General features: G+C 73.7%; 45 protein-coding genes and 2 pseudogenes (1 of these 47 running past the window's edge). 30 read left to right on the top strand and 17 right to left on the bottom strand.

The genetic code is table 11. From position 1 onward, the window contains the following. Positions 1 to 361 carry the 3' portion of a hypothetical protein gene (locus tag ACGFML_RS06040; RefSeq protein ID WP_393540533.1) on the top strand. 140 nt of this gene lie to the left of the window's left edge, so the window shows 361 of its 501 coding nt (coding positions 141-501); its start codon lies beyond the left edge, outside the window; its stop codon occupies positions 359 to 361. A gap of 92 nt (positions 362 to 453) precedes the next feature. Here ACGFML_RS06040 and ACGFML_RS06035 read toward each other — a convergent pair whose 3' ends face one another. Both ACGFML_RS06035 and ACGFML_RS06030 read right to left on the bottom strand, forming a co-directional pair. Further along, complete coding sequence (locus ACGFML_RS06035; RefSeq protein ID WP_393540531.1) at positions 454 to 2,451, bottom strand: N-acetylmuramoyl-L-alanine amidase; 1,998 nt, start codon at positions 2,449 to 2,451, stop codon at positions 454 to 456. Positions 2,452 to 2,748: 297 nt separating this feature from the next. Then, positions 2,749 to 3,882, bottom strand: coding sequence for an aminoglycoside phosphotransferase family protein (locus ACGFML_RS06030; protein WP_393540530.1), 1,134 nt, complete (start codon positions 3,880 to 3,882; stop codon positions 2,749 to 2,751). Between the two features lie 284 nt (positions 3,883 to 4,166). Here ACGFML_RS06030 and ACGFML_RS06025 point away from each other — a divergent pair, with 284 nt between their 5' ends. Further along, on the top strand, positions 4,167 to 5,714 hold the full coding sequence (locus ACGFML_RS06025) for a hypothetical protein (RefSeq protein ID WP_393540528.1): 1,548 nt from the start codon (positions 4,167 to 4,169) through the stop codon (positions 5,712 to 5,714). Positions 5,715 to 5,861: 147 nt separating this feature from the next. On the opposite strand, the gene ACGFML_RS06020 is transcribed toward ACGFML_RS06025, so the two are convergent. After that, positions 5,862 to 7,331, bottom strand: coding sequence for a PP2C family protein-serine/threonine phosphatase (locus ACGFML_RS06020; RefSeq protein ID WP_393540526.1), 1,470 nt, complete (start codon positions 7,329 to 7,331; stop codon positions 5,862 to 5,864). Between the two features lie 323 nt (positions 7,332 to 7,654). Between ACGFML_RS06020 and ACGFML_RS06015 the strand changes: the two genes are divergently transcribed. Then, complete coding sequence (locus ACGFML_RS06015; RefSeq protein WP_393540524.1) at positions 7,655 to 9,079, top strand: HEAT repeat domain-containing protein; 1,425 nt, start codon at positions 7,655 to 7,657, stop codon at positions 9,077 to 9,079. A 37-nt stretch (positions 9,080 to 9,116) separates the two neighbouring features. Here ACGFML_RS06015 and ACGFML_RS06010 read toward each other — a convergent pair whose 3' ends face one another. Then, positions 9,117 to 9,338: a DNA-binding protein gene (locus ACGFML_RS06010; RefSeq protein ID WP_393540522.1), complete on the bottom strand. Its 222-nt coding sequence runs from the start codon at positions 9,336 to 9,338 to the stop codon at positions 9,117 to 9,119. Between the two features lie 173 nt (positions 9,339 to 9,511). On the opposite strand from ACGFML_RS06010, the gene ACGFML_RS06005 reads away from it, so the two are divergent. The 5 genes and pseudogenes from ACGFML_RS06005 to ACGFML_RS05985 all read left to right on the top strand — a co-directional run. Next, a complete protein-coding gene (locus ACGFML_RS06005; RefSeq protein WP_393540520.1) occupies positions 9,512 to 10,639 on the top strand; it encodes a glycosyltransferase family 4 protein in 1,128 nt (375 codons plus the stop codon). Further along, entirely contained in the window at positions 10,636 to 11,844 is a 1,209-nt protein-coding gene (locus ACGFML_RS06000; RefSeq protein WP_393540518.1) for a glycosyltransferase, read from the top strand. Before ACGFML_RS06005 ends, ACGFML_RS06000 begins: the two co-directional genes overlap by 4 nt. Next, positions 11,841 to 12,710, top strand: a complete 870-nt coding sequence (locus tag ACGFML_RS05995; protein ID WP_393540516.1) for an SGNH/GDSL hydrolase family protein — start codon at positions 11,841 to 11,843, stop codon at positions 12,708 to 12,710. The genes ACGFML_RS06000 and ACGFML_RS05995 overlap by 4 nt, the downstream gene beginning before the upstream one ends. Beyond that, positions 12,707 to 16,318 (top strand): hydantoinase B/oxoprolinase family protein, encoded by a 3,612-nt coding sequence (locus ACGFML_RS05990; RefSeq protein ID WP_393540514.1) that lies wholly within the window; start codon positions 12,707 to 12,709, stop codon positions 16,316 to 16,318. The genes ACGFML_RS05995 and ACGFML_RS05990 overlap by 4 nt, the downstream gene beginning before the upstream one ends. Before the next feature lie 9 nt (positions 16,319 to 16,327). Continuing rightward, positions 16,328 to 16,780, top strand: a pseudogene (locus ACGFML_RS05985) (GNAT family N-acetyltransferase); the annotation flags it as partial. A gap of 56 nt (positions 16,781 to 16,836) precedes the next feature. Here ACGFML_RS05985 and ACGFML_RS05980 read toward each other — a convergent pair. The 3 genes from ACGFML_RS05980 to ACGFML_RS05970 are packed head-to-tail and all read right to left on the bottom strand — an operon-like array spanning position 16,837 to position 19,117. Further along, positions 16,837 to 17,724, bottom strand: a complete 888-nt coding sequence (locus ACGFML_RS05980; RefSeq protein WP_393540512.1) for a biotin-dependent carboxyltransferase family protein — start codon at positions 17,722 to 17,724, stop codon at positions 16,837 to 16,839. Continuing rightward, complete coding sequence (gene pxpB, locus ACGFML_RS05975) at positions 17,724 to 18,344, bottom strand: 5-oxoprolinase subunit PxpB (protein WP_393540510.1); 621 nt, start codon at positions 18,342 to 18,344, stop codon at positions 17,724 to 17,726. Before pxpB ends, ACGFML_RS05980 begins: the two co-directional genes overlap by 1 nt. Further along, a complete protein-coding gene (locus ACGFML_RS05970; protein WP_393540508.1) occupies positions 18,341 to 19,117 on the bottom strand; it encodes a LamB/YcsF family protein in 777 nt (258 codons plus the stop codon). Before ACGFML_RS05970 ends, pxpB begins: the two co-directional genes overlap by 4 nt. Before the next feature lie 142 nt (positions 19,118 to 19,259). Between ACGFML_RS05970 and ACGFML_RS05965 the strand changes: the two genes are divergently transcribed. The 7 genes from ACGFML_RS05965 to ACGFML_RS05935 all read left to right on the top strand — a co-directional run bounded on the left by ACGFML_RS05965 (position 19,260) and on the right by ACGFML_RS05935 (position 29,997). Continuing rightward, positions 19,260 to 20,003, top strand: a complete 744-nt coding sequence (locus ACGFML_RS05965) for a GntR family transcriptional regulator (protein ID WP_393540507.1) — start codon at positions 19,260 to 19,262, stop codon at positions 20,001 to 20,003. A 114-nt stretch (positions 20,004 to 20,117) separates the two neighbouring features. After that, the gene (locus ACGFML_RS05960) at positions 20,118 to 20,825 is read left to right on the top strand and encodes a DUF969 domain-containing protein (protein ID WP_393540505.1); all 708 of its coding nucleotides are present in this window, start codon (positions 20,118 to 20,120) and stop codon (positions 20,823 to 20,825) included. After that, a complete protein-coding gene (locus ACGFML_RS05955; protein ID WP_393540503.1) occupies positions 20,822 to 21,790 on the top strand; it encodes a DUF979 domain-containing protein in 969 nt (322 codons plus the stop codon). Before ACGFML_RS05960 ends, ACGFML_RS05955 begins: the two co-directional genes overlap by 4 nt. A 19-nt stretch (positions 21,791 to 21,809) precedes the next feature. Then, positions 21,810 to 22,454, top strand: coding sequence for a pyroglutamyl-peptidase I (gene pcp, locus ACGFML_RS05950; protein ID WP_393540501.1), 645 nt, complete (start codon positions 21,810 to 21,812; stop codon positions 22,452 to 22,454). 203 nt (positions 22,455 to 22,657) lie between these two features. Further along, on the top strand, positions 22,658 to 24,196 hold the full coding sequence (locus tag ACGFML_RS05945; RefSeq protein WP_393540499.1) for a hypothetical protein: 1,539 nt from the start codon (positions 22,658 to 22,660) through the stop codon (positions 24,194 to 24,196). Between the two features lie 217 nt (positions 24,197 to 24,413). Continuing rightward, positions 24,414 to 25,235, top strand: coding sequence for a hypothetical protein (locus ACGFML_RS05940; RefSeq protein WP_393541653.1), 822 nt, complete (start codon positions 24,414 to 24,416; stop codon positions 25,233 to 25,235). 64 nt (positions 25,236 to 25,299) lie between these two features. Further along, positions 25,300 to 29,997, top strand: a complete 4,698-nt coding sequence (locus ACGFML_RS05935) for a hypothetical protein (protein ID WP_393540497.1) — start codon at positions 25,300 to 25,302, stop codon at positions 29,995 to 29,997. A gap of 252 nt (positions 29,998 to 30,249) precedes the next feature. Here ACGFML_RS05935 and ACGFML_RS05930 read toward each other — a convergent pair whose 3' ends face one another. Then, positions 30,250 to 31,065: an IclR family transcriptional regulator gene (locus tag ACGFML_RS05930; protein ID WP_393540496.1), complete on the bottom strand. Its 816-nt coding sequence runs from the start codon at positions 31,063 to 31,065 to the stop codon at positions 30,250 to 30,252. A gap of 171 nt (positions 31,066 to 31,236) precedes the next feature. On the opposite strand from ACGFML_RS05930, the gene ACGFML_RS05925 reads away from it, so the two are divergent. Next, positions 31,237 to 31,566, top strand: coding sequence for a bifunctional 3-phenylpropionate/cinnamic acid dioxygenase ferredoxin subunit (locus tag ACGFML_RS05925; protein ID WP_393540494.1), 330 nt, complete (start codon positions 31,237 to 31,239; stop codon positions 31,564 to 31,566). 12 nt (positions 31,567 to 31,578) lie between these two features. Here ACGFML_RS05925 and ACGFML_RS05920 read toward each other — a convergent pair whose 3' ends face one another. Further along, the gene (locus ACGFML_RS05920; protein ID WP_393540493.1) at positions 31,579 to 32,076 is read right to left on the bottom strand and encodes a hypothetical protein; all 498 of its coding nucleotides are present in this window, start codon (positions 32,074 to 32,076) and stop codon (positions 31,579 to 31,581) included. A 260-nt stretch (positions 32,077 to 32,336) separates the two neighbouring features. On the opposite strand from ACGFML_RS05920, the gene ACGFML_RS05915 reads away from it, so the two are divergent. From ACGFML_RS05915 to ACGFML_RS05890, 6 genes are all read left to right on the top strand, one after another. Further along, the gene (locus ACGFML_RS05915; protein ID WP_393540490.1) at positions 32,337 to 35,138 is read left to right on the top strand and encodes a nitrate- and nitrite sensing domain-containing protein; all 2,802 of its coding nucleotides are present in this window, start codon (positions 32,337 to 32,339) and stop codon (positions 35,136 to 35,138) included. After that, complete coding sequence (locus ACGFML_RS05910; protein WP_393540488.1) at positions 35,135 to 35,563, top strand: roadblock/LC7 domain-containing protein; 429 nt, start codon at positions 35,135 to 35,137, stop codon at positions 35,561 to 35,563. The genes ACGFML_RS05915 and ACGFML_RS05910 overlap by 4 nt, the downstream gene beginning before the upstream one ends. A 28-nt stretch (positions 35,564 to 35,591) precedes the next feature. Beyond that, positions 35,592 to 36,005, top strand: a complete 414-nt coding sequence (locus ACGFML_RS05905; protein ID WP_393540486.1) for a DUF742 domain-containing protein — start codon at positions 35,592 to 35,594, stop codon at positions 36,003 to 36,005. 325 nt (positions 36,006 to 36,330) lie between these two features. Continuing rightward, positions 36,331 to 37,200, top strand: a complete 870-nt coding sequence (locus ACGFML_RS05900; protein ID WP_393540484.1) for an alpha/beta fold hydrolase — start codon at positions 36,331 to 36,333, stop codon at positions 37,198 to 37,200. Between the two features lie 64 nt (positions 37,201 to 37,264). After that, a complete protein-coding gene (locus tag ACGFML_RS05895; RefSeq protein WP_393540482.1) occupies positions 37,265 to 37,876 on the top strand; it encodes a TetR/AcrR family transcriptional regulator in 612 nt (203 codons plus the stop codon). 237 nt (positions 37,877 to 38,113) lie between these two features. Further along, complete coding sequence (locus ACGFML_RS05890; protein ID WP_393540480.1) at positions 38,114 to 38,725, top strand: ATP/GTP-binding protein; 612 nt, start codon at positions 38,114 to 38,116, stop codon at positions 38,723 to 38,725. Positions 38,726 to 38,843: 118 nt separating this feature from the next. Here the strand turns inward: ACGFML_RS05890 and glpK are convergent, their stop codons facing one another. From glpK to ACGFML_RS05875, 3 genes are all read right to left on the bottom strand, one after another. Further along, entirely contained in the window at positions 38,844 to 40,373 is a 1,530-nt protein-coding gene (gene glpK / locus ACGFML_RS05885; RefSeq protein ID WP_393540478.1) for a glycerol kinase GlpK, read from the bottom strand. Positions 40,374 to 40,440: 67 nt separating this feature from the next. Next, a complete protein-coding gene (locus ACGFML_RS05880) occupies positions 40,441 to 41,208 on the bottom strand; it encodes an MIP/aquaporin family protein (protein ID WP_393540476.1) in 768 nt (255 codons plus the stop codon). 151 nt (positions 41,209 to 41,359) lie between these two features. Further along, complete coding sequence (locus ACGFML_RS05875; protein ID WP_393540473.1) at positions 41,360 to 43,084, bottom strand: EAL domain-containing protein; 1,725 nt, start codon at positions 43,082 to 43,084, stop codon at positions 41,360 to 41,362. Here ACGFML_RS05875 and ACGFML_RS05870 point away from each other — a divergent pair. Beyond that, positions 43,071 to 43,301: pseudogene (locus tag ACGFML_RS05870) on the top strand (hypothetical protein); the annotation flags it as partial. The gene ACGFML_RS05875 and the pseudogene ACGFML_RS05870 sit on opposite strands and share 14 nt — an antisense overlap. Before the next feature lie 163 nt (positions 43,302 to 43,464). Here the strand turns inward: ACGFML_RS05870 and ACGFML_RS05865 are convergent. Further along, positions 43,465 to 43,827 carry an Mpo1-like protein gene (locus tag ACGFML_RS05865; RefSeq protein ID WP_393540471.1) on the bottom strand — a complete coding sequence of 121 codons (363 nt, stop codon included), beginning with the start codon at positions 43,825 to 43,827 and terminating at the stop codon, positions 43,465 to 43,467. A gap of 100 nt (positions 43,828 to 43,927) precedes the next feature. On the opposite strand from ACGFML_RS05865, the gene ACGFML_RS05860 reads away from it, so the two are divergent. The 4 genes from ACGFML_RS05860 to ACGFML_RS05845 are packed head-to-tail and all read left to right on the top strand — an operon-like array spanning position 43,928 to position 48,350. Beyond that, positions 43,928 to 44,884: an NUDIX domain-containing protein gene (locus tag ACGFML_RS05860; protein WP_393541651.1), complete on the top strand. Its 957-nt coding sequence runs from the start codon at positions 43,928 to 43,930 to the stop codon at positions 44,882 to 44,884. Next, entirely contained in the window at positions 44,881 to 45,930 is a 1,050-nt protein-coding gene (locus tag ACGFML_RS05855) for a molecular chaperone DnaJ (RefSeq protein ID WP_393540469.1), read from the top strand. Before ACGFML_RS05860 ends, ACGFML_RS05855 begins: the two co-directional genes overlap by 4 nt. Before the next feature lie 24 nt (positions 45,931 to 45,954). Next, a complete protein-coding gene (locus ACGFML_RS05850) occupies positions 45,955 to 47,019 on the top strand; it encodes a hypothetical protein (RefSeq protein ID WP_393540467.1) in 1,065 nt (354 codons plus the stop codon). Positions 47,020 to 47,042: 23 nt separating this feature from the next. Further along, positions 47,043 to 48,350 (top strand): adenylosuccinate synthetase, encoded by a 1,308-nt coding sequence (locus ACGFML_RS05845; protein ID WP_393540465.1) that lies wholly within the window; start codon positions 47,043 to 47,045, stop codon positions 48,348 to 48,350. Here ACGFML_RS05845 and ACGFML_RS05840 read toward each other — a convergent pair. Both ACGFML_RS05840 and ACGFML_RS05835 read right to left on the bottom strand, forming a co-directional pair. Continuing rightward, complete coding sequence (locus ACGFML_RS05840) at positions 48,301 to 49,095, bottom strand: M15 family metallopeptidase (protein WP_393540463.1); 795 nt, start codon at positions 49,093 to 49,095, stop codon at positions 48,301 to 48,303. The two genes, ACGFML_RS05845 and ACGFML_RS05840, sit on opposite strands and share 50 nt — an antisense overlap. A gap of 49 nt (positions 49,096 to 49,144) precedes the next feature. After that, positions 49,145 to 51,538: a TIM-barrel domain-containing protein gene (locus ACGFML_RS05835; RefSeq protein WP_393540461.1), complete on the bottom strand. Its 2,394-nt coding sequence runs from the start codon at positions 51,536 to 51,538 to the stop codon at positions 49,145 to 49,147. A gap of 307 nt (positions 51,539 to 51,845) precedes the next feature. On the opposite strand from ACGFML_RS05835, the gene ACGFML_RS05830 reads away from it, so the two are divergent. Together ACGFML_RS05830 and ACGFML_RS05825 are read left to right on the top strand one after the other, a co-directional pair. Then, on the top strand, positions 51,846 to 53,888 hold the full coding sequence (locus ACGFML_RS05830) for an acetoacetate--CoA ligase (protein ID WP_393540459.1): 2,043 nt from the start codon (positions 51,846 to 51,848) through the stop codon (positions 53,886 to 53,888). Positions 53,889 to 53,994: 106 nt separating this feature from the next. Further along, positions 53,995 to 54,903 carry a hypothetical protein gene (locus ACGFML_RS05825; RefSeq protein WP_393540457.1) on the top strand — a complete coding sequence of 303 codons (909 nt, stop codon included), beginning with the start codon at positions 53,995 to 53,997 and terminating at the stop codon, positions 54,901 to 54,903. Positions 54,904 to 54,997: 94 nt separating this feature from the next. Here ACGFML_RS05825 and ptsP read toward each other — a convergent pair whose 3' ends face one another. After that, on the bottom strand, positions 54,998 to 56,668 hold the full coding sequence (gene ptsP / locus ACGFML_RS05820; RefSeq protein WP_393540455.1) for a phosphoenolpyruvate--protein phosphotransferase: 1,671 nt from the start codon (positions 56,666 to 56,668) through the stop codon (positions 54,998 to 55,000). A gap of 79 nt (positions 56,669 to 56,747) precedes the next feature. Continuing rightward, positions 56,748 to 57,197, bottom strand: coding sequence for a PTS glucose transporter subunit IIA (locus ACGFML_RS05815; RefSeq protein ID WP_393540453.1), 450 nt, complete (start codon positions 57,195 to 57,197; stop codon positions 56,748 to 56,750). A 250-nt stretch (positions 57,198 to 57,447) separates the two neighbouring features. Between ACGFML_RS05815 and ACGFML_RS05810 the strand changes: the two genes are divergently transcribed. Further along, on the top strand, positions 57,448 to 57,671 hold a 224-nt coding region (locus ACGFML_RS05810), incomplete at its 3' end, for a hypothetical protein (protein ID WP_393540451.1).

Raw genomic sequence — 57,671 nt, 5'->3', positions numbered from 1 at the left:
TCTGCGCTATGACCTGTTCGGCGGCCGCGGCCCCGCGATGGTCATCGGCAATCTGCCGGAGGGCTCCCCGGCCCGAGACCTCGCGGCCGACGAGGTGCCCTTCGAGGTGGCCCAGCTGCTGGCGGCGCTGGGCAACGACGAGCCGGTGACGGTCGTCGAGAGCGAGGACACCCCGGTGATGCACGAGGACAACCTGCTGATCGTCAAGCGCATCAAGTGTTCCGAGAGCCGGATCTCCTGCGCCCAGTTCGACCGCAGCGACGGCGTGCTGGTCACCATCGCCAGCTGGGACCGCCCGATCACCGATGACGTCTACGCCCTGCTCAAGCCGCTGCCCGCGGAGCTCTTCCAGCAGGGCTGACCCGGAGCGGACAGACGTCGCGCCCGGTGGACGGACTCCGTCCACCGGGCGCGACGCGTAAGGTCACCCGATCGGTTCCCCGCCGGACGCGGCTACGAGCCCGAAGGCCGGATGTCGACGTCGGCGGCCCGCAGATACCCGACCCGGTGGCCGAGCTGGATCTCGTAGTAGACGTCGTCACCCCGCACGACCGCGTGCTTGCTGACGTCGAACGTCGGCGCGTAGAAGTAGTCGCCGTGCATCCGGTCACCGACCGCGTACTTCTGACCGGCGGCGATCTTGTAGGGCAACGGGGAGACGGCCTGATACGGCACCCCGGCCGGATAGGCCTCCTTCTCCGGGTACGCCCGGCCGTACACCGGGATCTCCGCGCGGCCCTTCTTCGGCGTGGCGATCATCCCGCGGGAGTTCACCGCCGTCCGCGCACCCGCCGGGTTGCGGAACCACGCCTTCTGCCCGAGGTACCAGATCGCCGTCCAGCCGCGCGCGCGGTCCGCGACGGCGAAGCGCTGGCCGGTGGTGGCACGGGCGCCGGTGTCATTGACGTCGATGGTCGAGTCGCCGCCGTCCGGACGCAGCCCGATGTCCCTGACCAGCGGCGCCCGCTCGTCCGGCGCGGAGTACAGCCGGACCGCCGCCGAACCGTGGGGCGCACAGGGAGTGCCGGGCTTGTCGCAGCCGGTGTAGTCGGGGCGGTTGCGGTCGTAGTCGGGGCGGATCGTCACCAGGCCGCCCTGCCGGCCCGCGTTCGGCCTGAACGGCGCGCCCAGCAGGGTGAAGTAGCGGTCCCAGTCCCAGTACGGGCCGGGGTCGGTGTGCATGCCCTTGATCGTCGCGGTCGTCGTGCCGGGCACGTTGTCGTGGCCCAGGATGTGCTGCCGGTCCAGCGGCACGTCGTACTTCTGGCTCAGATACCGCACCAGACGGGCCGACGCACGGTACATGGCCTCGGTGTACCAGGCGTCCGGCGACGCGAGGAAGCCTTCGTGCTCGATGCCGACGGAGTGCGAGTTGATGTACCAGTTGCCCGCGTGCCAGGCGACATCCTTGGTGGGCACATGCTGCGCGATCAGCCCGTCCGAGGAACGGATCGTGTAGTGCCACGACACATACGCCGGGTCCTTGATCAGCCTCAGCGTGGTCTCCCACGACCCCTCGGTGTCATGGATGACGATCGAGCTGATGCGCTGGTCCCGCGGGCGGTCCGCCAGGTCGTGGTTGCCGTAGTCGTGGTCGCCGAACTCCTCGTACGGTGCCGGAACCGACTCGCAGGCCACGCTCCACGGGCACTCCAGCGAGGTCGTGGCCCCCCGCTTCGCCTGCAGCCCGGCGGGCTTCGCCCGGCCGGAGCCGATGCGCAGGCCGGGTGCGGCGATCAGGGTGACCCGCTGCCCCGCGTCCGTCGTCCGGGCCTGGCCCTGCCGCAACACCGCGTATACCTCGTTGGCGAACGCCGTGCCGGCGGCGGAGTCGTCCTCGCCCGCATACCGCGCCACCGCCCCGTACCACCGTGCCGGATCGCTGCTGGCGGGCGCCCCCAGCCGGCGCTGCTGGTCGGCGAGGAGCGCGGCGCCGCCCAGCACATTGGCCGCCGGGTCCGTCCGCAGCTTCTCCGGGGCGAGCCCGGTCAGCTCGGCAGCCGTCCGCAAGGTCCGCAGTCGGGCGGGGAGTTCAGCGGGCAGCGTCGGCCGCTCCGCCGGACCGGAGGAAACGGTTCTGCGGGCCCGTGAACCGTCCCCGCGGGCGTCCTCGTCCCCTTCGTCGAACTCCGGCGCCCGCGCCACGGCCGTACGTGCGTCGGTCAGATGCATCGGGCCGTAGCCGCCGGAGACGCTCGGCGCGCCACCGTGATCGTCCCAGCGGGACTCCAGATACGAGACGCCGAGCAGCACGCTGCGCGGCACGTGATATTGGGCGGCGGCTTCGGTGAAGGCGCGCTGCAGAGCATCGGGGCCGGGCTTGCCGGCACCCGCCGAGGGCGCGGCCGAGACCAGCGGCAGCAACAGCACCGCGGCGGCGACGGCGGTGGCGGACCTGCGCAGAGCGGAGCGGGTCGTTCTCTTCTCGTCTTCCGGGGCGGAACCTCGCAAAACAGCCTCCTCAAGCCGGCCCGAGCCGACGCGATGTGACGGTTGATGCGTACACGGCCGTACGGAGCGGAGGACCCGAGACTAGAGCCATCTGCAGGCCCGGAGCCAGAGGTTTGCCGACGATCCGTCAATCGCCACGCCCGTCGGGATTTCGCATGTCAGGGCATCTCCAGAGGATCCTTCCCGGACCGGACCCCGCCCTGCGGGACGTCAGTGGAATGGACCAATGCGCACGTCGCCCCGGACACGGGTGAGCGGCGCGCCCCGTCCCGGGCGCGCCGCTCACATTTCCCGCGGTCAGCGCGTGCCGACCGCCGCCCGCACCGCACGCCGCGCCATCTGGCAGTCGTCGTGCAGCCGGCGCAGGAGCAGCCGCTGCTCCTCTCCTGCCGCGGGCACCCCGGGCTGTCCCGGTCCCGGTGTCCCCGTCGGCGCGGGCTCGCGCATGGTCCGCTGCACCGCCGTTTCGTAGCGGCGGATCTCGCGGGTCAGGACCAGCATCAGATTCACCAGGAAGGCGTCCCGCGAGGCCGGCCCCGCGGACTGCGCGAGCTGGCTGATCTGACGGCGCGCCACCGGAGCGTCGCCCAGCACCGACCAGAGCGTCGCCAGGTCGTAGCCCGGCAGATACCAGCCCGCGTTGTCCCAGTCCAGCAGCACCGGCCCCGCGGGCGAGAGCAGCACGTTGTTCAGCAGCGCGTCGCCGTGGCAGAACTGCCCCTGGGTGTGTGCCAGGCCGTGCAGCAGCTTCTGCAGATCGCCCATGTCCCGGTCGGTGAGCAGCCCCAGGTCGTGGTAGCGGCCGATCCGCCCCGGGTAGTCCAGCGGGGCGTCGAACAGCCCGGCCTGCGGCCGCCAGAGGTTGATCCGGCAGATCGCGCCGAGCGCGGCCCGTACGTCCGCGCGGGGAGGCGCTTCGGAGGGGTGCCGCGCCGCGGCCGCGACCCGGCCCGGCATGCGCTCGACGACCAGCGTGCAGTTGTCGGGATCGGCCGCCACCAGCCGCGGCACCCGTACCGGCGGGCGATGCCGGACGAATGCGCGGTAAGCAGCTATTTCCTGCCGGAACCGTTCGGACCATGCCGGGGAGTGGTCCAGTAAACACTTCGCGACCGCGCTCGTACGGCCCGTCGTGCCCACCAGGAGGACCGATTTGCCGCTGCGCCGCAGCACCTGGACCGGGTTGAACTCCGGACAGATGCGGTGCACCGCGGCGACGGCCGCGCGCAGCTGGGCGCCCTGGGGGCCGGACAGATCGAGTCTCCCGCTGAGCGGTTGGGCGCCCGTCCCCTGTGGCCGCCGGGTACGCCCGCCGGCCAGGCCGGTCATCCCCCCTGCGGCAGGGGCGGGGTCGAGGTACGGCCCGCTGCCGGCGGGGCGCGGGCGGTACGGCCGGGCGGTGGCGGTCACGGCGGACGATGCTGCATACATGGGTGAGACAGATCCCTTCGTGCGCCGACGAGTTGCGTGCGCTCCCGGCCCGGTGAGGGGAACCCGTGAACGGGCCCGTACAAGGACGCCGATCCAGGGTCCCTGTGAAGGGCTCGCACCCTGGGGAATGCGGTCCCGCCACCGGGCCGGGGGCTGCATATCTACCGAACACGGGGCTACGGGTGGCAGACCATCTGGCGGACCCTGGCGAACCCTGGCGAATGGTCGCAGCGCCCGTCACCGCCCGTTACTGTCAACTCAGTCGAGGAACCTGGGGGCTTGACGTGGACAGGCAGCCGAACACCCGTCTCGCGGACCTTTTCGGCCTGGCCGGCTGGTCCAAGGGAGAGCTTGCGAGACTGGTCAACCGGCAGGCGGGGGCCATGGGCCATCCGCAGCTGGCGACCGACACCTCGCGAGTGCGGCGCTGGATCGACATGGGGGAGACCCCCCGCGATCCGGTGCCCAAGGTCCTGGCTTCCCTGTTCACCGAGCGCCTCGGCCGTGTCGTAACCATCGAGGACCTCGGGTTCGCCAGAACCGGTCGCTCGGGGAAACGGCAGGCCATGGACGGTCTGCCGTGGGCTCCCGAACGGACCGCCGCGGTCCTCACGGAATTCACGGGAATGGACCTCATGCTCAACCGACGCGGCTTGGTGGGTGCGGGCGCGGCGCTCGCCGCGGGATCCGCACTCACCGGCGCCATGCACGACTGGCTGCACACCGACCCGGCCCTGACCTCCGACACCCCACGTCCCCACGATCCCTTCGCCTCCGGCGCCCTCGACGAGTTCGACCAGATCGGCTTCGACCGCTACGAAGCCGCCCCGGTGGGATCACAGGAGATCGACGCGCTGGAGCGCTCGGTCGAAGTGTTCCGCGCCTGGGACGCGAACCGCGGCGGCGGGCTGCAGCGCAAGGCGGTGGTGGGGCAGCTCAACGAGGTCGGCGGCATGCTCGCCTACCGCCACCCCGACCATCTGCAGCGCAGGTTGTGGGGGGTGGCGGCCAACCTCGCGGTGCTGGCCGGCTGGATGTCCCACGACGTCGGCCTGGAGCCCACCGCCCAGAAGTACTTCGTCATCGCCGCCCATGCCGCGCGTGAGGGCGGCGACCGCCCCCGGGCCGGGGAGGCGCTCTCCCGGGCCGCCCGCCAGATGGTCCACCTGGGCCGTCCGGACGATGCCCTGGACCTGATGAAGCTGGCCAAGTCCGGTTCCGGCGAGCAGACCCTGCCGCGGACCCGCGCCATGCTGCACACCATCGAGGCATGGGCGCAGGCGTCCAAGGGCCACGGTCAGGCGATGCGCCGCACGCTGGGCGAGGCGGAGGAGCTGTTCGTCTCGGACAAGGGCGATGTGCCGCCGCCGAGTTGGATGCAGATGTTCGACGAGGCGGATCTGCACGGCATGGAGGCGCTGGCCTTCCGTACGCTCGCCGATCACGACCCCTCGGCCGCCAAAATCGCCCAGAGTCACGCCAAGCAGGCGCTGCGGCTGCGGGCGGCGGGTCATCAGCGGTCCCAGATCTTCGACTACATCTCGATGGCCTCGGCCTGCTTCCTCGGCAACGACCCCGAACAGGCCGACCGCTACGCCAGGCTGGCGCTGGTGTCGATCGGGGAGAACTCCTCCCATCGCACCTGGGACCGGCTGCGGGAGATGTTCCGGCTCACCGGCCAGTACGCCAACTACGCCAAGATCCAGGACCTGCGCGAGGAGATCCAGCATGTCCTGCCGAAACAGAAGCCGAAGCCCCGGTCCAAGGAGAGCGGACCGGGGCTCGGGACGGGGCTGGGAGCGGCGGGCCTGGGGCCCAACCTCTCGCTCTGAAGCGTCATATGACGCTGCTTCGATTCACCGGCCTGGCGCGCCACCCACCGGCCGCCGGAGCGACGATCGATGGGGCGTTCCCCCGCGCGTGCGAGCCGGCCGGATCACCCCACCGATCGGTGACCGGCGGCCCGCCACGACACTGCGTCAGTCGCCGATCCTGGCGATCAGCACACACGCGTCGTCCTCGCGCTCGGTGCTGCCGAACTCCTCGACGACGATACGGACGCTGTCCTGCGCGCTACGGGCCGCGGCGAAGCGCGGCGCCAGTGCGAGCAGTCGCTCGGCATCCTCGTGGGCGTCGACGGCGTGGTTGCGGCGGGGCACCAGACCGTCGGTGTGCAGGACGAGCAGATCGCCCGGCTCGAGTGGTTCGCTGTGCTGGGTGTAGGTCGCGCCCGCGGTCGCGCCGAGGAGTACGCCCTCGGGTGGGTCCAGCGCGCGCCCCGTGCCGCCGCGGAACAGCAGCGGCGCGGGGTGCCCGGCCTGGGCCCAGTCCAGCCGGCGGCTGTCGGGGTCGAAACGGCAGCACACCGCGCTGCCCAGGGCGGGCTGGGCGGTGGTGTCCAGGAGGTGGTTGAGGAAGCCCATCAGCGGTCCCGGCTGCTGCCCCGCGACGGCCATGCCGCGCAGCGCGCCGAGCACCATCGCCATCCCCGACGTGGCGGTCACGCCGTGCCCGGTGAGGTCGCCGACGCTCAACAGCGTCTTGCCGTCCGGGAGTTGCAGGGCGTCGTACCAGTCGCCACCGATCAGGGCGCTGGTGCCGGAGGGGAAGTAGCGCCCGGCGAAGTCGAGGGCGACCGGGCCGCCCTGGGGGAGGGACGGGGCGTCGCGCCACTGCGGAAGCACGGACTCCTGGAGCTCGACCGCCATCCGGTGTTCGGTCTGCGCCATGTGCCGCTCACGCTGCAGGGAGTCGACGGACTCGCGTACCACGGCCTGGGTGCGCCGCAGTTCGCTGACGTCGCGCAGCACGGCCCACATGCATGCCGTGCTGCCGTCGGCGTCGAGCACCGGCTCGCCCACCATGTGGACGGTGCGCAGGTTCGCGTCCGGGCGCACGATGCGGAACTCGCCGTCGATCGGCCGGCCGTCCACGAGGCAGTCGGTGACCATGGTGGCCAGTCCCTCCTGGTCCTCGTCGAGGATCAGGGACGGTAGTTCGTCGAGGGTCAGCGGGCCGTCGGACGGCGAGCGGCCGAACATCGCGAAGAGCTCGTCCGACCAGGTCACCTCGTCGGTGAGCAGATTCCACTCGGCGCTGCCCACCCGCCGCAGCAGCGCACCGCGCTCGTGCGGCGCGGGCTCGGGCGGTGCCGCCGGCAGGTCGGCCAGGTCGGCGGCGGCCGCGTCCTCGGTGTCCTCCGTCGGCAGTCCCTCTCTCAGCTGGTCGAGATGACCGCCGAGGTCGTCGAGGTGGTGGACGGCGAGATCGCACAGCGCCCGCTGCCAGCGCAGCTGCGGGTCGACGGCGAGGCCGGTGTCGACCGAGGACTCCCGGCGCACCGCGTCCAGGCCACCGCGCAGGCGGCGGGCCTGCGTGATGAGCGCCTCGACGGTGTCGGGCTCGGGAGACCGGTCGGCTGAGTGATCCGCGAAGAGGGGGGACGGCATGACGTACTCCGTGATCAGGCGGCGCCGGGGTCAGGTCTGACAAAAGGGGCCGGTAACGACTGTTGCACAGGCTGCGACCGTCCGTAAGAGATTTGGCATTACCCGATACGGTGGTGCACCTGGCATATGCCATAGGCGTTCCGCGGCAACCCTGGGTCGAATCGGCGGAATGACGGCTTCCACGCTAGGCTGCGCCCGCCGTAGAGCTGTCCTGTCCATCGATCCATGGTGGGAACGACGCATACGGCCCGCAGTCACCGGCAAGAATGCCGGTCAGCGGAAATCCCGTTGCCAGCCTGCCCCTCGCCCCGGATGCTGACCTCATGTTCGATCCAGACATAGCGCCCAGTGGCACCCTGCTCGGCCTCCTTCAACGAGGTCGCGGCGACGGGACCCTGCACGCCCTCGCGGCGCCGCGCGCCGAGGCGCTCGCGGCGCTCAACGACAGCGTGCTGTGTGACCCCAGGCGCGACTGGCAGGTCGAGAACCGTTCGCTGTACTACGCGCGCCTGTACATGCAGCTCGACGGTGGACTCGAGGAGATCGAACGCCATCTCTTCCACCCCGACGACCTCGTCGACACCGGCGAGGAGCGCACCGGCCTCGCCCTTGCCGTGCTCGGTCACCTGGCCGCGTACGGACGGGACGCCGCCCGGCTGCTGCTGCGCAGTTACGCCGCGGCCGGCACCAACTGGCGCTGGGCGCTCGACGAGCTCGCGCTCCGTGACGACGACGCGGGGCTGATGACCCTCGCCCCCGCCGTGCTCGCCCGCTTCAGCGGCACCGAGGAGGGCGAGGCCCAGCTGGCCGCCGCCGTCCGCGACGCCTTCGAGCCCCGGCCCTGGCGGCTGTGGGCCGAGGACCCCCGGTACGCCGCCCGGCTGACCGCCGCCGGCGAGCAGGGCTCCTTCGACCGCTGGCAGCGCCAGCTGCGGCCGCGCGGGCCGCGCCCCGGCTGGAGCGTGACCGAGGTCCTCCGGTGGGCCCAGGAGGGCCCGGGCCCGGAGGCCGACGCGCACCGGCATCTCGCCACCGCCCGCTGCCTGGGCGTCGTCGCGGGCCCCGAGGACCGCCCGGAGCTGCTGCACGCGGCGCGTACCGGACCGGACGCCGCACGCGCCGCCGCGCTGCACCACCTCGCCGAACGCGGCGATCACGACGTCCTCGACCTGATCGAGGCCGCCGCCGTCGACCCGTTGTCCACCGAGCCGCTGGTCGCCGCCGCGCTCGCCGCCTTCGAGCGGATGCGCAGCGTGGCCGCGGTCGAGCAGGCCCGCCGGTGGGCTCGTCGTGCGGACCGGCTCGGCTCCGCCGCCGCCGCGGTCCTCGCCCGTCGCGGCGCCCGGTGCGACGCCGACCTGGTGCTGGCGGCGCTGCGCCGCACGGTGCGTGAAGAGGGGCCGGACGGGTCCGGCCTGTGGGAGCTGGTCGACGGCGCGGGCCGCCTGGAGGTCGCCTGCGCCGCCCCCGTACTGCGCCACGTCTACCGCGAGACCTCCTCCTCGCACCTGCGCGGGCGGGCGGCGGGCGCGCTCGCGGCCACCGATCCCGGCTTCGCGGCCGGCTTCGCCGTCGAGTGCCTGTGGGACTGCGAGGAGACCACCCGCGAACTGGCCGCCCGGTACGCCGCCACCGGCGACGACCGGGTCGTCGAGCAGCTGCGCCGCCTGGCCGCCGACCCGGCCGAGGAGGCCGAGGTACAGACGGCCGTGCGGAGCCGGTTCGGGCCGGAGGCCCAAGGGGTGTAGGGCGAGGCAAGGGGCGTGGGCGCGGCCCGCCCCGGGGTCACCGGCCGGCGAACGACATGCCGCGTTCGGCCAGGGCGTCCCGCAGCAGGCGCAGCGCCTTGGGCCCCATTCCGTGCAGTTGCCGCAGCTCGGCCTCGCTCGCCCCGGCCAGCTGCGACAGCCGCAGATAGCCCGCCCGTTCCAGCGCCCGGCGCGCCGGTGCGCCGATCTGCGGGGGAAGCCCGTCCGAGGGCTCGGACGCCGCGTCGTCGGCCGTCACAGACATCCCTCCGTCCGGTTCGCCACGGCGCCGTGGGGCGCCCCGTCCCAGCCTGACACTCCGGCCCGGGCGCCGCCCGGTGGCGTCGTGCGCCGCGGAACGCTCATGGGACGTTCCCCGGACGGAAAGATCCCCGTGGTCCGGTCCACGTCCGGCACGCCGACAACAGCCGTATGCGTGTCGTCATCGTCACCGAATCCTTCCCGCCCGATGTCAACGGCGTGGCACACTGCGCCCTGGAAACCGCCCGTCACCTCGTCCGCCGCGGCCACGATCCGCTGGTCGTCGCCCCGCTCGCCGGCCCCGAACCGGCGGCCGCGACCTACGACAGCCCCTGCCCGGTCGTCCGGGTGCCCTCCGTGCCGCTGCCCGGCTATCCGCAGGTACGTATCGCGCTGCCGGGGCGGCGACTGTCCGCCGCCCTCACCGGACACCGGCCGGACGTCGTGCACCTGGCCAGTCCCTTCGTCCTCGGCGCCCGGGGAATGGCCGCCGCGGCCCGGCGGCGGGTCCCCACGGTCGCCGTCTACCAGACCGATCTGGGCCGTTACGCCCGCACCTATCTGGGCGGCGGTGCGGCGACGGCCTGGCGGCGGATCCGGGCGGTGCACACGGCCGCCGACCGGACACTGGCGCCCTCCAGCGCGGCGCTGCTGGACCTGGCCGAGCACGGCGTGCCGCGGGTCCATCTGTGGCCCCGCGGGGTCGACTCCACGCGATTCCACCCCGGGCGGCGCGACGCCGTGCTGCGCAGCTCGCTCGCCGCGGGGCGGGAGCTGCTCGTGGGGTATGTGGGGCGGCTGGCCCCGGAGAAGGACGTACGGCTGCTGGCGGAGACCTCCCGGCTCCCCGGGGTGCGCGCCGTCGTCATCGGCGACGGCCCCAGCGCCTCCGGGCTCCGCGCCGCCCTCCCCGAGGCGCGCTTCCTGGGGCGCCGCACCGGCGACGAACTCGCCCGCCTCTTCGCCTCGCTGGACGTCTTCGTCCACACCGGGCCGTACGAGACCTTCTGCCAGACCGTCCAGGAGGCGATGGCCTCCGGGGTGCCTGTGGTCGCACCTGGCGCGGGCGGTCCGCTCGACCTGGTGGACCACGGCCGGACCGGGCTGCTGGTGCCCCCGGGCGACGGGGGTGCGGTGCGGGACGCGGTACTGCTGCTCGGACGCAGCGCCGAGCTGCGCGTCCGGTACGGTGCGGCGGCCCGCGCGGCCGTCCGGGACCGCACCTGGGAGACGATCGGCGACCAGCTCCTCGCCCACTACGAGGCCGTGCTCGCCGACCGGACGGCGGTGGCGGCATGAGCGGGCACCGCGGGGCGGCATCGGGGCTGCGGATCGTACGGCTGGCCAACTTCGTCACCCCGGCCTCCGGCGGGCTGCGCACCGCGCTGCGCGAACTCGGCGCGGGCTACGCCGCCGCCGGGCACGAGCCGGTGCTCATCGTCCCGGGGCCGGGCGGCGGAATGTCCGACGAACGCACCGAGCAGGGGCGGGTGATCACCCTGCCGGGGCTCGTGGTGCCCGGCACCGGCGGCTACCGGGTCCTGGCCGACCACCGCCTGCTGCGGCGCGTACTGCGGTCGCTGGCACCCGACCGGCTGGAGGTCTCCGACCGTACGACGCTGCGCTGGACGGGGGAGTGGGCGCGCCGGGCCCGGATACCGGCGGTGATGGTCTCGCACGAGAGCGTCGACGGGGTGCTGCGGACCTGGGGCGCGCCCACGCCGTTCGCCCGCACCGTCGCGGACCGGCTCAACTCCCGTACGGCGCACGCCTACAGCCGCATCGTGTGCACCACCGAATGGGCGGCGGCGGAGTTCACCCGGGTCGGCGCGCGCAACGTGGTGCGAGCGCCGCTCGGTGTCGACCTCGCCGGCTGGCACCCGGACTGCCACAGCGCGCAGCTGCGACAGCGCTGCGCCGGCCGGGCCGCCGTCCTGATGCTGATGTGCTCCCGGCTGTCGCCGGAGAAGCGGCCGGGACGGGCGCTGGACGCGCTGGCGGAACTGCGCCGGCGCGGTGTCGACGCGGCGCTGGTGGTGGCCGGCGACGGGCCGCTGCGGGCGCGTCTGGAGGCCCGGGTGCGGGCGGAGCGGCTGCCCGCGGCGTTCCTCGGGCACCTCGCCGACCGGGCCCGGCTCGCCGCGCTCCAGGCGAGCGCCGACCTCGCGCTGGCGCCCGGCCCGGCCGAGACCTTCGGCCTCGCCGCCCTGGAGGCGCTCGCCTGCGGTACGCCCGTGGTCGCCAGCGCCGCCTCCGCACTGGCCGGGCTGGTCGGCGGCGCCGGTGACACCGCCCTGGACGACGGCCAGTCCTTCGCCGACGCCGTCCAGCGGGTACTGGCCCGCCCCGTCCCCGCCCGCCGTACCGCCGCCCGGCAGCGCGCCGAGGGCTACGGCTGGCAACCCGCCGTCGCGGCGTTCCTGGCCGCGCACGACGCGCCCGCCCACCGGGACCGTGCGGTCGCGGACGGGACCTTGCCCGTGCCGCCCCGGGGCGGGTGGTGACGGTGCGGCGGAGCGGCTTCGCCGCGCTCGGCGACTCGCTGACCGCCGGGCTGGGGGACCCCTTGCCCGGCGGCGGCCGGCGCGGGTGGGCGGTCCTGCTCGCCGCGGCGATGGGGGAGCGGCCGGGGAGCGTCCCGCTGGAGAATCTGGCGTGCAGCGGGGCGCTGGCGGCCGATGTGGCCGAGCGGCAGCTGCCCGCGGCGCGGCGCCTCGCCCCGCGGTACGCCTCGCTCGTGGTCGGCGCGAACGACACCCTGCGGGCCGCCTTCGCCATCGACCGGGTCGCCGCCGCGCTCGATCTGGCGCACCGCACGCTCAGCGCCGACGGAGCGGTGGTCCTGACGGCGTGTCTGCCCGACCCGGGGCGGATGCTGGGGCTGCCCGCTCCGCTGGCCCGCCCGCTCGCCCGGCGGATGCGCGCGGTGAACACCGTCGTGCACGAGCTGTCCGGCCGCTACGGGGGCGTGCATCTGCATCTGGTCGACCCCACCTGGGTCGCCGAGCGCGCCAGCTGGAGCGTGGACCGGCTGCACCCCAGCGAACTCGGGCACCGGCTGCTGGCCCGCGGCTTCCACGCGGCACTGGCCGCCGCGGGCCACGCGGTGGGGCCGCCGCCCGCGCTCACCCTCGACGGGCCGCCGCCGACCCGCGCCGGATCCGCCTGGTGGATGGCCACCCGCGGCACCCGCTGGGTCGCCGACCGGTGCACGGACCTGCTGCCCGGCCTGCTGGCGCTGGCCGTCCAGGAGTGCCGGCACGGCCTGGCCGGGTCCGGACGACTGCTCGATGCCACGGCCGAGCGCGCCACGCGTGCCGCGCTCGCCGCCCTCCGAGATCCGAACGACGCTGCGACAATGACCGGATGACCGGACGCTGGGAGTTCTGGATCGACCGCGGTGGGACGTTCACGGACGTCATCGGCAGACGACCGGACGGCCGCCTGGTCACCGACAAGCTCCTCTCGCACCACCCCGAGCGCTATCGCGACGCGGCGGTGGCCGGCATCCGGACGATGCTGGGGCTGGGCCCGGACGAGCCGGTGCCCGCCGAGCGGGTCTCCGTCGTCAAGATGGGCACCACCGTCGCCACCAACGCGCTGCTGGAGCGGACCGGCGAGCCGACGGTGCTGCTGATCACCGAGGGATTCCGGGACGCGCTGCGCATCGCCTACCAGAACCGGCCGCGGATCTTCGACCGGCGGATCGTGCTGCCCGAGGCGCTCTACACGCGGGTGATCGAGGTGCCCGAACGCATCGGCGCGCACGGCGAGACCGTGCGGCCGCTGGATGCGGACGCGGTCCGCGAGGCGCTGCTCCGGGCCCGCGCGGACGGGCTGTGCAGCGCGGCCGTCGTCCTGCTGCACGGCTACCGGCACGCCGGCCACGAGAGGGCCGTCGCCGAACTGGCCCGGCGTGCGGGCTTCTCGCAGGTGAGCTGTTCGCACGAGGTCAGCCCGCTGATGAAGCTGGTGCCGCGCGGGGACACGACCGTCGTGGACGCCTATCTCTCGCCGATCCTGCGCCGGTACGTCGACGAGATCGCCGCCCAGCTCCCGGGGATCCGGCTGATGTTCATGCAGTCCAACGGCGGGCTGCGCCGGGCCGAGCACTTCCGGGGCAAGGACGCGGTGCTCTCCGGGCCCGCGGGCGGCGTCGTCGGTATGGTGCGCGCCGCCGAGGAGGCGGGGCCCAGGTACGACCGGGTGATCGGTTTCGACATGGGCGGCACCTCGACTGATGTGTCGCACTACGCCGGGGAGTTCGAGCGGGTCTTCGGCAGCGAGGTCGCGGGGGTGCGGATGCGCTCCCCAATGATGAACATCCACACCGTCGCGGCCGGCGGCGGCTCCGTCCTGCACTTCGACGGGCGGCGCTACCGGGTCGGCCCGGACTCGGCCGGCGCCGTCCCGGGCCCGGCCTGCTACCGGCGGGGCGGCCCGCTGACCGTCACCGACGCCAATGTGATGCTCGGCCGGATCCAGCCGGACCACTTCCCCGCGGTGTTCGGACCGGACGGCGACCAGCCGCTGGACGCCGAGGTCGTCCGCACCCGCTTCGGCCGGCTCGCGGAGCGGGCCGCGGCCGCCACCGGCGACGACCGCGGTCCCGAGGAGGTGGCCGCCGGGTTCCTGGACATCGCCGTCCTCAACATGGCCAACGCGGTCAAGAAGATCTCCGTCCAGCGCGGCCACGACATCACCCGCTACGCCCTCACCAGCTTCGGCGGCGCCGGCGGCCAGCACGCCTGCGCCGTCGCCGACGCGCTGGGCATCGGCACCGTGCTCGTACCGCCGCTGGCCGGGGTGCTGTCGGCCTACGGCATCGGGGTCGCCGACGCCACCGCGATGCGCGAACAGGCCGTCGAGGCGGAGTTCGGTCAGGCCGGGGCCGTGGACCGGGTGCACGAGGCGTGCCGGACGCTGGCGGCGCAGACCCGGCGCGAACTCCTCGACGACGGCGTGCCCGAGGAGAGCATCACCACCCGGGCGCGGGTCCTCGTCCGCTACGCCGGGACGGACGCCACCATCGGCGTCCCGCTGGCCGACGCCGACACCATGACCGCCGACTTCCTCCGCGCCCACCGGGCCCGCTACGCGTTCACCATGGACAAGCCGCTGGTGGCCGAGGCGGTGTCGGTCGAGGCGCTCGGCGCGTCCGGTGGCGCGTCCGGTCACGAAGTGCGCTTCGCCGGGCGGGAGGGGAAGCCGGCGCACACCTCGACCGTGCGGATGTACGCCCAGGGGCGCCGCCGGGACACCCGGCTCCACCGGCGCACCGATCTGCGCCCCGGCGACCGGATCACCGGTCCGGCGCTCATCGCCGAGGAGGACGCCACCACGGTCCTCGACCCCGGCTGGCGGGCGGAGGTGGGCGAGCGCGGGCATCTGCTGCTGTCCCGGGTGACGGAACGCGGCGGCCGGAGTGCCGTGGGCACCGGGGCGGATCCGGTGATGCTGGAGGTCTTCAACAGTCTCTTCATGGCCATCGCCGAGCAGATGGGCGTCCGCCTCGAGCACACCGCGCACTCCGTCAACATCAAGGAGCGACTCGACTTCTCCTGCGCGCTCTTCGACGCCGACGGCAACCTGATCGCCAACGCACCGCACATTCCCGTACATCTGGGCTCGATGGGGGAGTCCATCAAGGAGGTGCTCCGGCGTCGCGGCGACGACATGCGGCCCGGCGACGTCTACGCGATCAACGATCCCTACCACGGCGGCACCCATCTCCCCGACATCACCGTCGTCACCCCCGTCTTCGCAACGGACGGCGACGAGCTGCTGTTCCTGGTCGCCTCCCGCGGCCACCACGCCGACATCGGCGGCATCACCCCGGGCTCGATGCCCGCCTTCAGCAGCACCATCGAGGAGGAGGGCATCCTCTTCGACAACTGGCTGCTGGTGCGCGGCGGCGAGCTGCGCGAGCGTGAGACCCGCGAACTCCTCGCCGCCGGCCCGTACCCCTCGCGCGCCCCGGACGCCAACATCGCCGATCTGCGCGCCCAGGTCGCCGCCAACGAGAAGGGCATCGAGGAACTGCGCCGGATGACCGGCCAGTTCGGCCTGGACGTCGTACGCGCCTATATGGGGCACGTCCAGGACAACGCCGAGGAGTCGGTGCGCCGGATCATCTCCGGGCTCTCGGACGGCTCCTGCCGCTACGAGACCGACAGCGGGGCGCAGATCAACGTCACGCTCACCGTGGACCGCGCGGCCCGCAGCGCCGTACTGGACTTCGCCGGCACCTCACCCCAGCAACCCGGCAACACCAATGCGCCCAGTTCCGTGGTGATGGCCGCGGTGCTCTACGTCTTCCGTACCCTGGTCACCGAGGACATCCCGCTCAACAGCGGCTGCCTCAAGCCCCTGACGGTCCGTATCCCGCCGGGCTCGATGCTGTCCCCGCAGTACCCGGCGGCCACCGTGGCGGGCAACGTCGAGACCTCCCAGGCGGTCACCGGCGCCCTCTACGCGGCGCTCGGCGTCCAGGCCGAGGGCTCGGGCACCATGAACAACGTCACCTTCGGCAACGACCGGGTGCAGTACTACGAGACGGTGGCCAGCGGCTCCGGTGCGGGCGACGGCTTCGACGGAGCGGACGCCGTACAGACCCATATGACCAACTCCCGGCTGACCGACCCGGAGGTCCTGGAGTGGCGCTACCCGGTGCGTGTGGACGGCTTCGCCATCCGCCCCGGCACCGGCGGCGCCGGGCGCTGGCACGGCGGCTGCGGCGTGGAGCGTCGGCTGCGCTTCCTGGAGCCGGTCACGGTGGCACTGCTGAGTCAGCACCGCAGGATCGCGCCGTACGGGGCGGCGGGCGGCGCACCGGGTTCGCTGGGCGTCAACTCCGTCGAGCGGGCGGACGGTTCCCGTGACGTGCTGCGGGGCTGCGACACGGCCGACCTCGGGGTGGACGACGTACTGGTGGTCCGGACGCCGGGCGGTGGCGGATACGGGAGAGCGGCACCCTAGGGTGCCGACATGACGACCTCGCTCCGCCTGGAGAAGATCACCCCGGACAACGTCGACGCCGCGATCGGGCTGCGGGTCCGCCCGGACCAGGAGCACCTGGTCGCGCCGGTCGTGAAGTCGCTCGCCGAGGCGTACGTGCACCCCGGCACCGCGTGGCCCCGCCTGGTCCTGGACGGCGGCCGCCCCGTCGGCTTCCTGATGGCCTTCTTCGGCATCGACTTCACCGGAGACGGCACGGGCACCGACATCCGCTCCGGCCTCTGGCGCCTCAACATCGCCGCCGGCGAACAGGGCCGGGGATACGGCCGCTTCGCGGTGGTGTCCGTGGCCGCCGAGATCCGCAGCCGCGGCGGCAGCCGCCTCACGACGACCTGGCACCCGGGCGAGGACGGCCCCGAAGCCTTCTACCGGGGGCTCGGGTTCCGGCCCACGGGCGAGACGAGCGGAGATCAGACGGTGGGCGAGGCGGCGGTGGCGGAGCTCCTGGCCCGCGGGGCGGAGACCGGCCGGGACAGCCCTCAGCCGACGGGGAGGTCCCGCCCGGGGCGCCGTGGCACGAATCGGACCGGTGTCCCCGGTACGGCTTGGGCGGCGGGCGGCAGCCAGTGCTCGGGGACCACGCCGACGACGGGATAGCCGCCGGTGGTGGGGTGGTCGTGGAGGAAGAGCACGGGCAGGCCGTTGGGCGGTACCTGGAGGGCGCCCAACGGCATCCCCTCGCTGGGGAGTTCGCCGGGCCGGTCGCGTTCGAGGGACGGGCCCTCGGTGCGCAGGCCGATCCGGTTGCTCGCCGCGGAGACCTGGAAGCGGCCGGTGACCAGGGTGCGCAGGCCGTGAGCGCTGAACCAGGTGTCGCGGGGGCCGGGGAGGAAAGGGAGCACGAGTTCGGTCACCGGGCCCGGGTGCGGCACGGCATCGGCGGCGGCCGGCGGGCCGTACGGGCCGCCCAGGGGAAGGACCGCGCCGTCGGTGAGCGGTTCCGGGCCGAGGCCGGAGAGCAGGTCCGTGGCGCGGCTGCCGAGGACCGGTTCGGCGTCGACGCCGCCGCCGAAGGCCAGGTAGGAGCGCAGGCCGTGGGTGGCCGGTCCGGCATCGAGGACGGCGCCCGCGGGGACACGTACCGGTGCGCTCCAGGGGGCGGGACGGCCGTCGACGGTCACCGGGCAGGGGGCGCCGGTGACCGCGACGGTGGTGGTCCTCCGCAGCCTTACGGCGCATCCCGTCAGGGTCGTCTCCAGCGTGGCCGCCGCTTCGGGGTTGCCGACCAACCGGTTGGCGAGGCGGTGCGCGGGCTCGTCGAGGGCGCCGGCCCGTGGCACGCCCAGGTGCGCGTGGCCGGGCCGGCCGAGGTCCTGGACGGTGGTGAGCGCTCCGGCCCGTACGACCGAGAGGGCGCGGTCGGCCATCAGGCGTTCTCCTGGGGGACGAAGCGGACACGGGTGCCGGGGGCGAGCAGCGCCGCCGGTTCGCGGCCCGGGTCCCACAAGGCGGCGTCCGTGGTGCCGATCAGCTGCCAGCCACCGGGGGAGGAGCGGGGGTAGACACCGGTGTACGGGCCCGCCAGCGCGACCGAGCCGACCGGGACCCGGGTGCGGGGGGTGGTCCGGCGGGGTACGTGCAGCGGCGCGGGCAGGCCGGTGAGGTAGCCGAAGCCGGGGGCGAAGCCGCAGAAGGCGACGCGGAAGGCGGTGCCGGAGTGCCGGCGGACGACCTCGTCGGGGGTGACCTTCCACAGCGCGGCGACCTCGGTGAGGTCGGGGCCGTCGTAGCGGACCGGTATCTCGACGGCCGGGCGGTCGCCGCCGGTGAGCGGCGGGACGTCCCACGCCGGTAGTTCCGCGATGAGGCCGCGGGGGTCGGCGAGGCCGTCGAGGAAGACCGTACGGGCGGCCGGCACGATCTCGCGCACCGGCGGCAAGGTGCCGTCGGCGGCCCGGCGCAGCAGCTCCGCGTGCAGCGCCTCGACCTCCGTGGCGCTGTCCAGTTCGATCAGCAGCCCGTGTTCGCCGACGGGCAGCGGCCTCATGCGAAGCTCCGCACGTGCACACCGGCGGCGGTCAGTTCGGACCGCACGCGGCGGGCCAGGCCGACGGCACCGGGGGTGTCGCCGTGCAGGCACAGCGAACGGGCCGAGACGGTGAGCGCCCTGCCGTCCGCCGAGGTGACGGTGCGGTCGCGGGCCATGCCCAGGGCGCGCTTGACGACCTCGTCGGGATCATGGATCACGGCGCCCGGTTCGCGGCGCGGGACGAGGGTGCCCCCGGCGGTGTAGGCGCGGTCGGCGAACGCCTCGTCGACGACGGGGAGGTCGGCCCGGCGGGCGGCGTCGTGCAGCCGGGAGCCTGGGAGGCCGAGGACGGGCAGGGCGCCGCCGGCGGCGCGGACGCCCGCGCTGACGGCGGCGGCCTGTTCCTCGTCGTGGACGCAGCGGTTGTAGAGCGCGCCGTGCGGCTTGACATAGCCGACGCGGGCACCGGCGGCGCGGGCGAAGACCTCCAACGCGCCGATCTGGTAGGTGATTTCGTCGGCCAGCTCGTCCGGCGGGACGTCCATGGCGCGGCGGCCGAAGCCGGCCAGGTCCCGGTAGGAGACCTGGGCGCCGATGACCACGCCGCGCTCGGTGGCCAGCTCGCACACCCGGCGCATCGTGGACGGGTCGCCGGCGTGGAAGCCGCAGGCGACGTTGGCGCTGGTCACGACGGACAGCAGGGCGTCGTCCTCGGTGAGCTGCCAGCGGCCGAAACCCTCCCCGAGGTCGGCGTTGAGGTCGATGACGGGAGGGGACGCCAGGTCACTCATGGGTGTCCGTTCCGTGGTGCGCACGTGCAGGGGCGCTGGTCAACGTACTGGATTGTTGAACGATCCGACAAGAGGTGTGTTGTCTCGTTCTCCCGTGTGGGATTGACTTCCGCCGAGACGACAGCGGAGAGCGGGGAGCGCAATGACCGGCGGAGCGGGGAAGAACGATCAGCGGCGGCTGGCCGAGGTCAGGGGCCTGGAGTCGGACCGCCCCCTGCTGGGGCGCTCCAGTACCGCCGAGCGCGTCGCCGACATCCTGCGGGACCGGATCACCGAGGGGTACTTCCCGCCCGGCGCCCGACTCTCGGAGGAGAGCATCGGCGGCGCGCTGGGCGTCTCGCGCAACACCCTGCGGGAGGCGTTCCGGCTGCTCACGCACGAGCGGCTGCTGGAGCACCGGCTCAACCGCGGGGTGTTCGTGCGCGTCGTGACGGTCGAGGACCTCGACGACATCTTCCGGGTGCGCCTGATCGTGGAGAGCGCGGCGGTGCGGGGCCTGGGGAGCGGGCCGTACGACGCGCCGGTGGCCGAGGCGATCGCGGCCATCGACGCGGCGGTGCGGGCCGGTGAGACGGCCGCGGCGGACCGCGCCTGGGATGACCTCTCGACCGCCAACATCCGCTTCCACCAGGCCGTCGTCGCCCTGGCGGGGAGCCCGCGGACGGACGAGCTGATGCGCGGTGTGCTGGCCGAGCTCCGCCTGGTCTTCCACGTCATGGACGACCCGCAGCGCTTCTACGCGCCGTATCTGATCCGCAACCGGCAGATCGTGGACGCGCTGCTGGCGGGGGATGCCGCCGAGGCCGAGCGGCTGCTGCTGGGGTACCTGGAGGACTCGCGGGGCCAGTTGTCGGGGGCGTACGCGCAGCGCATCGCGGAGGGGTGAGACGGGCCGGGAGTTCGTTCCCGTCAACCCCTTGTCGGATCGTTGAACAATCGCCTAGCCTCCTCGAAATTCTCCTCACCGTCCGTGGGGTCCCTGTACGCGGAAGGCGGGCCCATGATTGTGCTCCTCGGCGTGCTCGTGGTGGTGGTCGGATTCGCCACGAAACGCAACCCCCTCCTGGTCGTGGGGGTGGCCGGCATCCTCACCGGCCTCCTCGGCGGCCTGTCGCCCGGCAAGGTGCTGGCCGCCTTCGGCGACGGCTTCGCCGGCAGCCGGGCGGTGACGATCTTCGCCATCACCCTCCCGGTCATCGGCCTCCTGGAGCGCTACGGCCTCCAGGAGCAGGCCCGTCGCCTCATCGCCCGGTTCGGCAAGCTCACCACCGGACGCTTCCTCGCGCTCTATCTGGGGCTGCGGCAGATCGGCGCTGCGGTCGGCCTGAACAACGTCTTCGGCCCCGCCCAGACCGTCCGCCCGCTGGCCGTGCCGATGGCCGAGGGCGCCGTCGAGCGGAAGTACGGGCCGCTCCCGGACCGGATGCGGGAGAAGGTCCGGTCGTTCGCCGCCAGCGCCGACAACGTCGGCCTGTTCTTCGGCGAGGACGTCTTCCTGGCCGTCGGCTCGATCCTGCTCATCACCGGCTTCGTCAACACCTCCTACGGCACCCACCTGGAGCCGCTGCAGCTCGCACTCTGGGCGATTCCCACCGCCCTGTGCGCCTTCGTCTTCCACGGCTGGCGGCTGCTGCGCCTGGACCGCCGGCTGGAGCGCGAACTGCGCACCGCCCGGCCCGCAACCGATGTGCCGGAGGCCGTCCAGTGATCAAGGCAGAGTGGTTCTACTGGCTCGTCGGCCTCAGCTTCCTGGTGATGGCCGCCCAGATGTTCACCGATCGCAGCAACCCCAAGCGCCTGGGCACCGGCACCTTCTGGGGCCTGATCGGCGCCGGCTTCATCTACAGCAGCTGGGTGGTCACCAAGCAGGCGCCCGCCGAGCCGCTGGGCGTCGCGGTGCTCGTCATGGCCGCCCTGGCGGGCTTCGGCTTCACCGGGCGGGGCACCCCGCGCACCACCACTCCCAAGCAGCGCGCGGCCTTCGCCGACCGCCTCGGCAACAAGCTCTTCGTCCCCGCGCTCACCATCCCGGGCGTCGCGATGGTCTGCGCCATCGGCGTCAAGCACCTCTCCTTCGGCGGCGAACCCGTCCTCCAGGAGGGCAGCGAGACCATCCTCGGCCTTGGACTCGGCGCCGTCGTCGCCCTGGTCGTCGGTATGATCCTGCTGCGCGAGAAGCGGATATCGGTGCCCGTGGAGTCCGGCCGCTCCATGCTGGAGGCGATGGGCTGGGCCATGCTGCTGCCGCAGATGCTGGCCACGCTGGGCGCCATCTTCCAGGTCTCCGGCGTCGGCACCCAGGTGGGCAGGCTCACCACGGCCGTGCTGCCGAAGGACTCGCTCTACATCGCCGTCGTCGTCTACTGCGTGGGCATGTTCCTGTTCACCGTCATCATGGGCAACGCGTTCGCCGCCTTCCCGGTGATGACCGCCGCGGTCGGCTGGCCGGTCCTGATCGGCCACTTCGACGGCAACCCGGCCGCCGTCCTGGCCATCGGCATGCTCGCCGGATTCTGCGGCACCCTGGTGACCCCGATGGCCGCCAACTTCAACATCGTTCCGGCGGCCCTCCTGGAACTCAAGGACCGCTACGGGCCCATCAAGGCCCAGCTGCCCACCGCCGGTGTGCTGCTCGGCTGCAACATCGTGTTCATGTCCCTGTTCGCCTTCTGAGCTCGATGAGGACCACCGGATGACCCGGGTACTGCTGACCGGATTCGAGCCGTTCGACGGCGAGTCGACCAACCCCTCCTGGGAGGCGGCGCGCGCCGTGGCCGACGGACCGCCCGGCGGGCTCGACGTCCGTGCGGTGCAACTGCCCTGCGTCTACGGGGCGTCGCTGACCGCCCTGCACGCCGCGATCGCGGACTTCCGGCCCGAGATCGTGGTGTGCGTGGGCCAGGCGGGCGGCCGCCCCGACATCACCGTCGAACGCGTCGCCCTCAACCTCGACGACGCGCGCATCCCCGATGTCGCGGGCGCGGAGCCGATCGACGAGCCGATCGTGCCCGGCGGCCCGGCCGCGTACTTCTCCACCCTGCCGATCAAGGCGTGTGTGGCGGCGGTCCGTGCCGCGGGCGTGCCCGCCTCGGTCTCCAACACCGCGGGCACCTTCGTCTGCAACCACGTCTTCTACGGCCTCGCCCACCTCATCGCCACCGAACTGCCGGGCGTCCGGGGCGGCTTCGTGCACGTCCCCTACGCGCCCGAGCAGGTCGTCGACCGGCCCGAGCCGTCACTGTCCGTCGCCTCCACCGCCCGCGCGCTGCGCGAGATCGCGGCGACGGCCGCCCGCGTCCGCACCGACATCCGCGTCGCGGAGGGAGCCACGCACTGAGCCCGCCCTCGGAGCGCGGTGGGCGGCGGGGAGGCGGCGCGGGCGCCGCGAAGGCGGCGCCGTAGACTTGCGCACCGGTCGTCCGGCGGCGCTGCCGACAAGCCCGGCAGCGGGTCTTGCCGGCGGGTCCACCAGCGGTTCCTCCGATGGACGGAACCGCGCCGTTTCGTCCGTTGTCAGTGCGAGCGCCTACTCTGTGCGACGTGACTTTTCCCGCCCAGGGGGCCGCTGCGCCCCAGCTCAACGGGCCGGCCCGGCCCGCGCCGGGCCCGGCCGCCGACGAAGGCCTCGCCCGCCGCCTGCGCGCCCTGGCGTGCACCGCGCCGCTGCACGACCTCGATGCCCGCAAGGCCAACCTCGCGGGTGAGTACGGCGTCTACGCCATGGCCGAGGTGGCCCTCGCCGTCATCGACCTCGTCACGCTCAACATGGACTTCGACACCGGCGCCGATCATGAAGAGATAGTGGCGAAGGTGCTCCCGCGGGTCGCCGCCCAGGCCCCCCGCCGCCCCCAGGGCGAGCACGAGCGGGTCGCCCGCTGGGTGCTGGAGAATCTGATCAACGTCGGCAGCGTGGACCGCGGCTTCCGGGCCGTCTACGGCACCTTCACCACCGACGGCGAGTACGTCCGCCGCGACTACGACTTCAAGCTCATCGAGGAGGTCCCGGGCCCCGGCGGCACGGTCTACCTCCGGGCCACCGACGAAGCGGTCAACGTCCTGGTCGGCGCGCTGGACACGGACGTCACCAGCGCCCAGATCGCCGCCGAGGTCAAGCTCGAGGTGCTGATCAACCGCGGCCGCCTGGCCGACGCCCAGCTCGCCGCCGAGCAGGCCCGCTACCGCACCGTGCAGTACGCCGAGACCCTGCGCAGGACCCTCGACGCCACGCGCCGCAACGTCCGCGCGGTCGACTGGCTGCAGACCGTCCCGGACATGATCGCCGAGGCGCTGGAGCATGTCGCGGACCGCTACCGCCACGAGAACGCCATCCTCACCAACATCCGCAAGGTCCGCGACGAGGCCGAGGCCGTCGACCACAGGACCGGCGAGCACAAACGGCGCGCCGCCGAGCTGGTCGACATCGTCAAGGACTGCATCCGGCGCCACACCCAGCTCCAGTCCCGGCTGCTGGAGGCGGGCCCGCTCTTCCGCGCCGAACAGGACCGGCAGGCTTTCGCCACCCCCACCGCCCGCTCCGGCCTCGACCTCTACGGCCAGCTGGTCGCCCCGCTGCTGCCGCTGCCCGCCGAGCGCGCCGTCCGGGTCACCGACGCCTTCTTCGCGCGCGGCACGGGCCTGCGCACCCCCTCGGCGGTTCGCGCCCGCGACCTCGTGGAGGTGCTGCTCACCCCGCCCCAGGAGCGCGAGCACCTCGGTGCCGAGATGCCCGAGCCCGACCTTGTCGCCACCCCCGACGACAGCCGCTTCAGCGAGCGGCAGCTGGACGCCGCCATGGAACTCCTCGACCTGCCCGCCGACGCGCCCCGCCGGCTCTCCGGCCTGTTGGCCGACGCGCGCCGCATGGACCCCGAACTCCCCTACCTCGTCGCCCTGTTGGCGGTGCACGCCGCCAGCCCGCCGGTCGGCACGGCCTACCGCCAGGGCGAGTCCCAGCTGCTCTTCGCCGTCGACGACGGCACGGAGCTGGCCGACGCGGAGTTCGGCGGCGCCGACCTCATCGTCGGCACGGCCCTGCTGGACGCGGCCGGTATGGCCGCCGACCGCTCGGAGGTGGCCTGATGGCGCCCGGCCGCCCGTCCCGGGGCTCGCTGCCCCCGCCCCGCCGGACACCGCAGCCGCTCGTCCGCCCGGCCGACCGGACCCCGCACAAGGAGCTTGCACCGTGACCGAGTACGACGCCGCCGAGCCGGTGGTGCCGGAGTCGACCTCCGCCCCGGGTGAGGCGGCCGGCCGGGGGACGCCCGACGCCGGGCCGGCACCGGCCGCTGCCGCGCCCCTGAGCCCGGCCGACGCCGCGGACGCCGCGCGGCTGGTCTCCTTCGGGCTCCAGCCCAAGCTGCTGCCCGCCCGCGACGCCGAGTACGCCGAGCTGCTGCGCCGCTACCGCGACGATCCCTCCTTCGCCCGGCTCGCCGACGCGGTCGCCACCGGGCTGGGCCTGATCGTGCTGGAGGTCTCCACCCGCGCCGGCATGGCCGTGACCGCCGACGAGGACTCCGTCTTCGCCGTACGTATGGGCGACTACGCCCGCCGCGCCGCCGCCGACTCCGCCGACCGCTTCCTGCACGGCCTGGCCCATCTCGCCGTCGCCGCGCTGGCCTTCCCGCGCCCCGAGGACCTCGCCGACGACGGCTACATCGGCCGGATCACCGTCAACGGCGTCGACGCCTTCGTCCGACAGGCCTGCCGCCGCCTGGAGGAGCGCGCCGAGCAGGAGGGCGAGAACACCGACCCGGTCAGCGATGCCCCCGGCCTGGAATCGGCGTGGCGGGTCTACGCCCGGCGCAGCGCGACCGGCGCCACCAAGGACGCCCGCCGGCTGGCCGGTTCGACCACCGGGATCATCGCCAAGGCCGTCACCTTCCTCGTCGATTCCGGCTTCCTCCAGCGCACCGGGGACGACGCCGGCGGCGCGTACCGCACCACCGCCCGCTATCAGCTCCAGGTCCGCGACATGGCCGGCAGCGCCGCCATGGCCGAGCTCCTGGAGCTGGGCGTGGTGCCCGTCGCCGACGGCAGCGGCTCGCTGCTGCCCGGTGAGGAGACCGACGACCTCGACCTGGTCTCCGACGCGGGACTGCCCTTCCACTCCGGCTGACCGCCGCCACGACCGCCGTTCTCGCCGCCAGTCCACCGACCGACAACCTCCACGAAAGTCCGCCATGTACGAGCTGTCCCGGGTCCGCCTCTACTCCATCGGGCCCGCCGGTGCGCGCTACGCCGACACCGTGCTGGACCTGCGCGGAGTCGGCGCCCACGTGCCCCGGCCGGCCCCGGCCCAGGCGGACTTCTTCGAGGACGAGCCGGTCGGCCCGCCGCGCCGCCCGGCCCCGGCCGGGGTGCTCTTCCTGGAGAACGGCGGCGGCAAGTCCGTCCTGCTCAAGCTGATCTTCTCGGTGATGCTGCCGGGCCACCGCAACACCCTGGGCGGCGCCAGCTCCGGTGTCCTGCGCAAGTTCCTGCTCGCCGACGACTGCGGCCATGTCGCCCTGGAATGGCAGCACGTCCTGACCGGCGAGAGCATCGTCGTCGGCAAGGTCAGCGAATGGCGCGGCCGCCAGGTCTCCAACGACCCGCGGAAGTTCGCCGAAGCCTGGTACAGCTTCCGGCCGGGACCCGGGATGAGCCTGGACTCCCTCCCGGTGGCCGAGGCCACCGTCGTCCGGCCCCGCCAGGAGAGCGGCGAAGGTGGCTCCGGGGCCCAGGGCCGCCGCCGCACGATGAAGGGCTTCCGCGACGTCCTGACCGACGCCGGGAAGAACTACCCCAATCTCGACGTGGTGTGGGAGGAGATCCACGAGCGCTGGAACGAACACCTCGGCGTCCTCGGCCTGGACCCGGAGCTGTTCCGCTACCAGCGGGAGATGAACGCCGACGAGGGCGAGGCCGCCGGCCTGTTCGCCGTGAAGAACGACTCCGACTTCACCGACCTGCTGCTGCGCGCCGTCACCGACACCCGCGACACCGACGGCCTCGCCGACCTCGTCCACGGCTTCGCCCACAAACTCGGCCGGCGCGCCGAGCTCACCGCCGAGCGCGACTTCACCGCCGGCTCCCTCGATCTGCTGTCGCGGATCGCCGAGTCGGCCGAGCAGCGCGAGCGCGCCCGCGAGGTGCACGCGGGGGCCGAGCGCCGCACCCGGGGCCTGGCCCAGCGGCTGCACGCGCGCGGCACCGAGGAGCGCGGCCGGGCCGCCGAGCTCGCCGAGCAGCTCGCCGCGGCGGCGCACCGCGTCACCGACGCCGAACGCACCCGTGAGCGCCGCTCCCTGGTCTCCGCCGAACTCGCCTACCGCCATGCCTCACTGGCACTTGCCGCCGCAGAGAAGGGCGCCACGGCCCAGCGCCGCGAGCTGAACGACGCCCGCACGCTGCACAGCGCCTGGCAGGCCGCCGAGATCGCGCTGCGGCACCGCGCCGCGGCCGACCGCTGCGCGCGGGTCACCGCGGCCATCCGCGAGGCCGAGCGGGACGCGGCCCCCGCGCTCGCCGCCCGTGCCACCGCGGCCACCGACCTCGTCCGCGCCCTGCACTCCGCCGCCGAGGCGGGGGAGCGGATCGCCAATGAGGAGGAGGAGCGGTCCGCCGCCCTCCAGGAAGCCGGCGAATCGGCGCACCGCGACGCCACCGCCGCCGCCACCCACGCCCAGCGCGCCCGCAGCGAGACCGATCACCTGCGGCAGCGGCTCGCCGAGGTGGCCGAGGAGACCGCGGAGGCCGTCCGGGCGGGCTGGCTGGACGACTCCGCCCCGGATGCCGACCCGGCCCGCGCCGCGCTCGCCGCCGCCGACGCCGAGAAGACCGCGATGGAGGCGGGGGACGCGGCCCGCGAGGCCGCCGAAGGAGCCATCGGCCGCGCCCGGGAGGCCGCCGCCCGGCACTCCGCGGCCGAGCTGGCGGCGGCCCGCGCCGAGGACGCCGCGCAGGCCGCGGAACGCGCGTACGACGCCGAGCGCCGCGCCGCGGAAGCCCTGGGCGCCGAACCGCGCCTCGTCGACCTCCTCGGCCTGCCCGAGGCGAAGGCCGCCGCGCTGCCCGGCCCGCGCGCGGCGGATGGCGCCGCGGACGGCGACGGCCCCGCCGCCGGACCGCTCACCGCCGAGGAGCTGGACCGCAGTGCCCAGGAGCTGCGCGAGCTCCTGGAGGAGGGTGTGACGGCGGCCGAGCGGCAGCTGTTCGACCTGCGGACGGCCGCCGCCGACGACTCCCGGATCCTCGGTGCGCTCGGCGACGGCGGGCTGCTGCCCCCGGGACCCGATGTGCTGGCGGCGGTGGAGTATCTGGGCGAGCACGGCGTTCCCGCGCTGCCCGGCTGGCGCTACCTCGCCCAGTCCGTCGATCCCGCCGACCACGCCCGGGTGCTGGCCGCCCGCCCCGAGCTGGTCGACGGTGTGATCATCACCGACCCGGACACCCACGCCCGGGCCCGCGAGGTGCTCGCCCGGGCCGCGCTGCTGCCCCGCTCCGCGGTGGCCGTCGGCACCGCCGCCGCGCTGCTGGCGCCCACCCCCGCCCCCGACGGCCGGGACACCGGGGTCTTCCTCGTCCCGCCGAACCCGGCGATGCACGACGAATCCGCCGCCGACGAGGAGCGCCGGGCCCTGCGGTCGCGCGCCATGCAGCGCGACGAGGAGATCCGTGCGCTGGCCGCCCGGCTCTCCGGTGACCGTGCGCTGGCCGCCCGGCTGGGATCGTGGCGGACGAGCTGCCCGGCCGGACGGCTCGCCGAGCTGGCCACCGCCGCGGAACAGACCCGTACTGCCGCCGACGAGGCGACGGCCGAGCTGGCCGAGGCCCGTACGCTCCGCGCCGAGGCCGACGAGGCCGCCGCCGAGGCGACCCGGGTGCGCGACGAACGGCAGGCGGGCGCACAGCGCGCCCGCCGCGCCGCCGACCTGCTCGCCGGGCTCGCCCACCGGCTGCGCGAGCGCGCCTCCTGGCAGTCGCGGCTGCGTGAACTCGCCGATGAGGCAGTCGATTTCGAGGCTCGTGCCGAGGAGTGCGTGGATCGCGCCCGGGCCGCCGACGAGGACCGCCGGGCCGCCCAGCGCGCCGCCGACGACGCCCGCCGCACCGCCCGTGCGCTGCGTGCCGAGCGGGCCGAGATCGCCGGAGTGCCGGACGACCCGGGCGAGGCGCCCGAGGGGACGCACTCCTCCCTCCCCGCCCTGCGCGAGGCCTACCGCGCCGCCTCCCAGCTCTACGAAAAGGTCGGCGTCGGCGCCGACCTGCGCGCCGAGCAGGCGCGCGCGGAGGGCGAGGAGTCCGGCGCCCTGGCCGAGCTCAACCGCCTCACCAACAAGGTCCGCACCCGCGCCGAAGCGCTCCTGGAGAGCCCGGACGCCGCCGACGGCCCGTCCCGCCAGGCGGCTGCGGCCCGCGCCGAATCGCTGGTGCAGATGCTGGAGACCCGGGCCTCGGCGGCCAGCGAGCAGCTCGGCCGGCTGCGCGGCGAGACCGAGCGGCTGGCGCCCGCCGACGGCGAGGCGCACACGGACCTCCCCGAGGGCCTGGTCCCCGGCGACGCCGAGGGGGCCAAGGAGCTGCTGCGCACCGCGAACGCCGAACTGGCCACCGCCACCGAGGCGTTGGGCACCGCGCGGGAGGGCCACGAAGAACTGTTGCGCGGCCATCGCGCCGCCGAGGACGCCGCCGGCGGCTTCGACGAGACCGCCGCCCTGCTGCGGGACCTGCTCCGCGACCACCACGACGCCGAGGACGCGACGGACACCCGGACCGAGCCGTACGGCGGGGGGCTTGCCGAGGCCCGGCAGGCCGCGGCCGAGTCACGCCGGTCGCTGCGCGGCTGCGCGGCCGACCTCTCCGCCGCCGACGCCGCCGTCCGCGAGGCGTCCGACATCCTGGTGCGGCACGCCAACTCCACCCGCTACGAACAGGTCCGCACCCCCGCCCGGCAGCAGATCCGCGAGCTGCCCGCCGCGGCCCTGCCCGACCACGCCGCGAAGTGGGCGGAGGCGTTCGCGCCCCGGCTGCGCGTGCTCACCGACGAGTTGGCGCAGCTGGAGCGCAACCGCGACTCGATCGTCGACCGGCTGCGCGGTCTGGTGGAGTCCTCGCTGACCACCCTGCGTTCCGCCCAGCGGCTGTCCCGGCTGCCCGAAGGGCTGGGGGAGTGGTCCGGGCAGGAGTTCCTGCGGATCCGCTTCGAGGACCCGGATCAGGCCACGCTCACCGAGCGGCTGGGCGAGGTCATCGACGAGGCGACCCGGGCGGCCGTCAGGAAGAACAGCGATCTGCGCCGCGACGGCATGTCCCTGCTGCTGCGCGGGGTCGGCGCGGCGCTGCTGCCGCGCGGGGTGGCCGTGGAGATCCTCAAGCCGGACGCGGTGCTGCGCGCCGAGCGGGTGCCCGTCGGGCAGATGGGCGACGTGTTCTCCGGTGGTCAGCTGCTGACCGCGGCCATCGCCCTGTACTGCACGATGGCGGCGCTGCGCAGCAACGACCGGGGCCGCGACAAGCAGCGGCACGCCGGCACGCTCTTCCTCGACAATCCCATCGGCCGCGCCAACGCCACGTACCTGCTGGAGCTCCAGCGCGCCGTCGCCGACGCGCTCGGTGTCCAACTGCTGTACACGACCGGTCTCTTCGACACCACCGCGCTCGCGGAGTTCCCGCTGGTCATCCGGTTGCGCAACGACGCGGACCTGCGCGCGGGGCTGAAGTACATCAGCGTCGAGGAGCATCTGCGGCCGGGCCTGCCGCAGCAGGACCCGTCCGGGGAGGCGGTGCACGGCCAGATCACCGCGACGCGGATGTACCGCCGCCCCGACGAGCCGCCGCAGCTGCCCGCCCAGCAGGAGGCCGGTCCGGAGGACGCCCCGGAGGGAGCGGACGGCTGACCGGCCGGCCCCTCGGTCGAGGAGGCGGCGCGTCGCGGCGGGGCCCAGAGCCTCGCCGCGACGCGACGACGGCGCGGACGGTGTGCGGCACGTCCCCTCCTCAACAGCGCCCGGACGGCGCCGCGTCGGCGTAACGGCGGGATCGGAGTTGCTCATGGCGCGCTGCGTTGCGCCATGAGGGACATGCTGGGAGCCCGTCCGAAATCCGTCAAGGGGGGAATCCTCGCCGTCCGACGGCGGCCCGGCCGTGGGTCATCCCGCGTGGCCCATCCGGCGGGAGAGGTCGGCGGCGGCCTTGGCGGACCGTTCGGCGAGCTCCGGCAGCAGGGCGCGCTCCATGCGGTAGGCCGGCCCGGAGACGCCGATCGCCCCGATCACCGCGCCGTCGTGTGCGCGTACCGGTGCCGCCACCGCGTTCAGCCCGATCTCCAGTTCCTCGGTGGAGCCGGCGAAGCCGTCCGTGAACGCGGCGGTCAACTGCTCGCGCAGTCCGGCCGGTGTGGTGAGGGTGTTCTCGGTGAACCGGGCCAGCTTGCGGGTCACCAGGGCTTCCCGGCGCTCCCGGGGCAGATGTGCCAGCAGTACCTTGCCGCTGGCGGTGGCGTGCAGCGGGGTGCGGCGGCCCAGCCAGTTGTAGGCGGTCACCGCGGCGGCGCCCCTGGCCTGCATGATGTTGACCGCCGCATCGCCGTCGAGCACCGCGATGTTGGCGGTCTCCCCCGTGTCGTCGGCGAGTGCCCGGCACACCGGCTGGCCCTCCTGGGAGATGTCCAGCCGGATCGCGGCCGCGCCCGCCAGCCGCAGCACCCCGGCGCCCAGGAAGTACTTGCCGCGCTCCTTCTCCTGCCCCACCAGCCCACGGTTCTCCAGCACTCCGAGGATCCGGAACGCGGTCGACTTGTGGACGCCGAGCTCCTCGGAGATCTCGGTCACCCCGGCCTCGCCCAGCCGGGCCAGGATCTCCAGCACGCTCACCGCGCGGTCCACGGACTGGACGGACCCCGCTCCGCCCCGCCGTTCCTCCACCGTCTCGCTCGACGTGTTCGACGTGTTCGACGTGTTTGACATGGGTCTTTGCGTCACCGCCCGTTGGCCGGCGCGGCGGGCATCCAAGGGCGGCAGTCCGGATCTCCGGAAAGCCCTTGACGGCCCGCTCCCCGACTTGGATTCTGTTGCGCATCACGCTCTGCGATGCGTTATTCAAAACGCCATGATACCGATCAGCGCGAGGGGGGCCAGATGATTCCCGTCTGCCGTATCGAAGACCTGCCCGAGGGCGAGTCCGTCCGGATCGAGATCGACGACATCACACCGGCGATCGCCGTCTTCCACACCGAGGGCGTCTTCTACGCCGTCGACGACACCTGCAGCCACCAGGACGCCTCGCTCTCCGAGGGCTGGGTCGAGGGCTGCTTCGTCGAATGCCCGCTGCACGCGGCGCTGTTCGACCTGCGCACCGGAGCGCCGACCTGTCTGCCCGCCCGCCGGTCCGTACGGACCCACGAGGTGAGCGTCGTGGACGGGATGATCCACGTCCGGCCCGCAGTGCGGGAAGAGGCGGTGGCGTAACAATCGGCGCGCTCAGGCGGCCGCGCGGTCGGCCCGGGACGGATCGTCCTGGGGCGACCGCGTCGCCGCCCGGCGCGCCCTGCGCCGCTCGCGGCGCAACTCCCGTGCCGTGCTGCTCGGTTGGGACTGCACGCCATGGCGCTGCACCCACACCTGGCGGGTCACCCACACATCCAGCACCGCCCAGGTCGCCACCACGGTGCTGGCGACCGTGCTGAGCACCGCGGGAAAGGCAAGCCAGGAACCCGCCAGTGTGCTCAGGAAGGCGACCATGGCCTGAATCAGCGTGATGGCCACGATGATGACGGCGCGCACCGCGGCCGTACGCACCGGTTCCGCCATCCGGCGCCGGGTCGCCGGCTCCTCCTGCCACAAGGGGTGCCTGCCGGTGTCCATGAAGGTGTCACGCTCCCCGCACTCTCCCGCCGTGTCCGGCTCCTTGGTGGCTGCCCGGGTTTCGACCGGTACATGCCCTGGTGCCGCTCCTGGTCCTCGCTCATCGTCACGCATCGCTTCGGCGGGGTGTTCCCCGGGGTGGAGGAAAACCGGCCAGGCTCGGGGACCGCGCACCGTCCGTCCGTACGGCCGCCGGGCCCCGATTGCGGGCGGGTTGTCCGGGTATCGGCGGGCGGCCCGTGGTGATCCCGCCGTGCCCCCCCTTCCCCAACGCCTCGACAGGTCTTCGGATTGGTCACCCGGCAGTAGTAGGCTCTCGCCGTTTGTTGACGGAACACCGCCCCCCGTGCGCCGGGGTTGACGTAGGGGAGGCCATGCGCTTTCGCGGAAAGTCGATCCGCCGGAAGATCGTGGCGTTGCTGCTCGTTCCGCTGGTGTCCCTGACGGCCATGTGGTCGTTCGCGACCTACATCACCGGACGCGAGGCCGACCAGCTGCTCGATGTCGCCGGCGTCATGCAGAAGGTCGGCCAGCCGACGGAGGACGCGGTCCAGGCCCTCCAGCGCGAGCGCCGCCAGAGCCTGCTGTACCTCGCCGACCGGCGCGGCGCCGACGCGCTCGCCCGGCTGCGGCGGCAGGCGCGGGCCACCGACCGGGCGGTCGCGCGGTTGCGCGGCAACGCCCAGGACCCCGAAGTGCTGGGCGAACTGCACGGCGTGGTGGCCGGCCGGGCCGCCGGCGTCGTCAAGTCCCTGGCCGACCTTCCCGAACTGCGCAGGCAGATCGAGGACAACACCGTCGGCCGCGACGAGGCCCTGGAGGCGTACAACTCCATGGTCGACCCCGCCTACGACTTCCTCTCCTCGCTCAACGCCCTGCAGAGCGTGGAGATGGACAAGCAGGCCCGGGCGCTGGTGCAGGTCACCCGTGCCCGCGAGGCCTTCGCCCGCGAGGACGCGCTGATGTCGGCGGCCCTCGCCTCCGGCAGCATGACCAGGCGTGACCTGCGGATGTTCGCCGACCGGATCGCCGAACGCCGCATCATGTACGGCACCGGCCTCACGCTGCTGCCCGCCAAGGACCGCGGCATCTTCGAGGACTACTGGCGCTCCGCCCCCGCGCGCGAGGTGACCTCGTACGAGGACACGGCGATCGCGGCCGGCGCGGGCTCCGCCCCGCGCGCCGTCAACGCGGAGCGCTGGAACGCCGTCTCCGGCAAGGTCCTCGACGACCTCAACCGGATGGGCAGGGACGCCGGCGACCGCTACCAGAAGCGGGTCGAGCCGTACGCCACCAGGGTCGTACTGAAGGCCGCCGTCGCCGGTGTCCTCGGCTTCGTCGCGCTGCTGGTGTCGGTCGTCGTCTCCTTCCGGATCGGCCGCCGGCACGTCAAGGACCTGACCCGGCTGCGCAAGGCCGCCCACGAGGTCTCCGGCGTGCGGCTGCCGAGTGTGATGCGCCGGCTGGCGGCCGGGGAGCAGGTCGATGTGGAGACCGAGGCACCCCGGCTCGAATTCGGCCAGGACGAGACCGGCCAGGTCGGTCAGGCGCTCAACACCCTCCAGCGGGCCGCCATCGAGGCCACCGTCAAACAGGCCGACATGCGCCGCGGCGTCTCCGAGGTGTTCGTCAACCTCGCCCGCCGCAGCCAGGTGCTGCTGCACCGGCAGCTGACGCTTCTGGACGCCATGGAGCGGCGCACCGAGGACACCGACGAACTCGCCGACCTCTTCCGCATCGACCACCTCACCACCCGTATGCGGCGCCACGCCGAGGGCCTGGTGATCCTCTCCGGCGCGGTGCCCTCCCGGCAGTGGCGCAAGCCGATCCAGCTGATGGACGTGGTGCGGGCGGCGGTCGCCGAGGTCGAGGACTACGAGCGGATCGAGGTCCGCCGGCTGCCCCGGCTCGCGGTGGACGGCCCCGCCGTCTCCGACCTCACCCACCTGATCGCCGAACTCCTGGAGAACGCCACCGTCTTCTCCCCGCCCCACACCGCCGTCCACGTCCTGGGCGAGCGGGTCTCCAACGGCTTCACCCTGGAGATCCACGACCGCGGCCTGGGGATGGCCGCCGACATGCTGCTGGACGCCAACCTCCGGCTGGCCGAGACCCCCGAGTTCGAACTCTCCGACACCGACCGGCTCGGCCTGTTCGTGGTCAGCCGGCTCGCCCGGCGGCAGGGCGTACGGGTCTCCCTGCAGACCTCGCCGTACGGCGGGACGACCGCCGTGGTCTTCATCCCCGGGGCGATCCTGACGGAGACCTCCGAGGGCAGCCGCGACGACACCGGGTCGAGCGCGCTGGGCCCCGCGGGCGGCGGCATCGGCAACGAACTGGAGCACGCCGCGGGCAAGCTGGCGGCGCTCGCCCAAGGGCCGGCGGCGCTCCCCGGAGGCCGTGCCCCGCGGATCGTGGACGGCCCGGTCGAACTCGAGGCACCGCTCGGCCTGGACGGCCCGGGCGCCTTGGACGACGACGAGGACCGCGTCTTCCGGGGCCGGGAAGGCGGCCACGAGCGCCGCGGACCGGCCGACCGGCCGACCGGCCCCACCGCCTCGCCGGCCGCGCGCACCGGTCTCGCGCCGGTCCCGGACGGCGAAGAGCACCAGCAGGCCCGCGACCGGACACCCGGCGGCGGCCCCGTGCCGCTGCCGCGCCGCCGCAAGCCGCCGGTGCTGGTCTCCGACCACGGCAGGACGGTCGACGGCGGGGAGGCGCAGGCGAAGGCGTCGGGCGCACGGCCGGGCCCGGAGCGCGACGGCCCGAGCCGACCCGCGGCCGCCGAGGAGCCGCCCACCGGGGAGGGCCCCGAGGCGCCCGCGCCGGGCGGGCTGCCCCGCCGGGTACGCCAGGCCAGCCTCGCGCCACAGCTCAGGAAGGAGCCCGACCGGCAGGCGGGCGAGGGCCGGGCCGACGCGGCCGCCGACGACCGGGACGCGGAGGCTGTCCGAGCCCGGATGACCGCGCTCCAGAGCGGCTGGCAGCGCGGCCGTCGCGATCACGACGACCACGACGACCACACGGCAGGGGACCCGCCACGCGGCGAGGACCCGGCGGGCGAGGACGACGCCCACCGCACCGGGCCCGGGCCCGGTGCGGAACAGCACGACGGCGACGGCGACGACGCCGGCAGCACAGCACCAGGAACCACAACGGGAGGGGACGGTCCATGACCGCATCGAAGGCAGCAACGTCCATCGCATCGGGGGCCGGGGACCTGAACTGGCTCCTGGACGAGCTGGTGGAGCGGGTCGGCTCGATCCGCAAGGCGCTGATTCTCTCCAGCGACGGGCTGGCCACCGGCGCTTCGAAGGACCTGACCCGCGAGGACGGCGAGCACCTGGCGGCGGTGGCGTCCGGCTTCCACAGCCTGGCCAAGGGCGTCGGCCGGCACTTCGACGCGGGCCGGGTCCGGCAGACCCTGGTCGAGCTGGACGACGCGTTCCTGTTCGTCAGCGCGGCCGGCGACGGCAGCTGTCTGGCCGTCCTGGCCGATGCCGAATCCGATGTCGGCCTGATCGCGTACGAGATGACGCTGCTGGTCAAGCGCGTGGGTACGCACCTGGGCGCGGCGCCCAGGTCCGGGCCGGTCACCTGAGCGACGACGGAGCGACGACGGTGACGCCATGAGGGATCAGGAGGGCCGCGCCGTACCGGAGCGGGGCGCGGCCCGTTGGTTCGACGACGATGCGGGCCGGTTCGTCCGCCCGTACGCGATGACCCGTGGACGCACCCGGACGACCGCCGAGGGACGGCTGGACCTGATCGCCCAGGTGATCGCCGAGAGTCGCACGGAGCGGGACATCACCGACCAGCTGCTGTCGCCCGAGCACGTCGAGATCGTCGAGCTGTGCCGGCAGGCGCCGCTCTCGGTCGCCGAGCTGGCGGCCGAACTCGACCTGCCGGTGGGCGTGGTGCGGGTGTTCATCGGCGATCTGCTGGAGGCGGCGCTGGTACGGGTCAGCCTGCCCGTGCCGCCGGCCGAGCTGCCGGACGAGCGGGTGCTGCGCGAGGTGATCGACGGCCTGCGGGCGCTGTGACGGCGCCCCGCACCCCGCAGTGACAGCGCCTCGCACCCGCCGCGGGGGCGCCCCGCACCCCGCCGTGACGGCGCCCCGCACCTGCCGCGCGGGCGCCGCCACGGCCCCGGTCGTGGCCGCCGGGCCCAAGTCGACCGGAATTCGACGGTCTTCGGCGCCCCGCTCCCCGAAATGCCCCGGCGAGAGCCCCCGGCCCGCCGTCGGCGGCCGCGCGCACCGGTGCCCCGCCCGCCGCTCCGAGCTACGCCCAGGACATTGTTGAGCAATACTCAACACAGGCGTACGGTGCTGTGCAAGCAGCCGCCACAGCGAGGAGAGCCCGGCCATGGCCACGGACGCGACACCGCCCCCTTTCGAGCGCCTGGAGATCCAGGTCGGCCCGCACACCTACGACGCCCTGGCCACCGGCCCCGCCGACGGTGAGTTCGTGCTGCTGCTGCACGGCTGGCCCGAGTTCGCCGACTCCTGGAGCGCCGTACTCCCCGCCCTCGGCGCCGCCGGGTACCGCGCGGTCGCCGTCGACCAGCGCGGCTACTCCCCGGGCGCCCGCCCGCCCGGTATCGCCGACTACGCGGTGCCCGAGCTCGTCGCCGACGCCCTGGCCTTCGCCGACTCCCAGGGAGCGGACCGCTTCCACCTCGTCTCGCACGACTGGGGCGGCATCGTCGCCTGGGCGCTGGCCGGCGCCCACCCCGAGCGGCTCAAGTCGCTGAGCGTCCTGGCGACCCCGCACCCGGAGGCGCTCAACCGCGCCGCCGCCGGAGACCCCGATCAGCACCACCGGCTGGACTACGTCCGCTTCTTCCGCAGCGGGGAAGGGGCGGCGGAGAAGGCCCTGCTGGCCGACGACGCCGCCCGGCTGCGCGCCGCCTACGGCGGCAAGGTCCCGGCCCCCCTCGTCGAGGCCAACGCGCGCCGGCTCGCCGAGCCGGGCGCGCTGACCGCCACCCTCAACTGGTACCGGGCGCCCGCCTCGGTCCTCTCCGTGCCGGCGGGCCGGATCACCGTCCCCACCCTCTTCCTGTGGGGCAGTGAGGACGTCGCCCTGGGGCGCACCGCGGCCGAGTCCACGGGGGAGTGGGCGGACGGCCCCTACACCTTCGAAGAGCTGGACGGCGCCAGCCACTGGCTGCCCGAAGAGGTGCCCGAGGTGGTCACGCCCAAGCTCCTCGAGCACCTGGGCAAGCACGCCTGAGCGGCCGCCGGGCCGGGACGCATCGAGATCGTTCCGGCCCGGCCGGCCCCCGTACACTGCGGGCATGTCAGGCAAGCGGGTCACCCGTCTCACCCCCGACCAGCGCAGGGAACAGCTGGTCGGCATCGGCCTGGAGATGCTCGCCGACCGCTCCCTGGACGAGCTGTCCACCGACGAGGTCGCCCGCCGGGCCGGGATCTCCCGCGGGTTGCTCTTCCACTACTTCGACTCCAAGCGCGAATTCTTCCGCGCCGTGGTCCGCGCGGCCTGCGACCGCTTCACGGCCGCCACCGAACCGGACCCCGCGCTGGAGCCCGTCGCGTGGATGCGGGCCTTCATCGCCGGATTCGTCGTGTACGTCATGGAGCACCGTCAGGTGTATCTCGCGCTGGTGCGGGGCGCCGCGGGCAGTCATCCCGCGGTGGCCGACATCCTTGAGGAGACGCGCGAGACGCTCGCCGGGCGGGTCCGCGACGGCCGGCGGCGGTTGGGCATGCCGGATGCCGCGCGGCTGGATCTCGCCTCGCGCGCCTGGATGGCCTTCGCCGAGGAGGCCGTCATCAGCTGGCCGGTCGGCGAGGCCGAGGCGCAGAACGAGCTGTGCGCCTTCGTGGAGTCCAGTTTCGTCTGTCTGTTGGGAGTGCTCGACCGGCCCGCGGAGCTCGCCCAGCGCTGACCCGCCGTCCCGGCAGCTCCGCCCCGCCGCCCCGCCGCCCCGACAGCCGCGCCCCGCCGCCCGGTCGGCCGGGTCGGCGGCCTCCGGGAAGCAGCCGTTCCGGATGATCCGGCACCTCAAGTGGGCGTCGGGCAGCGCACGTTGTACCGTTCCCGTGCAGCTGCCAACAATGTGCCGCGCCTTGAGGAAAATCCATGAGATCCCCCCGCACACACGGCAATTCAGGAGAAGAATTCCATGGCCTTCGGGCGTTCTGAGTGCCGCCGCCCTCCCGCGGCCGCCGACCCGATGACGCTCAAGATTCTGGTCGCCGGCGGTTTCGGCGTGGGCAAGACCACCCTGGTGGGCGCCGTCAGTGAGATCAAACCGCTGCGTACCGAAGAGCGGCTGACCGAAGCGGGCCGGCCGGTCGACGACCTCGACGGGGTGGAGAGCAAGACCACCACCACCGTCGCGATGGACTTCGGCCGGATCACCCTCAACGACGAACTCGTCCTCTACCTCTTCGGCACCCCCGGCCAGGACCGCTTCTGGTTCCTGTGGGACGAGTTGGCCCGCGGCGCCCTCGGCGCGGTGGTGCTCACCGACACCCGCCGCCTGGAGGACTGCTTCGCCGCGATCGACTACTTCGAGCGGCGCGGTCTGCCGTTCGCGGTGGCCGTCAACTGCTTCGAGGGCGCCGAGCACTACCCGGCGGCCACCGTCCGCGAGGCCCTCGACCTGGACCCCACGGTGCCGGTGATGCTGTGCGACGCCCGGCGCTCGGGCTCCGCGCGGGATGTGCTGATCGCCGTGGTCCAGCACGCGATGGACGTCGGTGCCACACAGCGGGAGCCCGCGCTTCCCTGACGGCCACGGCCGGCCGGCCCGTACCCCGGACGGCCCGTACCCCGCCGTCCGGGGTACGGGCCGTCCGGCCGCCGGCGGACGCCGTCCGCGCGGCCGGGCCGGGTCGACGCGGCGGGGCCTACGAGGGGCCCGTGCCGTCGTCGGAGAGCCAGCCGAAGCTGCGCTCCACGGCCTTGCGCCAGTTGCCGTACTCGCGCTCTCTGGCCTCTGCCGGCATCCGCGGCGTCCATTCCGTGTCGCGCTTCCAGTGCGTCGTCAGCTCGTCCAGGTCCTGCCAGACACCGGTCGCCAGGCCCGCCGCGTACGCCGCGCCCAGACAGGTCGTCTCCGGGATCACCGGACGGATCACCGGCACCCCCAGCACGTCCGCCTGATGCTGCATCAGCAGGCTGTTGGCCGTCATCCCGCCGTCCACCTTGAGCCGGGTGATCCGCACCCCCGAGTCCTGGTACATGGCGTCGACGACTTCGCGGGTCTGCCAGCTCGTCGCCTCCAGCACGGCGCGCGCCAGATGCGCCTTGGTGACGAATCCGGTGAGCCCGGTGATCACCCCGCGCGCGTCCGAGCGCCAGTACGGCGCGAACAGGCCGGAGAACGCCGGGACGACGTAGGCGCCGCCGTTGTCGGGGACGCTCGCCGCGAGCGGCTCGATCTCGGCCGCCGACGCGATGATGCCGAGCTGGTCGCGCAGCCACTGCACCAGGGCGCCGGTGATGGCGATGGAGCCCTCCAGGCAGTAGACCGGAGCCTCGCCGCCGAGCTGGTAGCCCATGGTCGTCAGCAGCCCGCTCTTGGACGGCACCGGACGATTGCCGGTGTTCAGCAGCAGGAACGAGCCGGTGCCGTAGGTGTTCTTGGCCTCGCCGACGCCGTAGCAGGTCTGCCCGAAGACGGCCGCCTGCTGGTCGCCGAGCGCGGAGGCCACCGGCACCCCGTGCAGCTGCCCGACGGCCGTGCCGTACACCTCGGCCGACGAGCGGATCTCCGGCAGCATCGCCTCCGGCACCCGCATCGCCGAAAGGATCGCCGGATCCCACTGGAGGGTGTTCAGGTTCATCAGCATCGTGCGGCCCGCGTTGGTCACATCGGTGACGTGCACCCCGCCGTCGGTGCCGCCGGTCAGGTTCCAGATCAGCCAGGAGTCGATGGTGCCGAACGCGATCTCGCCGCGCTCGGCGCGGGCCCGCAGCCCCGGCACCTCGTCCAGCAGCCAGGCCGCTTTGGGTCCGGAGAAATAGCTGGCCAGCGGTAGGCCGGTGGCGTCCCGGAAGCGGTCCTGACCGTCCGTGCCGCCGAGTTCGGCGCACAGCTGGGCGGTACGGGTGTCCTGCCAGACGATGGCATGGTGCACCGGCCGGCCGGTGGCCCGGTCCCACAGCACTGTGGTCTCGCGCTGGTTGGTGATGCCCAGCGCGCTCAGCTGGTCCGCGCGCAGTCCGGCCCTGGTCAGCGCGCCCGCGACCACGGCCTGCACCTTCGACCAGATCTCGGTGGCGTCGTGCTCCACCCAGCCGGGCTGCGGAAAGATCTGCCGGTGCTCACGCTGGTCGACGGCGACGATCGCCCCGTCGTGGTTGAAGATGATGCAGCGGCTCGACGTGGTGCCCTGGTCGATCGCGGCGACGTACTTCTCGGTGTGCTCCGTCATGCCCTCACGCCTCCTGGACTCTGGTGGTGGGTGCAGCCGGCCGGCCGGTTCCCCGGACGTCGTGCGGTCAGAACACCGCGGTGTGGACCAGCCCGGCGAGCACCGCGCCGATCAGCGGTCCGGCCACCGGTATCCATGCGTAACCCCAGTCGGAGGAACCCTTGTTGGGTATCGGCAGCAGCGCGTGCGCGATCCGCGGGCCGAGGTCGCGGGCCGGGTTGATGGCGTAGCCGGTGGGCCCGCCGAGCGAGAGGCCGATGCCGACGACGAGCAGGGCGACCAGCAGCACGTTGATCCCGGAGCCGTAGATCCCGGCGTTCGCGCCGGGTATCTGGCCGATGCCGATCCCCTTGTTCTCGCCGAAGAACAGCAGCGGCAGCACCAGACCGATGGTGGCGATGATCTCGGTGACGAGGTTGGCGACGGGATTGCGGATCTCCGGACCGGTGGCGAAGACCCCCACCGTCGGCTGGGCCTTGTCCTGCTCGCTGTTGGCAGCGAACTGCGCGTAGTACAGCGCCCAGGCCAGGCCGGCGCCGATCAGCGCGCCGAGCATCTGGGCCACGATGTAGACCGGCACCTTCGACCACTCGGTGCCGCCCGCGACCGCCGAGCCGACCGTCACCGCCGGATTGAGGTGCCCGCCGGACAGTGGCGCGGCGGTGTACGCCCCGGCGAGGACTCCCAGGCCCCAGCCGAAGGCGATCACCACCCAGCCGGCGGATCGGGCCTTCGAGTAGTGCAGGGTGACGGCGGCACACACACCGGCGCCGAACAGGATCAGGATCGCGGTGCCTATCACTTCACCGACGAAGATGTCCCCAGTGGAATACATGGCGGCTCCTTGGCCCTCGCCCCGGGGAGGTTCCCCGGTCCTCCGTGCAGGCACCGGGAAGTGTTCACCCGGGCTGAGGGGGCGTCAAGGTCGCGCACAGCGGCGGATGTTGTGGAGCGCCGGTCCCGGGAGGAGCCATGCGGTGACGACGTCACCGGCGACTTCGTACGCCGTCCGAGCCGGCTGCGCCGGTACCGTCCGGGCCGGCCGGCGGCCGCACCCGGGCAACGGCGCCCCGCAAGACCTCCATCCGCCCCGAGCCCGGACGGCCGACGACCCAGCTCGCCCCCGGCAGCGCCTTCGCCGCCTTCTTCAGCGGTGCGAGCGCGGCCGCCGCCTCGCCGTGGCCACCGACACTGCCGGGCGGACAGTCCACCGTGGCCAGGGACAGCGTGACCGGCCGGCCACCCGCCGACCACGCCGCGTCCAGCACCGCCGCCGCAAAGGGGGCCGGACCCTCGGGCCCGGCCAGCACCAGGAAGTCGTCACCGCCGATGTGCCCGACCCGGGCGGCCGGCTGCCGTGCCGCGACCTCCGCCAGGACCCGCCCCACCGAGCGGATCAGCTCGTCTCCGGCCGCGAACCCCGCACCGTCGTTGACCTGCTTGAAGCCGTCCACGTCCAGCCAGCTCAGCGCGAACGCCCGGCCCTCGGCTATCCGCCGGTCCACCTCGCCGTTGACCGCGTCCGAACCGGGCAGCCGGGTCAGCGGATTGAGTCGGACCGCCTCCTCCACCCGGCTCTCGGCCAGCGCCCGCACGATGTCGGCGAGATGCACCACGCCCATGCACCGGCCGCGCTCGTCCACCACCGCCACGTCGTCGCCGGTACGGTCGCGGTGCCCGTCGGCGATGACGTCGAGGACCTGCCAGGCGGTGGCGTCCGCACCGACCGTGCGCGGCCGGTCCGCCAGCCGCAGCGCCGGCCGGTCGGCGTACAGCGCGTGCCCGTAGCGTCCGGAGAGCGAGAGCAGGAACCGGTCGCGGTCGATCGCCCGCACCGGAACACCGTCGGTGTCCACCAGCAGCACCCCCGACACCCCGGGGAACCCGGTGAGATGGCTGCGCACCGCGCCCGCCGACGCGGACATCGGCAGCAGCGCCGCTGGCTGCAGGAACTGGGCGACCGGCGGTCCCGAGGGCGGGCGGCAGGACACCGGACCCCGAGCGGTGGCCGGCGGTTCGGCCGGCAGATACACCTCGGCGGCCGCCCGGCGGGTGGGCGGCGCGAACAGATTGCCCTGCGCCAGCTGCACCCCGGCCTCCCGCACCGACGCGTACTGCCGCTCGGTCTCCACGCCCTCGACGGCCAGCAGACCGCCCACCTCCTCACACAGCTGCCGCACCGCGGCCACCGCGGCCCGCCGCCCCCGCCCGGCCTCCAGGCCCTGGCACAGCGACCGGTCCAGCTTGACGAGGTCCGGCAGGAGATCGCCGAGCAGCCGCAGCGGCAGATCGCCGTCGCCGACCCCGTCCGCGCAGAGCCGGTAGCCCTCGTCGCGCAGCCCCGCGACCGCCTCCAGCAACGCCCGGTGCGGGACATGGGTGAACGGCCCGCCGATGTCCAGGGTGATCTCCCAGGGCCGCCGCCCCACATCGCGTACGGCTTTGCCCAGCGACGTCAGTGACGGCAGCTCGGCCACCGTCGTGGCGAAGATGTTCACATGCAGCGGCAGCATCGTCTCCTGGTGCGCCGCGGCCCGGACGGCGAGCGCCGCCAGTTCGGCGTCCAGATCGGGGCAGCGGTGGGCGGTGCCCAGGACGTCCATCTCGCCGTCCTCGGGGCGGGCGAGTATCTCCAGCGCGGCGACCGAGCCGGTCGCGAGGTTCACGACGGGTTGAAAGGCGAATCGAAGCTGGTCCATCCAGGCAGGCACCGCGCCAGCATGCCGCGCCCGGTCTCCCGACGGCGCCCGGTTCACGCACTGTTCACGCATCCTTTCGGAGCGTACGGGCGGCCGTCCCCGCCGGGCACACACGGTATTCGAGCGGCGCCCCGCTCACCGGACGGCGGGGGCCGTCGACCGCGTCGAACCGACCATCCGGCAGGGGGAGTTCTTCGCCCTCCTCGGGCCCTCCGGATCCGGGAGGACCACTCCGCTGCACCGGATCGCCGGCTTCGAACGGCCCACCTCCGGACGTATCGACCTCGCGGCCGCGACGTCACCGCCCGCCCTGTCGGTGATCCCCATGTGCGCAGCCCAGCGACTCTCGTCGGACCCCGCGGGCGGCCGCCCCCGAGGGGCCGCCGGGAGGCTCAACCGCCGTGCTCCGCGAGCCATTTGGCGGCGGTCTCGGCCAGCTCCGCATCGCGGCCCGCCAGCATCATCCGGATCATCTGCGCGTCGCCGCGGAGCGACCACGCCGGGTGGCCGAAGGTGGCGGGGTTGTTGCCCTCGATGAGGAAGTGCGCGGGCCAGGCCGTGCCGTAGCCGACGAGCGGCAGGGCGAGCAGCAGCTTGGGCCGCCGTCGCAGCGCACCGTAGGCGGACACCGCCAGGCCGGTCAGGGTGCCCGTCAGATGGATCCAGCGGGTGGCCGCCCTGGAGTGCATCGCGACGTAGTAGGGCCAGAACTCCTCGTACGAGCCGAACTGCCGGCCCTCGCCTTGTCGAGTCATGTCCGCACGGTAGTCCCGCCCCTGGACGGTGTCAGCGCCCGGTGCTATGTTGTTCTCGATTCGAGAAGAACTCAAAGTGAGAATGACGCAGGGGGCGGACATGGAAGCGCACCGGGGGAGTGGCCCCGCGGATGGCGACGACGGCGAGTTCCTCGCGGCCTACGACCCGCGCGACTTCCCGGCCATCGCCGTGACGGTCGACATCGTCGTCCTGACGCTGCGTCAAGGTGCCCTGCACGTCCTGCTGGTGGAGCGCGGTGGCCGTCCCTTCCAGGGAGCCTGGGCGCTGCCCGGCGGCTTCGTCCGGGCCGGCCGGGAGACCCTCGACCAGGCCGCGGCCCGCGAACTGGCCGAGGAGACCGGCCTGGACGCCACACAGCTCGAACGCGTCCATCTCGAACAGCTCGGCTCGTACGGCGACCCCGGCCGCGACCCGCGGATGCCCGTCGTCACCGTCGCCTATCTGGCCTTCGCACCCGACCTCCCTGAAGCCCGCGCCGGCAGCGACGCCTCGGCCGCGGCCTGGATCCCGGTCACCGACCTGCGGCCCGGCCTCGGGGCGGACGCCGCCGAGAGCGGCACTTCCACTTCCACTTTCACCGAACCGGACGCGGCCCGCCCGCGTCCCACGGAGCAGGGCCCGGGGCACGGGACCGACGGGGGTGATTCCGTGCCCCGGCCCGACGACACCGTCCGAGAGGCGACCGGCTCCGCCGCCCTCCCGCTCGCCTTCGACCACGCCAGGATCGTCACCGACGGCCTCGACCGCGCCCGCGCCAAGCTCGAGTACACGCCGCTGGCCACGGCGTTCCTCGGCGAGGAGTTCACCATCGTCGAACTCCGCGGCGTCTACGAAGTCATCTGGGGCAGCCCGCTGCACGCCGGGAACTTCCACCGCAAGGTGCTCTCGGTCCCCGGCTTCGTCGAGTCCACCGGCGCCACCGCCGCCCGCGGCGGAGCCCGCGGCGGCCCGCGCGCCCGCCTCTACCGCGCGGGCGACGCCCGGCTCCTGCACCCGGCGCTGCTGCGACCGGACCGCGAGGAGAGCGTCCGATGACCGAGGCCGCCGCCCCGCGCGACCGGGACGCCGCCCGCGCCGCACTGGCCGCCGCCCGCACGCCCGCCGACCTCTTCCCTGCCGACGACGCCGCGGCCGCCCGCGTCCACCGCCGGCTCGCCCGCCTGCTGCACCCCGACACCGTTCCGGCCGCCGAACGCCCGCACGCGGCAGCCGAGTTCGCCCGGCTGGCGGACCTCTGGCAGCGGCGCGCCGCGGCCGGCCGCCCCACCCTCACCACCCGCCGCCGCACCTACACCCTCGGGCCCGCCCTGACCTCCGGCGACCTCGCCCTGCTCCGTACCGCCGACTACGACCACGACGGCACCCGGCACCGCGCCCTGCTGAAGATCCCGCGCGCGGTCACCGACAACGACCTGATGGAGCGCGAGGCACGGGCCCTGAACCGGCTCGCCCGACGCGGCGAGCCACGCCACCGCGCCTACGCCCCCCGGCTCCTGGAGACCTTCCGGCACCGCGATGCGGACACCGGCGCCGAGCGCCGCGTCAACGCCCTGGTGCCGCTGGAGGGCTGGCACACCCTGGCCGCGGTCCGGGCCGCCCACCCGGGCGGGCTCGACCCGCGCGACGCCGCCTGGATGTGGCGCCGGCTGCTCACCGCCCTCGGCTGGGCACACCGCACCGGCCTGGTGCACGGCGCGGTCCTGCCCGAGCACGTCCTCATCCACCCCGCACAGCACGGCCTCGCCCTCGTCGACTGGTGCTACAGCACCGCCCTCGGCGACCGCGTCCCCGCACTCGTCGAACGCCACCGCGCCGTCTACCCGCCCGAGATCGCCGGTCGCCGCCCGGCGACCGAGGCCACCGACATCCACCTCGCGTCCCGCACCATGGACGCCCTGATGGGCGAGCGCACCCCGAAGCCCATGCGGGCCTTCCTGCGCGGCTGCACCCTGCCCGCCGAGGCCCGCCGCCCGCACGACGCCTGGCGGCTGCTGGCCGAGCTGGACGCACTCCTCGACCGCCTCTACGGGCCGCGCACCTTCCGCCCGTTCACCATGCCGGCGCCGGCCCCGACGCCCTGACGCACCGGCCCGTACACCTCACCCGTGCACCCACGCTCCACACTCACGCTCCACACCCACATCACGGCACACACTCAGGGGGACATCACCATGGGCAGCGGAATCTGGTCCACCCACGTCTACGGCGCCGCGGCGGACTACCGCGCCGCCTCCGGCACCAGCGCCTTCGACTACAGCGACCGGCTCACCGGCTCGGCGCCGCGCCACACCTGGACGGCACACCCCGCACTCGACCCCGAGGGCCTCACCACCCGCGAGAGCCGCGACTCCACCGAACACCCCGCATCACTGGCCGTCTCCGTCCTCTTCGACGTGACCGGATCCATGCGGACCGTGCCGCGCGTCCTGCAGGCCAAGCTCCCCGAACTCTTCGGCCTGCTGCTGCGCAAGGGATACGTCGAGCACCCGCAGATCCTCTTCGGCGCCGTCGGCGACGCCACCTGCGACCGGGTGCCCCTCCAGATCGGCCAGTTCGAGTCCGACAACCGCATGGACGACGATCTCGGCAACATCCTCCTGGAGGGCGGCGGAGGCGGCCAGCTCACCGAGTCGTACGAACTCGCCCTCTACGCCATGGCCCGCCACACCAGCATCGACTGCCACGAGAAGCGCGGCCGTCGCGGCTATCTCTTCCTCATCGGCGACGAGATGCCCTACGGCAAGGTCAAGGCGCGCGAGGTCCGAACGGTCTTCGGCGACCCGCTCACCGAAGACATCCCCCTCCCCGCGGTCCTCGACGAGGTACGGCGGAAGTTCGACGTCTACTTCATCGTCCCCGCCGGTGCCGCCCACGTCGGCAACTCCGCGATGCTGCGCACCTGGCGCAAACTGCTGGGTCAGAACGTCATCGAACTCGACGACCTGGACGCCGTCTGCGAGACCATCGCGCTGACCATCGGACTCGGCGAGGAAGCCATCGACCTCGCCGCCGGCCTCGACGACCTCGCCGACATCGGCTCCACCGCGGGCGACACCGTCGGCAAGGCACTGGCCACCCTGAGCGCCGGCCGGGAGCACGGCACGGTGGCCCGCTCCACGGCACCGCTGACCGACGACGACACCGACACGACCGGCACCACCCGCCTCTGACCTCCCGACCTCCAGGACCGCCCGTGCACACCATCGTGGTCGACCTCGGCTACGGCGACGCCGGCAAGGGCACCGTCGTCGACCGGCTCTGCGCCGCACCGGGCGCGGCGCCGGTCACCTCGGTGATCCGCTTCAACGGCGGCGCCCAGGCCGCCCACAACGTCGTCACCACCGACGGCCGCCACCACACCTTCGCCCAGTTCGGCTCCGGCACCTTCAGCGGCGTCCCCACCCACCTCTCCCGCCTGATGCTGGTCGACCCCCTGGCGCTCGCCGCCGAGGCCCGCCACCTGGCCCGCCTCGGCGTCCCCGACCCGCTCGCCCTGCTCACCGTCGACCGGCGCGCCCTGCTCACCACCCCGTACCACGCCGCCGCCAACCAGGTCCGCGAACGCGCCCGCGGCACCCTGCGGCACGGCTCCTGCGGTATGGGCATCGGCGAAACCGCTGCCTACGCCCTGGCCCACCCCTCCGACGCCCCGACCGTCGGCGACTGCACCTCACCCGCCCGGCTGCGCCACACCCTCACCCTGCTCCGCGACCGCCTCACCGAGACCCTCGGGCCGCTCGACGCCCCGCCCGTCGACGCCTGCCTGGAAGCGTTCGCCGCCTTCGCCGCCCATGTCACCCTCGTCGACGAGACCCATCTGCCCCGGCTGCTGCGCCGCGGCCGGGTCGTCTTCGAAGGCGCGCAGGGCGTGCTGCTCGACGAGTGGCACGGCTTCCACCCGTACACCACCTGGTCGACCACCACGTTCGACGGCGCCGAAACCCTCCTCGCGGAGGCGGGCCGGCCACCGCGGACCGCGTTCCGCCTGGGCGTCGTACGCACCTACACCACCCGGCACGGCCCCGGCCCGCTCGTCACCGAGAACCCGGCCCTCACCACCGCCCTCCCCGAGCCGCACAACGGCCACGGCCGCTGGCAGGGCGCCTTCCGCGCCGGAGACTTCGACGCGCCCGCACACGCCTACGCGGTCGCGGCCTGCGGGGGAGTGGACGGCCTGGCCGTCACCCACCTCGACGCGCCCGCCCGCCACCCCGACCTGCGCATCGTCCGCACCCACCGCGCCCCCGACGGCACCACGACGGACCGCATCCCGGCCACCCGCCCCGGCGACCTCGAGCGCCGACAGCGGCTCACCAACCGGCTGCTGGCCGCCCGCCCGGCCGCCACGCAGACACCGGGGAGCGATCCACGCGTCTGGTCCGACGCCCTCGCCGAGACCCTGTCCGCCCCCGTCGTCCTGGAGTCCTACGGACCCACCGCGGCGGACAAGGTCACTGCACCGGGAAGTCGAAATAGGTGTCCGGAAAGGTCTCCGGCGTGAAGGTGTAGTGCCACCACTCCTCCGGCAGATTCCTGAACCCGGCCCGCTCCAGCCCGTTCTTGAGCAGCAGCCGGTTCGCCCGCTGCCGCCCGTGGACCCGGGGATCGACGGTGTGCGCCAGCGTGTCGAAGCAGTCGAAGCCGGTGCCCATGTCGAGGGAGTTGTCCGGGAAGCGCCCGGCCTTCGGCCCGTAACACGGCGTCAGAGGCTCACCCGGCACATACGGACGGGTGGGCACCGCCGGCAGCCGCACCAGCGTCACATCGAGGGTGCTGCCGCGGCTGTGGCCGGACTTGGCGGCGATATACCCGTCGTCGAACAGCTTCGACTTGTCCACCCGCGGATAGAACTCGGCCTTCATCCGCTGGTCGCCCAGGTCCTTCGCCCACCGCACGAAGTGGTCCACGGCGCGCTGCGGCCGATAGCAGTCGTACACCTTGAGGGAGAGGCCCCGCCGCAGGAAGGAGCGCTGGGCGCGGTGCAGCGCCCGGGCGGCGTCCCGCGTCAACAGGCACTCCGGCCGGCGGTAGCCGTCCACCGCCACCCCCATGAAGGTGTGCGGCGTGGCATAGCGCATCTCCTGGACGATCGTGGGGTCCACGGCGCGCAGCGCGACGAACTCCCTGGGCGCACCGGGCGGACGAACCCCGGTGCCCGCCGCCGCGCCGGACGGCAGCGCGACGGCGGTCAGCAGGGCGGCGGCAGCGACGGCGAGGCCGCGCAACGCGGCAGCAAGTCTGGGCATGGCCCCCGTCTACCAGTCACGGCCGCCGGAGCGGAAGACCGCTGCGCCCTCACGCATCCAACCCGCGCACCCGCACCGGGTACCCCACCGGGCTCCCGTCCTGCCGTTCCACCACCACCTCGCCCCCCTCCAGCCGCGTCGTGAACCGCTCCACGGCCGGCCGCCGCCACCCGTCCCCGACGTCCGGCACCACCACCCCACCGCCCCGGCGCCCCACCGCCGGCGCCCACACCTCCAGCTCCGTCCCGCCGTCCGCACCCGTCACCGGAACCACGGCACCCGCCCGCGCCAGCACCGGGATCCGGGACAGCGGCGCGTCCACCACCACCTGGCCCGGCCCGTCGTACGCGCGCCCGGTGACCGTGTCGTACCACCGCCCCCGCGGCAGCCGCACCGCCCGCCGCGTCAGACCCCCCTCCAGCACCGGGGCCACCAGCAGCGCATCCCCCAGCAGAAACGTGTCCTCGCAGTTCCGCAACGCCCGGTCCCGCGGCGCATGCCACCACACGGGACGGACGTACGGCGCGCCGGTCAGCCGCGCCAGCTGCCCCAGGGTGTGGAAGTACGGCAGCAGCCGCTCGCGCTCCCACAGCGCCGCACGGGCGTGCCCCAGCACCTCGTCCCCGAACTCCCACGGCTCCCGCCGCCCCGCCCCGAGCGCCGAGTGCGTACGGAACAGCGGCAGATACGCGCCCAGTTGGAACCACCGCAGATACAGCTCCCGGGACGGCTGTGCCGAGAAGCCGCCGATGTCAGGGCCGCTGTAGGGCACGCCGCACAGCCCGAGACCCAGCACCAGCGAGAGCGACGCACGCAGCCCCGGCCAGCCCGTCGCCACATCCCCCGACCAGGTGCCGCCGTACCGCTGCAGCCCCGCCCACCCCGACCGCGAGAACAGGAACGGCCGCTCCCCGGGCCGCAGTTCGCACAGCCCCTCGTAACCGGCCCGCGCCATCGCCAGCCCGTAGACGTTGTGCCCCTCCCGGTGATCGCCACCCCGGCCCTCCAGGGCGTGCCGGGCCGAACGCGGCAGCGTCGGCTCCCCGAACGCCGCGAAGGACACCGGCTCGTTCATGTCGTGCCAGACCCCCGCGAAACCCTGCGCGAGCCGTTCCCCGTACAGCGCGCCCCACCACTTGCGCACCCGCGCGTCGGTGAAGTCCGGGTACACCGACTCGCCCGGCCACACCACGCCGCGCACCTCGCGCCCCCGCGCATCCCGTACGAAGGCATCGGCCGCCGCCCCACTGTCGTAGACCGCGTCGCCCGGCTCCGCCTTCACCGCCGGATCGACGATCGACACCAGCCGCACCCCGTCCGCGCGCAGCTCCCGCGCCAGACCCGGCAGATCCGGATACCGCTCCCGGTCGACGGTGAAGACCCGGTGGCCGTCGTAGTGGTCGATGTCCAGGTGGACGGCGGACAGCGGCAGGCCGCGCTCCCGATAGCCCGCCACCACCCGGCGCACCTCGTCCTGGCCGCCGAAGCCCCAGCGGGCGTGCTGGTGGCCGAGCGCCCAGCGGGGCGGCAGCGCCGGCGCGCCGGACAGCGCCGTCCAGCCGAGGAGCACCCGCGAGGGGGTGCCGAGCAGTACCCAGTAGCGCAGCGGCCCGCCGTCCATCCGCAGCTCGCAGGTGCCCGGCCGATCGTGCCCCGAGCCCGCGCCCTCCGCGCCCTCGCGCAGCGTCACCCGGCCGTCCCACGAGTTGTCGTGGAAGACCAGATGCGTCCCGGCATCCGCCACCACCAGCTGCACCGGCATCGTCAGGGACAGCGGATCGTCCCCCGGCTCGAAGGCACCGCCCGGATCGGTGTTCCACAGCCGGTGAACGCCATCCCGCAGCCGCGGGCCGTGCGCCCGGCCACCCAGCCCGAAGAACCGCGCGTCGGCCGCCACCGCCGAGCGCTGCACCCACCGCGACGCACCGCACTCGCCGGGCTGCTCACCCGGCTCCGGTATGCCTCCCGCCTCCGTGCGGTCCCACCAGCGCGGCGGCAGCTCCCGCCGCAACGTCACCCCGCCGGGCGTCCGCACCTCGACCGCGCCGTACCGCGACACCGCCACCTGCACCCGCTCCGAGACGACCCGCCAGCCGCCCTCCGTGTCCGGCTCCAGCACCGCCCGCGGATCCACCTCCGGACACGGCCCGGCCAGGCCGTAGGAGGGCTCCGGCCCGGCGCCGTCCCAGCCGCAGAACACCGCGCCGCCCGCCGCCACCCGCACCCGCAGCGACGACCGCGCGAAGTGGATCAGCCCGCCGCCCGGCTGCGACTCCGCGCCCGTCGCCGCCCCCGGCACCCGCGCCCGCTCCACACCCGGCCGCGCGAACGCCCGCGCATCCGCCCGCCACCGCCGCCACGCCGCACGCACCGACCGCAGCCCCGTCACCGGCCCGACCGCCCTGACCACCCGTACCGACCGCACCAGATCCCGCCCGTCCATGCAGGCCAGCCTGCCATCGTCGCCGCACCGTGCGGGCGTCGTTCAACTGCCGTTCACCTGCGCCCGGTCACGCCCGGCCACCCTCAGGCACCTGGATCCGACGGCCGATGGCTTGATACGACCGGGCACCGGGGCCCGCACCGGACCCGTCGGCCGCCACCACCCCCGAATGTGGGGGTCCGCCCTGGTGCACAAGTCGATCACATGACATCGTCCAGACAAGCCGTGTCTCGCGCGCCCCACCCACCTGGCAGCCGGGGCCGCGCGCGACCGACGCACACGACGCGTATCGCCCGGGAGCCGCATCATGACCACCGCACCGCAGTCCGACGCCCTGCCGGAACCGCAGCCGGAACCCCTCTGGCAGCCCGGCCCGGACCGCATCGCCGGCGCCCAGGTCACCCGCTTCCACACCTGGGCGGCCGAGCACCACGGCGCCCCCGCCCCCACCCCGGACGACCCCGCCGCGAGCTACGCCGCCCTGCACCGCTGGTCCGTCGACGCCCTGCCCGCCTTCTGGCAGGCCACCGCCGAATGGTTCGACGTCCGCTTCGGCACCCCGTACGACACCGTCCTCGCCGACCGGGCCATGCCCGGCGCCCGGTGGTTCCCCGGCGCCACCCTCAACTACGCCGAACACGCCCTGCGTGCCGCCGAGGACCCGGCCCGCGCCGACGCCCCGGCGCTGCTGTACGTCGACGAGACCCACGAACCCACCACCGTCACCTGGGCCGAGCTGCGCGCCCAGGTCGGCGCGCTGGCCGCGCACCTGCGCCGCCTCGGCGTCCGCCCCGGCGACCGCGTCAGCGGCTACGTCCCCAACGTCCCCCAGGCGGTCTCCGCCCTCCTCGCCACCGCCGCCGTCGGCGCCGTCTGGACCTCCTGCGCCCCCGACTTCGGCGCCCGCAGCGTCCTCGACCGCTTCCAGCAGGTCGAACCGGTCGTCCTGTTCACCGTCGACGGCTACCACTACGGCGGCAAGGAACACGACCGCCGCGACACCGTCACCGAACTCCGCGCCGAACTGCCCACCCTGCGCGCCGTCGTCCACATCCCCCTGCTCGGCACCCCCGCCCCCGAAGGCGCCCTGAACTGGTCGGACCTGACCACCCACGACACCACGACCCCCACCGAACCGGTCTTCGAACAGGTCCCCTTCGACCACCCGCTGTGGGTCCTGTACTCCTCCGGCACCACCGGACTGCCCAAGGCCATCGTCCAGTCCCAGGGCGGCATCCTCCTCGAACACCTCAAGCAGACCGGCCTGCACTGCGACCTCGGCCCCGAAGACCGGTTCTTCTGGTACACCTCCACCGGCTGGATGATGTGGAATTTCCTCGTCGCCGGCCTCCTGGTGGGCTCGACGATCGTGCTCTACGACGGCAGCCCCGGCCACCCGGACATCGCCGCCCAGTGGCGGATCGCCGAAACCACCCGCGCCACCGTCTTCGGCACCTCCGCCGCCTACGTCATGGCCTGCCGCAAGGCCGGCATCCACCCGGCCCGCGACCTCGACCTGTCCGCCATCACCTGCGTCGCCACCACCGGCTCCCCGCTGCCGCCGGACGGCTTCCGCTGGCTGCACGACTCCTTCGCGGAGAGCGGCGCCGACCTCTGGACCGCCTCCGTCAGCGGTGGCACGGACGTCTGCAGCTGCTTCGCCGGCGCCGTCCCCACCCTCCCCGTCCACATCGGCGAACTCCAGGCCCCCTGCCTCGGCACGGACCTCCAGGCATGGGACCCCCAGGGCAGGCCCGTCACCGACGAGGTCGGCGAACTCGTCGTCACCAACCCCATGCCCTCCATGCCCACCCGCTTCTGGAACGACCCCGACGGCACCCGCTACCACGACAGCTACTTCGACATGTACCCCGGCGTCTGGCGGCACGGCGACTGGATCACCGTCACCTCCCGGGGCAGCGTCGTCATCCACGGCCGCTCCGACTCCACCCTCAACCGCCAGGGCGTGCGGATGGGCTCCGCCGACATCTACGAGGCCGTCGAACGCCTCCCCGAGATCCGCGAATCCCTCGTCATCGGCCTCGAACTCCCCGACGGCGGCTACTGGATGCCGCTCTTCGTCCACCTCGCCCCGGGCGCCACCCTCGACGACGCCCTCCGCGACCGCATCAAGCGCACCATCCGCGAACAGCTCTCGCCGCGCCATGTGCCCGACGACATCATCGAAGCCCCCGGCGTCCCGCACACCCTGACCGGCAAGCGCATCGAGGTCCCCGTCAAGCGCCTCCTCCAGGGCACCCCGCTCGACAAGGCCGTCAACCCCGGCTCCGTCGACAACCTCGAACTCCTGCGCTTCTACGAGCAGGTGGCCCGCGACCGCGCCGAGTAGCCGCGGGCCGGCGCCGGTCGGCGCCCGGTCAGCAGCCGATGTCAGACCCCACGATTACTCTCAGTGACAAGTGACGTTCGTATCCGCACCTCACTGAGGGGGAGCCATGACATCCACCACCCGGCACACCGACCAGGCCGCCGCCCGCCGCAGGCTGCGCCGCGAAGTCCCCAGTACCGCCGCCGTCCTGGCCGACGAGCGGGACTTCGCGGCCATGCGCCGCTACCGCACCTTTCCCTTCGACGACCACCGCAGTTACCTCCAGCAGCTGGAAATCCTGCTGCGCACCCTCGCCGCCCAAGGCGTGCTCACCACCCTGAGCCTCTTCGACCCGGCCGCGTACGAGGAGTACTGCACGGACCGCGCCCTCGACCCGGACCTCCCCGGCAGCCGCACCCGCTACGCCGCCGACCTCGCCCGCACAGGACCGACCGTGCCCTACGCCGGCGAGCCGCTGGAGCAACTGCTGCCGGTGCTCACCGAGGAGGCATCCCGCCGCGCCGGCTGGGACCAGGCGTCCACCGTCCTGGCCCGCGCGGGCAGCTGCGAGGACTGCGGCGCCGACCTCGGCCGGCTCGCCTTCGCCCAGGCCACCGAAGCTCTCCGGCAACTCCTCGAAGCCCTCGGCGCCGGCACCCACCACCTCGTCTGCAGCATCCCCGCCGGAGAACCACCGCTCCTCGCGGTCCTGCACGCCACCACCGCCACATCCGGCCGCCCCCGGCTCACCGAATCCGAGACCCTGGTGTTCTGCACGGTCCTCGCCGCCGGACTCGCCCTGCGCACCCCGGGCGGCATCGTCGCCCGCACCACGACCGGCGACACCGGCGAGCGGTCGACCGTCCGCGGCTGGTCGCTGCGCGACGGCCGGCCCTGCCCGCTGACCGAGGCCGAGGTGTTCACCGCCTACTGCACCGACGCCGACACCGGCGAACCCATCGCCCCCGAACACGGCGTCGACTACGCCCCCGGCCTCCCCCTCACACCGCCACCGGACCCGCACCGCCACCTCTGACGCCGGCCCCCACCGACCCGTACGGCAGATGGCCGCCCCGCCACGGGGGCGGGACGGCCATCAACGGCTTCGGCGACGCATGCGCCGCGCGGTGCTACTCCCCGGAGAGCACCGCCTGCGCCGCGGCCCGCGCGTCCTCGGCGGTGTCCGCGGCCCGCGCCGCGGCGGCGGCCCGCTCGCACTGGGCGAGGGTGTGCTTGGACAGCGTCGCCCGCACATACGGAAGCGACGCCGCGCCCATCGACAGGCTGGTCACCCCGAGCCCCGTCAGCACGCATGCCAGCAGCGGATCGGAGGCCGCCTCGCCGCAGACACCGCAGCTCTTGCCCTCGGCCTTGGCGGCCTCGGCCGAAAGAGCCACGAGGTCGAGCAGCGCCGGCTGCCACGGATCCTGCAGCCGCGAGACCGCACCCACCTGCCGGTCCGCGGCAAAGGTGTACTGCGCCAGGTCGTTGGTCCCCAGCGAAAGGAACTCGACCTCCTGCAGGATCGAGCGCGCCCGCAGCGCGGCCGACGGAATCTCCACCATCGCACCGAACTTCGCCTGCAGCCCGGCCTGCCGGCACGCGTCCGCGAACGCCTTGGCATCGGTCCGGTCGGCCACCATCGGTGCCATGACCTCGAGGTAGACCGGCAGCCCCTCGGCCGCCTTCGCCAGCGCGGTGAGCTGCGTGCGCAACACATCCGGGTGGTCCAGCAGCGTTCGCAGACCCCGCACACCCAGCGCCGGGTTCGGCTCATCGGCCGGCGTCAGGAAGTCCAGCGGCTTGTCGGCGCCGGCATCCAGGACCCGCACGACGACCCTGCCCTCGGGGAAGGCCTCCAGCACCTTGCGGTACGCCTCGACCTGCTTGTCCTCCGAGGGCGCCTTGGAGCTGTCGTCCAGGAACAGGAACTCGGTACGGAAGAGACCCACGCCCTCCGCCCCGGCCTCGACCGCGGCGGCCACATCCGCCGGCCCGCCGACATTGGCCAGCAGCGGCACCTTGTGACCGTCGGACGTGGCACCCGGCCCGGACGACGCCGCCAGCGCCGCCTTCCGCTCCGCCGCGGCCTGCTCCAGCGCCGCCCGCTTGGCGGCATCCGGCTCGACGAACACCTCACCGGTACTGCCGTCCACCGCGATCTCGGTGCCCTCGACGATCTCGCCGGCACCCGGCAGCGCGACGACGGCCGGCACCCCCAGCGCCCGCGCGAGAATCGCGCTGTGGCTGGTCGGCCCGCCCTCCTCGGTCACGAACCCGAGCACCAGCGCCGGGTCCAGCAGCGCGGTGTCGGCCGGCGCCAGGTCCCGCGCGATCAGCACATACGGCGAGTCGCTGTCCGGCACACCCGGCATCGGCACACCCAGCAGCCGCGCGACGATACGGTTGCGCACATCATCGAGATCGGCGACCCGTCCGGCCAGATACTCACCGGCCCCCGCCAGCAACGCCCGATAGGCGGCGAACGCGTCGTACACGCCCCGCTCGGCGGTGCTGCCCACCGCGATCCGCCGCTCCACATCCGCCATCAGCTCGGGGTCCTGCGCCATCATGGCCTGCGCCTCGAGCACGGCCTGCGCCTCGCCGCCCGCCAGATTGCCCCGCGCGATGAGGTCGGCGGCAACGGCTTCCACGGCCTGACGGGCACGCCCCTGTTCGCGCTCCGCCTCGTCCGCCGGAATCTGCTTGGCCGGCGGCTCGAGTACCGCCGTACCCATGTGCCGTACCTCGCCTATGGCCACACCGTGGCTCACACCGACGCCTCGCAGCGTTGTCTCCATTGCACCCGTCTCCCTTGATACGGCGGTCTCGGCCGCCGCGATGGATGTCCTACCCGCCGTCAGGGACGGCGTCCAGCTGCTACTGCCAGGAGAAGAGCGTGTCGCCCGCCTTGACGTCGCCGTCCTCGCGCACCTCACCGAGCGAGTCCGAGGCGGCCTCCAGCGCGACGACCGGGCAGACCGCCGACTTGCCGGCCTCCTCGACCGCGGCCGGGTTCCAGCGCACGACCGCCTGGCCACGCGTCACGGTGTCGCCCTTGTTGACGAGCAGCTCGAAGCCCTCGCCGTTGAGCTGAACGGTGTCGATACCGAGGTGCGTCAGCACCCCGTGCCCTTCGGCGTCGACGACGACGAACGCATGCGGGTGCAGCGAAACAACCACACCGTCCACGGGCGAAACCGCCTCGGACGGCTCACGAACGGGGTCGATGGCGGTACCGGGACCGACCATCGCTCCGGAAAACACCGGGTCGGGCACAGCCGCGAGTCCGATGGCGCGTCCTGCGAGAGGGGACGTCACGGTGGTCATGGGAAGCCTCCCAGGGGTGGAGATTCATCAGGCCGCCGTCACTACCTGTCCTGGACGGCGCACCGTTCAGAAGCGTAAGTCATAAGAACTGACGGTTCCGCATGAGCAACACCGGGCGAACGGACCTTGAGCCCCGCCGAATCGATTTGCCTCGCCCACAGCAGGGCTGTACTGTCTGAGACCTGCCCCAGACAGTCAGGCCGCAATCAACTGCGGCCCGGACACCCGTGGGCGGCACTCCCTCAGAGTCTTGATCGAGATTCTCGAATTGCGTGATTCTGCATGCCTGCAGAAAAGCAGCGGTTCGGAAGCCCCGGAAAAGCCTGATAGAGTGTGGAACACCGAAGGGAAGCGCCCGGAGGAAACCCGAGAGGGAATCCAAAGGAAGCGTCCGTTCCTTGAGAACTCAACAGCGTGCCAAAAGTCAACGCCAGATATGTTGATACCCCGTCTCCTTCATGGAGATGAGGTTCC

Source organism: Streptomyces sp. NPDC048650 (assembly GCF_043199095.1).
GTDB lineage: Bacteria > Actinomycetota > Actinomycetes > Streptomycetales > Streptomycetaceae > Streptomyces.
This window is presented reverse-complemented; position numbering and strand designations above follow the sequence as displayed.

Bases quoted from the DNA above. Each gene is read 5' to 3' on its own strand.
- ACGFML_RS06030 (WP_393540530.1), bottom strand. From the start codon at position 3,882: ATGTATGCAGCATCGTCCGCCGTGACCGCCACCGCCCGGCCGTACCGC.
- ACGFML_RS06020 (WP_393540526.1), bottom strand. From the start codon at position 7,331: ATGCCGTCCCCCCTCTTCGCGGATCACTCAGCCGACCGGTCTCCCGAG.
- ACGFML_RS06015 (WP_393540524.1), top strand. From the start codon at position 7,655: ATGTTCGATCCAGACATAGCGCCCAGTGGCACCCTGCTCGGCCTCCTT.
- ACGFML_RS06005 (WP_393540520.1), top strand. From the start codon at position 9,512: ATGCGTGTCGTCATCGTCACCGAATCCTTCCCGCCCGATGTCAACGGC.
- ACGFML_RS06000 (WP_393540518.1), top strand. From the start codon at position 10,636: ATGAGCGGGCACCGCGGGGCGGCATCGGGGCTGCGGATCGTACGGCTG.
- ACGFML_RS05990 (WP_393540514.1), top strand. From the start codon at position 12,707: ATGACCGGACGCTGGGAGTTCTGGATCGACCGCGGTGGGACGTTCACG.
- ACGFML_RS05980 (WP_393540512.1), bottom strand. From the start codon at position 17,724: ATGGCCGACCGCGCCCTCTCGGTCGTACGGGCCGGAGCGCTCACCACC.
- pxpB (WP_393540510.1), bottom strand. From the start codon at position 18,344: ATGAGGCCGCTGCCCGTCGGCGAACACGGGCTGCTGATCGAACTGGAC.
- ACGFML_RS05970 (WP_393540508.1), bottom strand. From the start codon at position 19,117: ATGAGTGACCTGGCGTCCCCTCCCGTCATCGACCTCAACGCCGACCTC.
- ACGFML_RS05965 (WP_393540507.1), top strand. From the start codon at position 19,260: ATGACCGGCGGAGCGGGGAAGAACGATCAGCGGCGGCTGGCCGAGGTC.
- ACGFML_RS05960 (WP_393540505.1), top strand. From the start codon at position 20,118: ATGATTGTGCTCCTCGGCGTGCTCGTGGTGGTGGTCGGATTCGCCACG.
- pcp (WP_393540501.1), top strand. From the start codon at position 21,810: ATGACCCGGGTACTGCTGACCGGATTCGAGCCGTTCGACGGCGAGTCG.
- ACGFML_RS05935 (WP_393540497.1), top strand. From the start codon at position 25,300: ATGTACGAGCTGTCCCGGGTCCGCCTCTACTCCATCGGGCCCGCCGGT.
- ACGFML_RS05930 (WP_393540496.1), bottom strand. From the start codon at position 31,065: ATGTCAAACACGTCGAACACGTCGAACACGTCGAGCGAGACGGTGGAG.
- ACGFML_RS05925 (WP_393540494.1), top strand. From the start codon at position 31,237: ATGATTCCCGTCTGCCGTATCGAAGACCTGCCCGAGGGCGAGTCCGTC.
- ACGFML_RS05920 (WP_393540493.1), bottom strand. From the start codon at position 32,076: ATGCGTGACGATGAGCGAGGACCAGGAGCGGCACCAGGGCATGTACCG.
- ACGFML_RS05915 (WP_393540490.1), top strand. From the start codon at position 32,337: ATGCGCTTTCGCGGAAAGTCGATCCGCCGGAAGATCGTGGCGTTGCTG.
- ACGFML_RS05910 (WP_393540488.1), top strand. From the start codon at position 35,135: ATGACCGCATCGAAGGCAGCAACGTCCATCGCATCGGGGGCCGGGGAC.
- ACGFML_RS05905 (WP_393540486.1), top strand. From the start codon at position 35,592: ATGAGGGATCAGGAGGGCCGCGCCGTACCGGAGCGGGGCGCGGCCCGT.
- ACGFML_RS05900 (WP_393540484.1), top strand. From the start codon at position 36,331: ATGGCCACGGACGCGACACCGCCCCCTTTCGAGCGCCTGGAGATCCAG.
- ACGFML_RS05895 (WP_393540482.1), top strand. From the start codon at position 37,265: ATGTCAGGCAAGCGGGTCACCCGTCTCACCCCCGACCAGCGCAGGGAA.
- ACGFML_RS05890 (WP_393540480.1), top strand. From the start codon at position 38,114: ATGGCCTTCGGGCGTTCTGAGTGCCGCCGCCCTCCCGCGGCCGCCGAC.
- glpK (WP_393540478.1), bottom strand. From the start codon at position 40,373: ATGACGGAGCACACCGAGAAGTACGTCGCCGCGATCGACCAGGGCACC.
- ACGFML_RS05880 (WP_393540476.1), bottom strand. From the start codon at position 41,208: ATGTATTCCACTGGGGACATCTTCGTCGGTGAAGTGATAGGCACCGCG.
- ACGFML_RS05865 (WP_393540471.1), bottom strand. From the start codon at position 43,827: ATGACTCGACAAGGCGAGGGCCGGCAGTTCGGCTCGTACGAGGAGTTC.
- ACGFML_RS05860 (WP_393541651.1), top strand. From the start codon at position 43,928: ATGGAAGCGCACCGGGGGAGTGGCCCCGCGGATGGCGACGACGGCGAG.
- ACGFML_RS05855 (WP_393540469.1), top strand. From the start codon at position 44,881: ATGACCGAGGCCGCCGCCCCGCGCGACCGGGACGCCGCCCGCGCCGCA.
- ACGFML_RS05840 (WP_393540463.1), bottom strand. From the start codon at position 49,095: ATGCCCAGACTTGCTGCCGCGTTGCGCGGCCTCGCCGTCGCTGCCGCC.
- ACGFML_RS05835 (WP_393540461.1), bottom strand. From the start codon at position 51,538: ATGGACGGGCGGGATCTGGTGCGGTCGGTACGGGTGGTCAGGGCGGTC.
- ACGFML_RS05830 (WP_393540459.1), top strand. From the start codon at position 51,846: ATGACCACCGCACCGCAGTCCGACGCCCTGCCGGAACCGCAGCCGGAA.
- ACGFML_RS05825 (WP_393540457.1), top strand. From the start codon at position 53,995: ATGACATCCACCACCCGGCACACCGACCAGGCCGCCGCCCGCCGCAGG.
- ptsP (WP_393540455.1), bottom strand. From the start codon at position 56,668: ATGGAGACAACGCTGCGAGGCGTCGGTGTGAGCCACGGTGTGGCCATA.
- ACGFML_RS05815 (WP_393540453.1), bottom strand. From the start codon at position 57,197: ATGACCACCGTGACGTCCCCTCTCGCAGGACGCGCCATCGGACTCGCG.